Source organism: Methylobacterium sp. D48H, from assembly GCF_053345715.1.
The window spans coordinates 1-56587 of the sequence record NZ_JBKFAP010000021.1 but is presented as its reverse complement, the minus strand read 5'-3'; the positions used below and the strand labels follow the sequence as shown (position 1 = coordinate 56587).

Annotated in this window: 49 protein-coding genes and 2 tRNA genes; 26 read left to right on the top strand and 25 right to left on the bottom strand. The window is 71.0% G+C overall.

All coding sequences use genetic code 11. The features are described from left to right. The first annotated feature begins 287 nt into the window (after positions 1-287). Entirely contained in the window at positions 288-2411 is a 2124-nt protein-coding gene (locus tag ACLBX8_RS24840; RefSeq protein ID WP_447715870.1) for a carbohydrate porin, read from the top strand. A gap of 148 nt (positions 2412-2559) precedes the next feature. Here ACLBX8_RS24840 and lipB read toward each other — a convergent pair whose 3' ends face one another. Beyond that, on the bottom strand, positions 2560-3291 hold the full coding sequence (lipB, locus tag ACLBX8_RS24835; RefSeq protein ID WP_447700596.1) for a lipoyl(octanoyl) transferase LipB: 732 nt from the start codon (positions 3289-3291) through the stop codon (positions 2560-2562). Positions 3292-3380: 89 nt separating this feature from the next. Between lipB and ACLBX8_RS24830 the strand changes: the two genes are divergently transcribed. The 3 genes from ACLBX8_RS24830 (at position 3381) to ACLBX8_RS24820 (ending at position 6093) form a co-directional block, all read left to right on the top strand. After that, the gene (locus ACLBX8_RS24830; RefSeq protein WP_020095633.1) at positions 3381-3686 is read left to right on the top strand and encodes a FliM/FliN family flagellar motor switch protein; all 306 of its coding nucleotides are present in this window, start codon (positions 3381-3383) and stop codon (positions 3684-3686) included. Positions 3687-3804: 118 nt separating this feature from the next. Continuing rightward, positions 3805-3889: transfer RNA gene (locus tag ACLBX8_RS24825), tRNA-Leu, on the top strand. A gap of 653 nt (positions 3890-4542) precedes the next feature. Continuing rightward, positions 4543-6093 (top strand): DEAD/DEAH box helicase, encoded by a 1551-nt coding sequence (locus ACLBX8_RS24820; RefSeq protein WP_020095631.1) that lies wholly within the window; start codon positions 4543-4545, stop codon positions 6091-6093. Positions 6094-6263: 170 nt separating this feature from the next. Here ACLBX8_RS24820 and ACLBX8_RS24815 read toward each other — a convergent pair whose 3' ends face one another. After that, the gene (locus tag ACLBX8_RS24815; protein ID WP_447715869.1) at positions 6264-8402 is read right to left on the bottom strand and encodes a molybdopterin-containing oxidoreductase family protein; all 2139 of its coding nucleotides are present in this window, start codon (positions 8400-8402) and stop codon (positions 6264-6266) included. Between the two features lie 228 nt (positions 8403-8630). Between ACLBX8_RS24815 and ACLBX8_RS24810 the strand changes: the two genes are divergently transcribed. The 4 genes from ACLBX8_RS24810 to ACLBX8_RS24795 all read left to right on the top strand — a co-directional run bounded on the left by ACLBX8_RS24810 (position 8631) and on the right by ACLBX8_RS24795 (position 10014). Beyond that, positions 8631-8816 (top strand): YegP family protein, encoded by a 186-nt coding sequence (locus ACLBX8_RS24810; RefSeq protein WP_026605317.1) that lies wholly within the window; start codon positions 8631-8633, stop codon positions 8814-8816. Between the two features lie 162 nt (positions 8817-8978). Beyond that, complete coding sequence (locus tag ACLBX8_RS24805) at positions 8979-9248, top strand: hypothetical protein (protein WP_447715868.1); 270 nt, start codon at positions 8979-8981, stop codon at positions 9246-9248. A gap of 149 nt (positions 9249-9397) precedes the next feature. Next, the gene (locus tag ACLBX8_RS24800) at positions 9398-9535 is read left to right on the top strand and encodes a hypothetical protein (RefSeq protein ID WP_165923092.1); all 138 of its coding nucleotides are present in this window, start codon (positions 9398-9400) and stop codon (positions 9533-9535) included. 26 nt (positions 9536-9561) lie between these two features. Beyond that, positions 9562-10014: an acyl-CoA thioesterase gene (locus ACLBX8_RS24795; RefSeq protein WP_020095626.1), complete on the top strand. Its 453-nt coding sequence runs from the start codon at positions 9562-9564 to the stop codon at positions 10012-10014. Here the strand turns inward: ACLBX8_RS24795 and ACLBX8_RS24790 are convergent. Further along, entirely contained in the window at positions 10007-10546 is a 540-nt protein-coding gene (locus tag ACLBX8_RS24790; protein WP_056526253.1) for a superoxide dismutase family protein, read from the bottom strand. The genes ACLBX8_RS24795 and ACLBX8_RS24790 overlap by 8 nt on opposite strands. A gap of 109 nt (positions 10547-10655) precedes the next feature. Here ACLBX8_RS24790 and ACLBX8_RS24785 point away from each other — a divergent pair, with 109 nt between their 5' ends. The 3 genes from ACLBX8_RS24785 to ACLBX8_RS24775 are packed head-to-tail and all read left to right on the top strand — an operon-like array spanning position 10656 to position 13035. Next, positions 10656-11447 (top strand): TlyA family RNA methyltransferase, encoded by a 792-nt coding sequence (locus tag ACLBX8_RS24785; RefSeq protein WP_447715867.1) that lies wholly within the window; start codon positions 10656-10658, stop codon positions 11445-11447. Continuing rightward, positions 11444-12709, top strand: coding sequence for a class I SAM-dependent RNA methyltransferase (locus tag ACLBX8_RS24780; protein WP_447715866.1), 1266 nt, complete (start codon positions 11444-11446; stop codon positions 12707-12709). Before ACLBX8_RS24785 ends, ACLBX8_RS24780 begins: the two co-directional genes overlap by 4 nt. 53 nt (positions 12710-12762) lie before the next feature. Next, positions 12763-13035, top strand: coding sequence for a hypothetical protein (locus ACLBX8_RS24775; protein WP_100253168.1), 273 nt, complete (start codon positions 12763-12765; stop codon positions 13033-13035). 34 nt (positions 13036-13069) lie between these two features. On the opposite strand, the gene ACLBX8_RS24770 is transcribed toward ACLBX8_RS24775, so the two are convergent. Continuing rightward, positions 13070-13402, bottom strand: coding sequence for a hypothetical protein (locus tag ACLBX8_RS24770; RefSeq protein WP_447715865.1), 333 nt, complete (start codon positions 13400-13402; stop codon positions 13070-13072). Positions 13403-13526: 124 nt separating this feature from the next. Here ACLBX8_RS24770 and ACLBX8_RS24765 point away from each other — a divergent pair, with 124 nt between their 5' ends. The 13 genes from ACLBX8_RS24765 to ACLBX8_RS24705 all read left to right on the top strand — a co-directional run bounded on the left by ACLBX8_RS24765 (position 13527) and on the right by ACLBX8_RS24705 (position 28396). Beyond that, complete coding sequence (locus ACLBX8_RS24765) at positions 13527-15455, top strand: methyl-accepting chemotaxis protein (RefSeq protein ID WP_447715864.1); 1929 nt, start codon at positions 13527-13529, stop codon at positions 15453-15455. 54 nt (positions 15456-15509) lie between these two features. After that, positions 15510-17093, top strand: coding sequence for a chemotaxis protein CheW (locus ACLBX8_RS24760; protein ID WP_447715863.1), 1584 nt, complete (start codon positions 15510-15512; stop codon positions 17091-17093). 50 nt (positions 17094-17143) lie between these two features. Next, the gene (gene cheB / locus ACLBX8_RS24755) at positions 17144-18199 is read left to right on the top strand and encodes a chemotaxis-specific protein-glutamate methyltransferase CheB (protein WP_447715862.1); all 1056 of its coding nucleotides are present in this window, start codon (positions 17144-17146) and stop codon (positions 18197-18199) included. Between the two features lie 19 nt (positions 18200-18218). Next, complete coding sequence (locus tag ACLBX8_RS24750; RefSeq protein ID WP_447700591.1) at positions 18219-18818, top strand: HEAT repeat domain-containing protein; 600 nt, start codon at positions 18219-18221, stop codon at positions 18816-18818. Between the two features lie 12 nt (positions 18819-18830). Further along, positions 18831-19694: a CheR family methyltransferase gene (locus ACLBX8_RS24745; protein WP_447700590.1), complete on the top strand. Its 864-nt coding sequence runs from the start codon at positions 18831-18833 to the stop codon at positions 19692-19694. 1 nt (position 19695) lies between these two features. Continuing rightward, positions 19696-20067: a response regulator transcription factor gene (locus ACLBX8_RS24740; RefSeq protein ID WP_091683012.1), complete on the top strand. Its 372-nt coding sequence runs from the start codon at positions 19696-19698 to the stop codon at positions 20065-20067. Beyond that, the gene (locus ACLBX8_RS24735) at positions 20064-22646 is read left to right on the top strand and encodes a chemotaxis protein CheW (RefSeq protein ID WP_447715861.1); all 2583 of its coding nucleotides are present in this window, start codon (positions 20064-20066) and stop codon (positions 22644-22646) included. The genes ACLBX8_RS24740 and ACLBX8_RS24735 overlap by 4 nt, the downstream gene beginning before the upstream one ends. Then, positions 22646-22915: a hypothetical protein gene (locus tag ACLBX8_RS24730; RefSeq protein WP_447683365.1), complete on the top strand. Its 270-nt coding sequence runs from the start codon at positions 22646-22648 to the stop codon at positions 22913-22915. Before ACLBX8_RS24735 ends, ACLBX8_RS24730 begins: the two co-directional genes overlap by 1 nt. After that, on the top strand, positions 22912-23709 hold the full coding sequence (locus ACLBX8_RS24725; RefSeq protein WP_447700588.1) for a ParA family protein: 798 nt from the start codon (positions 22912-22914) through the stop codon (positions 23707-23709). Before ACLBX8_RS24730 ends, ACLBX8_RS24725 begins: the two co-directional genes overlap by 4 nt. Before the next feature lie 51 nt (positions 23710-23760). Beyond that, positions 23761-24129, top strand: coding sequence for a response regulator (locus tag ACLBX8_RS24720; RefSeq protein ID WP_447700587.1), 369 nt, complete (start codon positions 23761-23763; stop codon positions 24127-24129). A gap of 93 nt (positions 24130-24222) precedes the next feature. Continuing rightward, on the top strand, positions 24223-25470 hold the full coding sequence (locus ACLBX8_RS24715; protein ID WP_447700586.1) for a methyl-accepting chemotaxis protein: 1248 nt from the start codon (positions 24223-24225) through the stop codon (positions 25468-25470). Between the two features lie 138 nt (positions 25471-25608). Further along, the gene (locus ACLBX8_RS24710) at positions 25609-26613 is read left to right on the top strand and encodes a magnesium transporter CorA family protein (protein WP_012320756.1); all 1005 of its coding nucleotides are present in this window, start codon (positions 25609-25611) and stop codon (positions 26611-26613) included. Between the two features lie 97 nt (positions 26614-26710). Next, positions 26711-28396: a methyl-accepting chemotaxis protein gene (locus ACLBX8_RS24705; protein ID WP_447700585.1), complete on the top strand. Its 1686-nt coding sequence runs from the start codon at positions 26711-26713 to the stop codon at positions 28394-28396. A 15-nt stretch (positions 28397-28411) separates the two neighbouring features. Here ACLBX8_RS24705 and ACLBX8_RS24700 read toward each other — a convergent pair whose 3' ends face one another. The 5 genes from ACLBX8_RS24700 to ACLBX8_RS24680 form a co-directional block, all read right to left on the bottom strand. After that, the gene (locus tag ACLBX8_RS24700; RefSeq protein WP_447700584.1) at positions 28412-28732 is read right to left on the bottom strand and encodes a DMT family transporter; all 321 of its coding nucleotides are present in this window, start codon (positions 28730-28732) and stop codon (positions 28412-28414) included. 128 nt (positions 28733-28860) lie between these two features. Continuing rightward, positions 28861-30546, bottom strand: coding sequence for a B12-binding domain-containing radical SAM protein (locus tag ACLBX8_RS24695; protein WP_447700583.1), 1686 nt, complete (start codon positions 30544-30546; stop codon positions 28861-28863). Between the two features lie 244 nt (positions 30547-30790). Next, entirely contained in the window at positions 30791-31633 is an 843-nt protein-coding gene (locus ACLBX8_RS24690) for an SDR family NAD(P)-dependent oxidoreductase (RefSeq protein WP_447700582.1), read from the bottom strand. After that, entirely contained in the window at positions 31630-32397 is a 768-nt protein-coding gene (locus ACLBX8_RS24685) for an enoyl-CoA hydratase-related protein (RefSeq protein WP_447700581.1), read from the bottom strand. Before ACLBX8_RS24685 ends, ACLBX8_RS24690 begins: the two co-directional genes overlap by 4 nt. A gap of 10 nt (positions 32398-32407) precedes the next feature. Beyond that, the gene (locus ACLBX8_RS24680; RefSeq protein ID WP_447700580.1) at positions 32408-34147 is read right to left on the bottom strand and encodes an acyl-CoA dehydrogenase; all 1740 of its coding nucleotides are present in this window, start codon (positions 34145-34147) and stop codon (positions 32408-32410) included. A 137-nt stretch (positions 34148-34284) separates the two neighbouring features. Between ACLBX8_RS24680 and ACLBX8_RS24675 the strand changes: the two genes are divergently transcribed. Further along, positions 34285-35283, top strand: a complete 999-nt coding sequence (locus ACLBX8_RS24675) for an L-threonylcarbamoyladenylate synthase (protein ID WP_447700579.1) — start codon at positions 34285-34287, stop codon at positions 35281-35283. 133 nt (positions 35284-35416) lie between these two features. Here ACLBX8_RS24675 and wrbA read toward each other — a convergent pair whose 3' ends face one another. Beyond that, positions 35417-36019: an NAD(P)H:quinone oxidoreductase gene (wrbA, locus tag ACLBX8_RS24670; protein WP_056526308.1), complete on the bottom strand. Its 603-nt coding sequence runs from the start codon at positions 36017-36019 to the stop codon at positions 35417-35419. A gap of 135 nt (positions 36020-36154) precedes the next feature. On the opposite strand from wrbA, the gene ACLBX8_RS24665 reads away from it, so the two are divergent. After that, entirely contained in the window at positions 36155-37027 is an 873-nt protein-coding gene (locus ACLBX8_RS24665; RefSeq protein ID WP_447700578.1) for a LysR family transcriptional regulator, read from the top strand. 6 nt (positions 37028-37033) lie between these two features. Here ACLBX8_RS24665 and greA read toward each other — a convergent pair whose 3' ends face one another. From greA to ACLBX8_RS24590, 15 genes are all read right to left on the bottom strand, one after another. Continuing rightward, positions 37034-37507, bottom strand: a complete 474-nt coding sequence (gene greA, locus ACLBX8_RS24660) for a transcription elongation factor GreA (RefSeq protein ID WP_020096234.1) — start codon at positions 37505-37507, stop codon at positions 37034-37036. Positions 37508-37748: 241 nt separating this feature from the next. Further along, positions 37749-38735: an acrylyl-CoA reductase (NADPH) gene (acuI, locus tag ACLBX8_RS24655; protein ID WP_447700577.1), complete on the bottom strand. Its 987-nt coding sequence runs from the start codon at positions 38733-38735 to the stop codon at positions 37749-37751. 73 nt (positions 38736-38808) lie between these two features. Next, entirely contained in the window at positions 38809-39393 is a 585-nt protein-coding gene (locus tag ACLBX8_RS24650) for a hypothetical protein (protein WP_447700576.1), read from the bottom strand. 212 nt (positions 39394-39605) lie between these two features. After that, positions 39606-40703 carry a cell wall hydrolase gene (locus ACLBX8_RS24645; RefSeq protein ID WP_056526330.1) on the bottom strand — a complete coding sequence of 366 codons (1098 nt, stop codon included), beginning with the start codon at positions 40701-40703 and terminating at the stop codon, positions 39606-39608. A 425-nt stretch (positions 40704-41128) separates the two neighbouring features. Beyond that, positions 41129-45340 carry a DNA-directed RNA polymerase subunit beta' gene (gene rpoC / locus ACLBX8_RS24640; protein WP_447700575.1) on the bottom strand — a complete coding sequence of 1404 codons (4212 nt, stop codon included), beginning with the start codon at positions 45338-45340 and terminating at the stop codon, positions 41129-41131. Between the two features lie 174 nt (positions 45341-45514). Continuing rightward, entirely contained in the window at positions 45515-49639 is a 4125-nt protein-coding gene (gene rpoB, locus ACLBX8_RS24635) for a DNA-directed RNA polymerase subunit beta (protein WP_447700574.1), read from the bottom strand. Between the two features lie 245 nt (positions 49640-49884). Continuing rightward, positions 49885-50262, bottom strand: a complete 378-nt coding sequence (gene rplL, locus ACLBX8_RS24630) for a 50S ribosomal protein L7/L12 (protein ID WP_020096227.1) — start codon at positions 50260-50262, stop codon at positions 49885-49887. A 49-nt stretch (positions 50263-50311) separates the two neighbouring features. After that, complete coding sequence (gene rplJ / locus ACLBX8_RS24625; protein ID WP_026605422.1) at positions 50312-50830, bottom strand: 50S ribosomal protein L10; 519 nt, start codon at positions 50828-50830, stop codon at positions 50312-50314. Positions 50831-51369: 539 nt separating this feature from the next. Then, complete coding sequence (locus tag ACLBX8_RS24620) at positions 51370-53013, bottom strand: B12-binding domain-containing radical SAM protein (protein WP_091980893.1); 1644 nt, start codon at positions 53011-53013, stop codon at positions 51370-51372. Positions 53014-53271: 258 nt separating this feature from the next. Further along, positions 53272-53970 (bottom strand): 50S ribosomal protein L1, encoded by a 699-nt coding sequence (gene rplA, locus ACLBX8_RS24615; protein ID WP_020096224.1) that lies wholly within the window; start codon positions 53968-53970, stop codon positions 53272-53274. Between the two features lie 11 nt (positions 53971-53981). Continuing rightward, the gene (gene rplK, locus ACLBX8_RS24610; RefSeq protein WP_010686899.1) at positions 53982-54431 is read right to left on the bottom strand and encodes a 50S ribosomal protein L11; all 450 of its coding nucleotides are present in this window, start codon (positions 54429-54431) and stop codon (positions 53982-53984) included. Between the two features lie 226 nt (positions 54432-54657). Next, positions 54658-55191 (bottom strand): transcription termination/antitermination protein NusG, encoded by a 534-nt coding sequence (gene nusG, locus ACLBX8_RS24605; RefSeq protein WP_012320778.1) that lies wholly within the window; start codon positions 55189-55191, stop codon positions 54658-54660. A 76-nt stretch (positions 55192-55267) separates the two neighbouring features. Beyond that, the gene (gene secE, locus ACLBX8_RS24600; protein WP_020096222.1) at positions 55268-55564 is read right to left on the bottom strand and encodes a preprotein translocase subunit SecE; all 297 of its coding nucleotides are present in this window, start codon (positions 55562-55564) and stop codon (positions 55268-55270) included. A gap of 182 nt (positions 55565-55746) precedes the next feature. Next, positions 55747-55823: transfer RNA gene (locus tag ACLBX8_RS24595), tRNA-Trp, on the bottom strand. 177 nt (positions 55824-56000) lie between these two features. Further along, the coding region (locus ACLBX8_RS24590) for an EF-Tu C-terminal domain-related protein (protein WP_447715860.1) at positions 56001-56587 on the bottom strand (587 nt) is incomplete at its 5' end.

Genomic DNA, 56587 nt, shown 5'->3' with positions numbered 1-56587 from the left:
ATTCTAATCTGCCGGTCAGCCGCATCGACATTACGGTATTCGCATGTCGTTGCATCGCCAAAGGTCGATCACGACGCACTTTCACGAAGCTATTCGCGGTACGATGCCCTCTGGATCTTGACGAATCCAACGCGGGCTGGATCGTCACGCCAGTGCCATGCGACGAACCGAGGATGCGAGGCGGCAAGGCCATGGATCGCACGATGGCCCGCGATCACGAGCGCGCGACCCGGCTTGCGCGGCCCCGTGACGCGTTTTAGCAAATGCTATACTTTTCTGTGAGTCGGATGAGATCCCGTTCCGTGTCCCTGGTCCGCACTGCGGCGCTCGTCCTGGCCGTCCCTCTCCTGGCGCCCGCCGCCGCGCGGGCGGCCGACATCTCCCCGCCGCGCCCAGTCGAGGCGCCGTCCTACACCGACTGGTCGGGGGGCTATGTCGGCCTCGAGGGCAGTGCCGGCGGGTCCTACGGCGCCTACAATTTCGGTCCGACGACGATCGGCGCCCGGCCGGTCCCGGCCTTCAAGAGCGGCGATTCCACCGGCCGCAGCGACCAGGGCAAGAACGCCACGACGGCGGTCGGCGGCCTGTTCGGCGGCTGGAACTGGCAGGCCGGGCCGTGGGTCTACGGCGTCGAGGCGAGTCTTGACGCGGCGAATCTGAAGCGGCCCATCCCCTCGACGATCGCGGGCTTCGGCTACGCGGACGTGGACCCGGCCTTCAACATCGTGCGCGCCAAGACGGATCTCTACGGTACCCTGCGCGCCCGGCTCGGCTATAGCTTCGACCGCTACCTGATCTACGGCACCTTCGGCCTCGCAGGGGCGAATGCGCGCATCCTGGCGACTTACCCGGACCTCGACACGGGCGGCCAGACCACCGCGCGGCGGGACCTCGGCTACGTCGGCTTCACCCTCGGCGCGGGCGTGCAGTACGCCATCACCGACAGCCTCGCGCTGGGCATCGACTACCGCTACATCGATCTCGGAGGCAGCCGGCGCTTCCCGCTGGGCACGGTGCCCGGCGACGCGGGCGGGCCGGTCACGACCCGGGCGCGCTTCACGTCCAACGAGCTGTTCGCGCGGCTGATGTGGTTTCCGGACGGGCTGAAGGTCCCACCGGACCCGGACGAGACCGCCCCGCACGATCCCGACAACGGCGATACCGGCCGCTTCTCGCTCCACGGCCAGACGACGCTGATCGCGCAGGGCGTTCCCGGCTTCCGCTCGCCCTACGAGGGCGCGCAGAGCCTGATCCCCCATCAGGCCCGGCAGACCACGACGGCCACGATCTTCCTCGGCCTCAAGCTCACCGATAGCACCGAGGTCTACTACAATCCCGAGTTCAGCCAGGGCTTCGGCCTGTCGCGGACGCTGGGCGTCGCCGGCTTCGTCAACGGCGAGGCGCAGAAGGCCGGCGCCCCGTTCCCGAAGCTGCGCTCGAACCGCTACTACGTGAAGCAGACCTTCGGGCTGGGCGGCGAGACCGTCGAGGTACCGGACGGCCCGAACCAAGTGGCCACCCGCTACGACGCCGAGCGGATCACGCTGATCGCCGGCAAGTTCGCGCTGGGCGACTTCTTCGACGGCAACATCTATGCGCACGACCCGCGCGTGGACTTCTTCAACTGGTCGCTCTGGGGTGCCTCGGCCTGGGATTTCCCGGCCAATCTCCCGGGCTTCACGCAGGGCGTCTACGCCGAGTACAACCGGCCCGAGTTCGCGATCCGCGCCGCCTACACGCAGGTGCCCAAGGAGCCGTCGAGCGACGTGCTCGACCCGCGGGTGTTCCGGCGCGCCGGGCTGAACGTCGAGTTCGAGGAGCGCCACGTCCTCCCCTGGCTCGATCAGCCCGGCAAGATCCGCATCGGGCTGTTCTCGAATGTCGGCGTCTCGGCCAACAACCGCGACATCGTCACCCTGACGCAGCTCGGCCTGTTCGACGACATCAACGACGCCGTCGCGGCGACCCGCCGCCCCCGCCGCAAGACCGGCGGCTACATCAACCTGGAGCAGGCGCTGACGCCCGAACTCGGGCTGTTCGCCCGGGCGAGCCTGAACGACGGGCGCACCGAGAACATCTCGTTCACCGACATCGACCGGAGCTTCTCCGGCGGCCTGTCGCTGAAGGGCAAGGCCTGGGACCGCCCCGACGACACGGTCGGCATCGGCGCCGCAATGAACGGGCTCTCGCCCTCGCACCGGGCCGCCTTCGCGGCCGGCTATCTCGGGCTGCTGATCGGCGACGGGCGTCTCAACTACGGCACCGAGCGCGCGCTGGAGACCTACTACGCCCTGAACCTCACGAAGTTCGTCACCCTGACCTTCGACTACCAGTTCATCGACAATCCCGGATACAATCGCGACCGCGGGCCGGCGCACTTCTTCGCCTCGCGGCTGCACGCCGATTTCTGATCGGCGCCGGTGAGACGGCCTCCGGCCGGAGCGTTCGGACGCTATGCGTATTCGCGAGCGAAGCGATCCGGTCCGGGCTCCGGACGACACGCCCCCTGGGTCGCTGCGCTCGCGACGACGGCGGCATCGCCCGATGGCGCAGCCCTGCTCACTCCGCCGCCTCGATCGCGGTCGCCCCGAAGATCGCCTCGAAGGCGGCGCGGAGCTGCATGTCGACCTCGGCCATGCTCACCGGCAGGCCGAGGTCGACGAGGCTTGTCACGCCGTGCTCCCGGACGCCGCACGGCACGATCCCGTCGAAATGCGCGAGGTCGGGCTCCACGTTCAGGCTGATGCCGTGGAAGCTGACCCAGCGGCGGACCCGGATGCCGATCGCCGCGATCTTGTCTTCGACGCCGGGCCCCTTCTCGGACCGGCGCACCCAGACGCCGACCCGGTCCTCGCGGCGCTCGGCGCGGACGTTGAAGGCGGCCAGCGTCTCGATCAGCCACGCCTCCAGGCTCGCCACGTAGGCGCGCAGGTCGCGGCTGCGCCGGTCAAGGTCGAGCATCACGTAGGCCACCCGCTGGCCGGGGCCGTGATAGGTATACTGCCCGCCCCGCCCCGTCGCGTGGACCGGGAACCGGTCCGGCGCGACGAGATCCTCCGGCCGGGCCGACGTGCCCGCCGTGTAGAGCGGCGGGTGTTCCAGCAGCCAGACGCATTCGGGCGCCGCGCCGCGGGCGATCGCCTCCGCGCGCGCCTCCATCCAGGCGAGGGCGGCGGCGTAATCCACTGCCGCGTCGCTCACGCGCCAGCCCACCGGGCCGGCGACCGGATCGGTGCCGGGCCGCTTCGGGAAGGCGGGCGGGCTGACCGTGAGGCGGGGCGCGTTTACCAAGAGTTCACCATCCTGCGTCGATGGTCGAAGCCTTCAACATCCGCGGCCGGCGGTTGCAAGGTTCCGGCTGCGAGACGGGATGGCGGACGGTGGCGGTCTTCGAGACCCTGAAGGTCGATCTGACGGTGGTGCTGGGCCGGGCCCGCATGCCGCTGCACATGCTCCTCCGGATGGGCCGCGGCGCCGTGATCGAGCTCGAAGCCAGCGACAGCGACATGGTCGAGATCCTGGCCAACGACCACCCGATCGCGCGCGGGCAGATCGTGGTGACGGGCGACCGCATCTCCGTGGAGGTGACCGAGCTGATCCGCAAGGCGGCCTCGATCGTCGAGCCGGGCGTCAGCATCGGCGACGGCGCGGCGCCTTTCCTGGAGGGCGGCTACGATTCCCCGTGACTGCGCTTGTCGGCGGCCGGACGATCTGTTATCCGCTGCGCCGCGCGACACGAAAGCGGCCCCGGGTTCTCCCGCGGCGCGCGACGGTCGGGCGAACGGACCGGTCTTCGCGTCCGATGCGGCCATGGCGGAATTGGTAGACGCGCTAGCTTGAGGTGCTAGTCCCGAGAGGGGTGGAGGTTCGAGTCCTCTTGGCCGCACCACATTGTTTCGGTTGACCGGACCTGCGGCAACCCGGATGTGGTGCATGACAGGGCGGTGCGCCGCCGATCACGACATACCATCATCTGAACTTGCGCTCCGGGTTGGGACTCGCGTGCCGCTCGCACGCCTGCCCGGGCGCCTGCGCCCGACCAGGGGCTGCGCGAGGACCGCCCGCATCATTCCGCGCCGGGACGTTACAGGATCGGTCAGCGAGCCGACGGAGCGCCGGACGCCCCAGCACGGCGGCTTCGACGTACTCGTGCGGGGTCAGGCCGTGGCGGTCCTTGAACCGACAGGAATCCTCGAGCGGGACGCGGCTCCATCTCCGCCGCGACGGTGGCGCTCCATCGGGACGCGCGGCGCCCAGCCTGAGCGGGCCGCAACCCGGCCCTGCTCCGGCCCCGCATTGACTTCGCAACCGCACACACGCATATCGGCGACGCAGCGTCAGCGGCCGCAACGGCCCGCATGAGGGGGCTGCGTGACGGATCGGGCGCCTCCCCGGCGTGATCCGGCCCCCCTCTTCATAACGTGCATGCACCCGGGCCGCCCCATCACGCGGGCTGCCCCCTGCCAACGGACCGGCCCATACACGGCACAGCTCGCGAGCGACGCGAGGTGCCCGGCCGGCCCTGCTGCATCGGATACATCCTTGACCCAATTCACCGATTTCGGCCTCGCCCAGCCCGTGCTGCGGGCGCTCAGCGAGGCCGGCTACGTCGCGCCGACCCCGATCCAGGCCCAGGCGATCCCGCCGGCCATGGCGGGCCGCGACCTCTGCGGCATCGCCCAGACCGGCACCGGCAAGACCGCGGCCTTCGCGCTGCCGATCCTGCACCGCCTCTCGCTCTCGGACCGCCGCGCCCCGCGCCGCGGCTGTCGGGTGCTGGTGCTCTCGCCGACCCGCGAGCTCGCCAACCAGATCGCCGAATCGTTCACCGATTACGGCCGGCACCTGTCCTACACCACGACGGTGGTGTTCGGCGGCGTCACCATCAGCCGCCAGGAGCGGGCGCTGGCGCCGGGCGTCGACGTCCTCGTCGCCACCCCCGGCCGGCTGATCGACCTCGTCGACCGCCGCTCGCTGACCCTGGAGGGCGTCGAGATCCTCGTCCTCGACGAGGCCGACCAGATGCTCGATCTCGGCTTCATCCACGCCCTCAAGCGCATCGTGAAGATGCTGCCGCAGAAGCGCCAGAGCCTGTTCTTCTCGGCCACCATGCCCAAGAACATCGCGGGGCTGGCGTCCCAGTATCTCACCGATCCGGTCCAGGTCGCGGTGACGCCGGTCGCCACCACGGCCGAGCGGGTCGAGCAGGAGGTGATCTTCGTCCATACCGGCGCCAAGCAGGCGCTGCTGGGGCACATCCTGCGCGATCCGGCGATCGAGCGCGTGCTCGTCTTCACCCGGACCAAGCACGGGGCGGACCGGGTCGTGCGCGGCCTCGACAAGGTCGGCATCGCGGCCGCCGCGATCCACGGCAACAAGAGCCAGCCCCAGCGCGAGCGGGCGCTGGCCGCCTTCAAGGACGGCTCCTGCCGGGTCCTGGTCGCCACCGACATCGCGGCCCGTGGCATCGACGTCGAGGGCGTGAGCCACGTGGTCAACTTCGACCTGCCGAACGTGCCGGAGAGCTACGTCCACCGGATCGGCCGGACGGCCCGCGCCGGCGCCGACGGCCTCGCCATCTCGTTCTGCAACGATGAGGAGAAAGCCTACCTGCGCGACATCGAGCGCGTGACCCGGCAGAAGGTCCCGGTGGCGGGCTTCCCCGAGGGCTTCACCCCGCCGTCCCGCCAGGAGGCGGCCGAGATCGCCCGCGAGGAGGAGCGCCGGCCCGAGCGTCCGCAGCAGCGCCCCGGCGGCGGCCGCCAGGGCCAGCGGCCCCGGCAGCAGCAGGGCCGTCCCCAGCAGGGCCGACCCGAGGGCGGCCGCGGCTTCGGCGGTCCCGGCCAGGGCGCGCCCCGGCAGGGCCGACCCCAGGACGGCCGCGGCGACAACCGCGGTGACAATCGCGGCCACGCCCCGCAGGGCCGCGACGCCCGCGCGGACCGGCCCGCCCGCCCGCAGGGCGAGCGCCCGAATCAGGGTCGCCCGAGCCGCGACGCCCGGCCCCAGCGCGCCGATGCCCGTCCGCGCAGCGGCGGTGGCGGCGGCGAGGGTCGCAGCATCGGCTGGCTGGAGCGGGCGCCCCGTTCCTGAGCGAAGATGGCCTGAGTGAAAATCGAGCCGCCCGGGACGGATCCGTCCCGGGCGGCTTCGTTTCCGGCGACCGCGCCGGACGAGCGGCGAAACCGCAACCGGATGACGGCTCGACCCTCTGTGTGAACCCGGCGCGGCGATCGTGAGCGGATCGCCGCGCGCGGAGCCGTTCAGTTCGCCCGTGAGACCTCGACGAGGTTGTCGGAGAACGAGGGCGCGTGGCCCATATCGGTGAAGGCGCCGGACGAGATGCTGTTCACCGTGCCCTCGTTGAGCTGCCGCCAGTAGCCCAGCGTCGCCACCACGATCCCGGCCTTCACGTCGTCGGTGATGCGGGCCACGCCCTTGAAGGCGCCGCGGTCGTTGGCGACCTGGACCCGGTCGCCGTCCCGGATGCCGCGCGCGTCGGCGTCGGCTTGGCTGATCATCACGAACTGCTCGCCCTGGCCCTTCTGCTTGTCCTCCATGTTGGCGTAGCAGGAGTTCAGGAAGTAGTGGCTCTTGGGCGAGACGATGTTGAGCGGGTAGCGCTTGGCGAGTTCGGGATCGTTCGTGTGCGACTCGCGCGGGCCGAGGTAGTCCGGCAGCGGGTCGAGCGCCTCGCCGGGCTGGAAGCCCTCGTACATCTGCCGGAACGGCGGGGCGACGAAGTTCGTGGCGCCCTCGACCTTCAGCATGCACTTGCCGGTCGGTGTCGGGAAGTTCCCCTCCCGGTGCGGCGCCCGGTCGTCCGGCGTGCCGACCTTGAGCCGGGCGAAGCCGTGCTCGCGCATGTACTGGAGGTCGATGCCCTCGCAGGCCGGCGATGACCAGTCGACGTAGTGCTCAAGGCACTCGCTGTCGCTCCATTTGAAGTTCTCCTCCTCGAAGCCGAGCCGGGCGGCCAGCCGGCGGAAGATCTCGTTGTTGGGGATCGCCTCGCCCGGCGCCTCGGCGCACTTGGTGTTGTAGGTCAGGTAGAGGTGCCCCCAGGAGAGGATCATGTCCTCCATCTCGGCGCCCATCGTGGCCGGCAGCAGGATGTCAGCGTAGGAGGCCGTGTCCGAGATGAAGTGCTCGGCCGAGACCATGAACAGGTCCTCGCGCATCAGCCCCTCGACGATCTTGTCGGTCTCGGGCGCCTGCGTCACGGGGTTCGAGTTCCAGCACATCATCGACATGATCGGCGGATCGAGCTGCATCTCGCCGGTAAGCGCCCGGCCGATCTGCAGGTTGGAGACGACCCGGGTGCCCTCCGGGATCAGGTCCGGGCGGCAGATGACGTCGAACTTGTAGGGATGCTCCCAGACGCCGAACTGCGTGATGCCGCCGCCGACATGGCGCCACGCGCCGGTCAGCGCCGGGATGCAGGTCACCGCCCGGATGGTCTGGCCGCCGCCGTAGTGCCGCTCCAGCGCCACGCCGATGCGGATGCCCACCGGCTGCTCGGTCGCCATCTCGCGGGCGAGCTTCCGGATGTCGTCGGCGGAGACGCCGGTGATCGCCGCGGCCCATTCGGGCGTGCGCGTGCTGGCCCGCTCCTTCAGCTCCGCGAAGCCGACGGTGTGGTTGTCGACGTAGTCCTGGTCGACGAGGCCCTGTTCGATGATCGAGTTGATCAGCGCCATGGCGAGCGCGCCGTCGGTGCCGGGCTTCGGCGCGATGTGCCAGTCGGCGGCCTTGGCGGTGCGGGACGCGTAGGCGTCGATCACGACGACCTTGGCGCCCTGCTTCTGGGCGTCCTTCACGATCGCCCAGTGGTGCAGGTTGGTGCTGACCGAGTTGCAGGCCCAGATCACGATGTACTTGGAGTGGATGTAGCTGTCCGGGTCGAGGCCCGCGGTCGGGCCGACGGTGAGGAGCCAAGCCGTGCACGAGCCCTCGCCGCAGAAGGTGCGCTCGGTGACGGTGGCGCCCATGCGGTTGAAGAACGCGTCGCCGCCGTTCAGCCCGTGCACGAGGCCCTGGTTGCCGAGGTAGCTGTAGGGCGCGATGGCCTGCGGCCCGTACTGGTCGATGATCGCCTTCCAGCGGGTGACGATGGTGTCCAGCGCCTCGTCCCAGGTGATCCGCTCGAACTGCTTCGAGCCCTTCGGGCCGACCCGCTTCATCGGGTAGAGCAGCCGGTCCGGGTGGTAGTGGCGCTTCTCGTAGTCCTTCAGCTTCACGCAGAGACCGCCGCGGGTCATCGGGTGGTCCGGGTTGCCGCGCACGCTCAGGAGCTCGCCGCCCTTCACCTCGAACAGCATCGAGCACGTGTCGGGGCAATCGTGCGGGCAGCCTCCGTAGAAGACCTCCGAGTAGGCCTCGGGCTGGACGATCTCGTTCATGCTCTCTCCCTCACCGGCCGCGGGCGTCCCGTTATTGTTCAGGCGTCCCGGCTCCCGGTGGGCGGAGCGTACAATGAGAGGAAGAAAAATTCTAACTCGAATCCCGGCGGCCGATCGCGCACGCCCGCCGCTCGGTGGCCCGTCCGCCCCGCGGCGCCCTCACCGCCCCGCCTTCCCTTGCGCGGGCGCGCCCCCATCTGAGGGATGGACGAAGCGGGGGCCTGCGACATGCGGTTCGAACTCTACCGGGACGCCAAGGGCGAGTGGCGCTGGCGCCTGCGGGCGCGCAACGGCGAGGTGATCGCCGATTCGGGCGAAGGCTATGTCCGCCGCGAGGATTGCGAGCACGGCATCGCGCTGGTGCGTCAGAGCGCCGAGGCGCGCATCGAGGACATGACGACGAAGATCGCCTGACCCCGCGCGTCTCAACCTGCGATCAACCCTGTCCGAAACGTCGCAGCGGTTAAGCTGCAACGCTTCCGCTCGCCCACGCGTTGCAGCGGTTCGGACCGAGCGGAGCCCGTCGCCCTGCGCGGTTCGTCGACCAGGACGAATGACACAAAGGGAGTCGAGACCGTGCTGAGGAAATTCCTGCTCGCGGCCCTGCTGGCGCTGGGCTTCGCGGCCGCGGCGCCGCAGGGCGCGTCCGCCGCGCCCATCGGCCCGGGGCTGGCTCTGCCCGCCGAAGCCGCGCCGGCGGTGGCCGAGAAGGCCCAGTACTACTACCGTCGCCGGTTCTACGGCCCGCGGCCCTACTGGCGCCGCCCGTACTACGGCCGCCGGTTCTACTACGGCCCGCGGCCCTACTACCGTCATCCCTACTGGCGCCGTCGGTTCTACTACTGATCGGCTCTCCGACCTGACCGGCCCGGCGGCTCCAGCGAGCCGCCGGGCTCTTTCACACCCCGATTCGGGGTGCGCGACCGCGAGCCTTGCTTTATCGTGCCGGGAGCGGGACCGCCGACGGCAGATCGGCGCGCCCGAGAGGAAGCCCGATGAACGATATCGCGCAACGCGCCGAGCCCGCGGCGGCGACGCCGGACCTCTGGCAATCCATCCCGCTCGAATGCATCCTGAGCGCGGTCGCCGTTCTGCTGGCGGCGGGGCTCAAGCTCGCCGGCGTGATGTCCTGACGGCGTGCGGGGGGCGGATGGACGGCATGCAGCACGTCGCACTCTCACCGGCCGGAGGCGCGCCGCCCGCTGAGGTCGATCTGCCCAAGGGCGATCTCACGGTGCGCACCATCGCCATGCCGGCCGACACCAACGCCAACGGCGACATCTTCGGCGGCTGGGTGCTGTCGCAGATGGACCAGGCCGGCGGCATCGCGGGCGTCGACCGGGCGCAGGGCCGGGTGGTCACCGTGGCGCTGGAATCGATGACCTTCATCCGGCCGGTCCGGGTCGGCGACGTGCTGTGCGTCTACACCCGGGTATCGCATGTCGGCCGGACCTCGATGAAGATCGAGGTCGAGGCCTGGGCACGGCGGTTCTGCACCCAGGTTCGCGAGCGGGTCACGCAGGCCACCTTCACCTTCGTGGCCATCGACGAGGACGGCCGGCCGCGGCAGATCCCGCCGGCCGTGCCGTCCCCGTCCGCGACGACTACTTGATCACCCCGCAGGCGACGCGGTCGCCGGCGCCGCCGATCGGCTGGGTGTTGTGGTCGTCCTCGTTGGCGTGGATGATCAGCGCCGCGCCGTCCCCGTCCTTCAGGCCGCCCTCACCGTTCAGCGGCGTCTCGCTGGAGACCTCGGCATTGGCCGAGCCGTCCTGCGCCGCGTAGAGGTTCGGCAGGTCGCCCTCGTCGGGGCCCTCCGCGTTGAGCAGCCCGTGCTTGCTCTGGTCGTGGTTCACGTGCGCCTTGGAGTTCATGAACTTCGGGTCCGAGCAGTCGCCCACGGCGTGGAAATGCATCCCGTGCCAGCCGGGCGGTAGGCCGCCGGGCTGGATCGTCACGCGCAGGACCAGGGCATTCGCCCCGTCGCGGATCGCCAGCGTGCCGATCGGGTCGCCCTTCGCGTTCTTGATCGGCGCCGTGTAGGTCTCTGCCGGTTTGGCCGCCTCCTTGGGAGGCTCCTGTGCCAGGGCGCCGCCGGCGGCGGCGGTCCCGAGCAATACGAGCAGCGGCAGGGTGCGGGTCATGCGGTGGCTCTCCTTTCCGGCCCGGTCTAGTTAGGGAGCGCGCCGGCCTTCGACAGGGCGGCGGCCCGAAACCTCCGCCGCAGACCTGCCGGAACCGCACGAAGCCCCGATGACCCGAGACCGGACCAGCCCGGACCGCGCGTCCCCCGCGGACGATCCCGCGGAGAACCCTGCGCCGCGGCGCGCCGACCTGTACCTCGTGGCGCACGGCCATTTCGAGAGCCGGGCCCGGGCCCAGGCGGCGATCCGTGCCGGGCTCGTGCGGGTCGACGGGCGCCCGCTCGCGCGCGCCTCGGACCCGATCGCCCCGGGCGCGCGGGTCGAGGCGGAAGCCGAGCATCCCTACGCGTCCCGCGGCGGCCTCAAGCTCGCCGCCGCGCTGGACGCGTTCGGCGTCGATCCGGCCGGCCGCGTCGCCCTCGACGTCGGCGCCTCGACGGGCGGCTTCACCGACGTGCTGCTCGCCCGCGGGGCGCGCCACGTCCACGCCCTCGACGTGGGCCGGGGGCAGCTCCATCCGCGCCTCGCCGGGGACCCGCGCGTGACCAACCGCGAGGGCACCGACATCCGCGACCTCGGCGCGGACGCCCTCGTGCCGCCCCCCGAGCTGGCGAGCGTGGACGTGAGCTTCATCGGCCTGCGCCTCGTGCTGCCGGTCCTCCCGGGCCTGCTGAGGCCGGGATCGGCGATCGTCGCGCTGATCAAGCCGCAATTCGAGGCCGGCCGCACCCGGGTCGGCCGCGGCGGGCTCGTGCGCGATCCGGCGGTCCACGCCGAGGTCTGCGCGGCCGTCCGCGGGACCCTGGAGGGGCTCGGCGCCGCGATCCTGGGCCTGATCGACTCGCCGGTGCCGGGCGGCGACGGCAACGCCGAGTTCCTGATCGGCGCGAGGTTGCGGTGAGCGAGACAACAGATAGCGAGACGGTCACGATCCGGGGGCTCGGCGCCCGCGGCGACGGGATCGCCGCGGACGGCACCCCGGTGCCCTACACGCTTCCCGGGGAGCGCGCGGAGATCCGCCGCGAGGCGCGACGCGCCGCGCTGCTCGGCGTCGCGCAGGCCTCTCCCGACCGGGTGGAGCCGTTCTGCCCCTACTACATGCGCTGCGGCGGCTGCCGCACCCAGCACCTGGCGCGGGAAGCGGAGCTCGCCTGGAAGCGCGACCTCGTCGCCCAGGCCCTGTCCCAGGCGCGCCTCGATGTGACGCCCGGTCCGGCGATCGACGCCCACGGGGCGGGCCGCCGCCGCCTTACCCTGCACGTGCGCGAGATCGGCGGCCGGGCCGAGGCCGGGCTGATGGCGGCGCGCAGCCACGCGCTGGTGCCGATCGACCATTGCCCGATCACCGTGCCGGCGCTCCACCCGGCCCCGGAGGTCGCGCGCCGCCTCGCCGCCCCGCTGGGCCACGGGCGCAAGCCCCTCGACGTCGCCGTGACGGCCACCGACCAGGGCCTGGACGTCGACCTGCGCGGTCACGGACCGGTCAGCGCCGGCGTCGGCGCCGCACTGGTGCGGATCGCCGGCGAACTCGGCCTCGCCCGGCTCTCCCTGCACGGCGAGCGCCTGATGGAGGCCGAGCCGGTCTCGGTCACGGCGGACGGCCCCGCCGCGGCGACGCGCCTCTACCCGGCCCCCGGCGGCTTCCTGCAGGCGACCGCGGCCGGTCAGGCGACGCTCTGCGACCTGACCCTGGCGGCCCTCGGCCCCCGCATCCGGCGCGTCGCCGACCTGTTCGCGGGCTGCGGGCCGCTGACGCTGGCGATCGCCCGGACGGCCGCGGTCCACGCCGTCGAATCCGATGCCGCGGCCCTCGCGGGCCTCGAGCGGGCCGCGCGCGCCGCCGCGGGCCTGCGCAAGATCAGCAGCGAGCGCCGCGACCTGTTCCGCCGGCCCCTGCTGCCCCCCGAGCTCGACGCCTTCGACGCGGTGGTGTTCGACCCGCCCCGGGCCGGCGCGGAGGCTCAGGCCCGCCAGCTCGCCGCCGCCCGCGTGCCCCTGGTGATCGGCATCGCCTGCGACGCCGGAACCTTCGCGCGGGACGCGGCGACGCTGGTCGCCGGCGGTTACCGGCTGGAGACCGTCACGCCGGTCGACCAGTTCCGCCATTCGGGCCATGTCGAGATGGTCGGGGTGTTCCGGCGCGAGCCCGCGCGGCGGCGCTAGGCCACGCAACCGGCGGCCACGTTTCCCGTTCTCCCGGCGACGGGAGACCTTCCATGATCCGCGGATTCCTCGGTACCGCGACGCTCGGTGCGCTGAGCCTCGCCCTCATCACCCCGCTCGCGGCGCAGACGCGAGCGCCCGACCAGACCGGCACGGGCGGCGGCCCGGCCTCGACCATCACGGCGCCGAACACCAACAGCCTCGGCGTCACCAAGCCGCCCGGCACGTCCCTCGGCCCCGGCGAGGTGCCGACCCCGGAGCAGCGGCGGCGCGAGCGCGCTCTGACCGACAAGATCGAAGGCAGCATCTGCGACGGCTGCAACTGAGATCGGGTCGGGGTCGCTCGGGCCGGGTTCCCGCTCAGGCCATCGCCTGTCCGGGCCGCGGTGTTCGACCGGGCCGTGCCCCGCAAACGGCTCTCCATTCGGCGCGACCTCGGGCGGCGCGGAACTTCAGATCGCGCTCGCTCCGGCCTGCGGGCCCCGCGGGTCCGCCGAGGGGCTTGGCCAAACCGCCGGCTCGATACAGCAGCGACCCGCGAACAGGATTGTTGCCAGCGCATATTTCCATATTGGTTGCAAATATATCCATATTCATAATCCAAAATCCTATCTTCAAGCCAGTCTTTTTGTAGATATAATCCAAATATTGATCTTCATATTCGCGGATATGGCGGTCCTTCGAGCGGATCATTGCTCAAAAATCGTGTTCTCGTTTATTGATTCGCAACTTGATGCTTCGTAAGACTTGCGTGTCGCGGGTCCTAGCCTGGGGGCGGTGACGTACAGCCGCGACTTCAGGTGAAGGAAACGCCGCCATGGCCCTCGTGAAGAAAGCCGCCCTGTCGGGATCGCACGCGCAGGTCCGGAAGGGTGAGCCGGCCAGTCTGAGCCAGCTCGGGCGCCTCAACGAGGAGAGCCGGCGCAAGGCCCGGACCTTCGCCAAGCAGCAGAAGGCGGCGGAGCGCATCGCGGCGGCGACAACCCAGCTCGCCAGCGGCGTCGCCGAGGCCTCGTCGGCGGCCGAGGAGCTGCGCAAGGCGATGGAGCAGATCGCCGCCGGCGCCGAGGAGGCGGCCGGGGCCTCCGAGCAGTCACAGCGCGCCGTCACGACCGTGTCGGAGGCGATCGGCACCGCCCGCACCGAGGCCGAGATCTCGCGCCAGAAATCGGAGGCGCTCCAGGGACTCATCGCCGGCGTGAGCCAGCAGATCCGGCTCAGCGTCGGCTCGATCGCCACGGCGGCCGAGCGTCAGGCGGCCTCGGTCACGCTGATCGTCGAGCTGGAGCGGCAGGCGGCCAATATCGGCGACATCGTCCGCGCCGTCGCTCGCATCGCCGACCAGACCAATCTCCTGGCCCTGAACGCCGCCATCGAGGCGGCCCGGGCCGGCCAGCACGGCAAGGGCTTCGCGGTGGTCGCCGACGAGGTCCGCACCTTGGCGGAGACCTCCGAGCGCAGCGCCCAGGAGATCCAGGCGCTGATCGGCCGGATCCAGGAAGACGTGAAGGTCATCGCCGAGGGCATCAACCGCGCGGCCGAGGGCGCGCGCCAAGAGGTCGCGCGGGGCGAGACGATCACCGCCCAGCTCGAGGCGGTGCGGCAGGCCATGGTCGAGATCATGCGCGGCGCCGAGACCATCGCCCGGGTGGCCGTCGAGTCTGAGAAGGCCGCGGTCGAGGCGCAGAAGGGGTCCGAGCTGATCGCGGCGGCGGCCGAGGAGCAATCCTCCGCCTGCCAGCAATCGCTCAAGACCATCGAGCAGCAGACCACCGCCCTCGGGGAGAGCGAGCAGGCTGCCACCGAGCTCGCGACCCTGGCGGACGAGCTGAAGAACGCCACCGACGTCGGCAAGAGCGCCGAGGAGGTCGCCTCGGCGGCCGAGGAGCTGTCCTCGGCGGTGGAGGAGATCAACCGGGCCGCCGCGCAGATCACCACGGCGCTCGACCAGATCGACCGGGGCGCCCAGCAGCAGACGGCAGCCGCGCAGCAATCGGCGGCCGCGATCGCGCAGATCGAGAAGGGAGCGATCCTCGCCCAGGACAGCGCACGCGACGCCCTGGAGAAGGGCGGCCTGATCACGAGCCAGCTTCAGGAGAACCGGGCCGCGGTGGACGGACTGGTCGCGGGCGTCGGCAACGCCCTCGCGGAGACCGACCGGAGCCGAGAGCAGATCAACGCCCTGGAGCAGGTGAGCCGGAAGATCGACAAGATCGTCGACGCGATCACCACGGTGGCGATCCAGACCAACATGCTGGCGGTGAACGGCTCGATCGAGGCGGCCCGGGCCGGCGAGTTCGGCAAGGGCTTCATGGTGGTGTCCACCGACATCCGCAACCTCGCCCGGGATTCCTCGGAGAACGCGGAGCGGATCAAGGACCTCGTGAAGGCGATCCAGGACCAGATCGTGGTGGTGCGCCGGGACCTGGAGGCGATCTCCGCGGCGGCCGCCGCCGAGGTCGAGAAGAACCGGGCGATCACCCGCGACCTCGAGACCACCGCCGACGACATGGGCGTGGTGCTCGACGGCAACCGGCAGATCCTCCAGGGCGCCGACCTGATCATCCGCAACGTCGAGGAGGCGAAGCGCGGCGTCGACCAGATCGCCACGGCGGCCCGCCAGGGCGGCCAGGCGGTGAACGAGGCGCAGCAGGCCGCCCGCGAGCAGGCGAACGGCGCGGAGGAACTCGCCGCCGCCATCGAGGAGGTCGCGTCGCTGGCCGACGAACTCCAGAACCAGGACTGAGACGCGCCCGGCCGGGACGGCCCCACCCGAATCCTGCTCAGCCCAGAGCCCGCCATGCCCAACGACGCCTCAGCCTCGGCCGCGACCGACCGGTCGGAGACCGCCTCCGCGCTCCAGTTCGTGACCTTCCACGTCGCCCGCGAGACCTACGCGGTGCCCCTCGCGGAGGTGCAGGAGATCATCCGCCTGCCCGACATGGTCGACGTTCCCCTGGCACCCCCCGCCCTGGTGGGACTGGCCAACCTGCGCGGCTCGGTCCTGCCGGTGGCGAGCCTGCGGCGGCTGTTCGAGCTGCCCGACCGGGTCCACGACGACGCCGCCCGGGTGGTCGTGGTCGGCCAGGGGTCCGGCGACGGCGGCGGCGCCGGCGGGACCTCCGGCTTCGTGGTCGACCGGATGGCGAGCGTGATCACCGCCGAGCCCGGGGAGATCGAGGGGACCGACGGCCTCACCGCCACCGCGGCGACCGAGCTGCTCGCGGGCGTGATCAAGCGGCCGGCCGGCATCGTGCTGATCATCGATCTCGGGCGCCTGCTGCAGCGCAGCGGGTCCGGGCGCGCCGGCGCAGAGGGCGGGTCGGGCGGACGGAACGCGGTCGGGCCGATCGAGGCCGGCGGCGCGGCCTCGGCGCGGCCGGAGGGCGAGGTCGGGCTCTCCGACGAGATCCAGCTCGTGTCCTTCGAGCTCGCGGGCCAGGAATACGCCCTGCCGATCGAGCAGGTGCAGGAGATCGTCCAGGTCCCCGACCGCGTCAGCGAGCTGCCGAAGGCCGAGCGCCACGTCATCGGTGTGATCAACCTGCGCGACCGGCTGCTGCCCCTGGTTAGCCTGCGGGCGCTGTTCGGGCTGCCGGGCGTGCCCCTGGGAGAGCAGAACCGGATCGTGGTGGTCGCCTCCCGGGAATCCGCCGGCTCCGTCGGCATCGTCACCGACACGGTGAAGGAGGTGCTGCGGGTGCCCCGCGCGGTGGTCGACCCGCTGCCCGACCTGCTCGCGCAGGGCGACGCGCTGCGCGAGGTCGAGGCGATCTGCCGGCTCGGCGGCGGCAAGCGGCTGGTCTCGATCCTGTCGGCCGCCCGCCTGTTCGCCACCACCGGGATCGCCGCCGGCCTCGCCGGCCTCGGAGCCGCAGAGGAGGGACCCGTGCAGGAACGTCAGACCGCGACCGCGCCGACGCGCGCCGACGAGGAGGAGCAGTTCGTCGTCTTCCGCCTGGCGGACGAGGAGTACGGCGTGCCGATCGACGCCGTGCACGAGATCGTCCGCGTCCCCGAGCAGCTCACCCACGTGCCGCGGACGCCCGGCTTCATCGAGGGCATCGTCAATCTGCGGGGGGCGGTGCTGCCGGTGGTCGACCAGCGCCGCCGCTTCCGGCTCCCGGAGGCCGCGCGCAACGACCGCCAGCGCATCATGGTCTTCGCGATCGCGGGGGTGCGGACCGGCTTCATCGTCGACTCGGTCTCGGAGGTCCTGAAGATCCCCCGCTCGGCCATCGTGCCGGCGCCGGACCTCGCGCAGGACGAAGACAGCGCCGTGGAGCGGGTCGCCAACCTCGCCGCCGCCAAGCGGATCATCCTGATGGTGAACGTCGACCGGCTCCTCAGCCGGCACGAGGTCGCGGATCTGCAGGCGGCCTGAGCCGCCGTCTCCGGGCCCGGTCCGAGGCCGCTCCTGCCACGCAACCCGCCATGCCCAAGCTCCTGATCGTCGACGACTCCGCCCTGATGCGCAAACACCTTCGCCTGATCTTCGAGGAGACGGGCCAGTTCGAGGTGCGCACGGCGCGCAACGGCCGCGACGCCCTGGACCAGATCGACAGCTTCGAGCCCGACGTGGTCACCCTCGACATCAACATGCCCGAGATGGACGGGCTCACCTGCCTCGGCGAGATCATGGCGGCGCGCCCGCGCCCGGTGGTCATGGTCTCGTCGCTGACCCGCGAGAGCGCCGCCGTGACCCTGGAGGCGATGCAGCTCGGCGCCGTCGATTACGTGGAGAAGCCCGGCGGCACCGTCTCCCTCAACATCGGCGAGGTCCGGGACGAGATGGTCGCCAAGGTCCGCGTCGCGGCCCGGGCCAAGCCCCGCCGCGCCCGCGGCCTCCTCGACCGGGTCCGGCGCGGGCGCGGCGAGATCGCGAAGCGCCGCCCGGCGCCCCGGACCGCGGCCCGCGTGGAGGGCTGCGTCCTGATCGGCGTGTCGACCGGGGGACCGCGGACGCTGGAGGAGATCCTGCCGGAGCTTCCGGCCGACCTGCCCTGGCCGGTCGTGATCGCCCAGCACATGCCGGGCTCCTTCACGGGGGCCTTCGCCCAGCGCCTGGACCGCCTCTGCGCCCTGGGGGTGGTGGAGGTGACCGCCCCGGTCCCCCTCGCGGCGGGCCGCGTCTACATCGGCCGGGGCGACGCCGACGTGGTGATCGAGCGCCGGCTCGGCCGGCTCGCGGTCGCCACCGTCCCGAGCGACCCGGCCCTGCGCTGGCACCCCAGCGTCGACCGCCTCGTCCGCAGCGCCCGGGATCACCTGCTGCCCGAGGCCCTGATCGGCGTCGAACTCACCGGCATGGGCGACGACGGCGCCGCCGCCCTGGCGGCCCTGCGGGCTGCCGGCGGCCGCACCATCGCGGAGGCCGAGTCGAGCGCCGTCGTGTTCGGCATGCCGGCCGAGCTGATCCGCCTCGGCGGCGCGACCCTGACGCTGCCCGCCCGCTCCATCCCGGCGCAGCTCGTCGGCTGGCTCTCCTGAGATCGACACCGAGACTGCCATGGCCCTGGTCCGCAAGCACCCCGCCCTCCCCGCGCCGGCGGAAGCCCCGGAGGATCCCCGGATCGCCCTGGAGGGCCCGACGGCCGCCGGGCGCCGCGACGCGGCCCATCGCCTGGCCGCCGATCCCGACGCCGCCGGCCTGCTGGCCGACCGCCTCGCCCGCGAGGCGGACCGGAGCGTCGGCGAGGCGATCCTCGGCGCCCTCGGTCGCATCGGCACCCCGGCGGCGGCCGAGCGCCTGTTCGGCCTGCTGGGCTCGGAGGACGTCTGGCTGCGCAACGCCGCGATCGAGACGCTGCAGGAGATGGACGCGGCGGTGCTCGGCGCCCTTGAGCGGGCCCTCACCGATCCCGACAGCGACCGCCGGATCTTCGCGGTGAACGTGCTGGTCTCCCTGCGCCACCCGGCGGCCGCGACCTACGCCCGCCGGGTCCTGGCCGAGGACGGGCACGTCAACGTCTGCGCCGCCGCCCTCGACGTGCTCGCCGAGATCGGCACGCCCGAGATGGTGCCGGAGATCGAGGCCGCCGCCGCCCGCTTCCCCGACGCGCCGTTCCTGCGCTTCGCGGCCAGGGCCGCCTGCCGCCGCATCACCTGACCGGCGGCCGGCATGACCGCACCGTTCCCGCCGCCGACGCCCGTCGTCACCGATGCCGACTTCGTCCGCTTCCGCGACTTCTTCTACCGCAAGACCGGCATCATGTTCGCCGACAACAAGCGCTACTTCGTCGACAAGCGCCTGCAGGAGCGGATGCTCGCGAGCGCGCTGCCGGTCTTCCGCGACTACTTCAACACCCTGCGATTCCAGGCCAGCGGCCAGGAGTTCCAGACGCTCGTCAACCTGATGACCGTCAACGAGACCTACTTCTACCGCGAGGAGTACCAGTTCCGCTGCCTCGTCCGGTCGATCCTCCCGGAGGTCACCCGGCGCAAGCGGCCGGGCGAGCCGGTGCGGATCTGGTCGGTGCCCTGCTCGACCGGCGAGGAGCCCTACTCGATCGCCTTCCAGCTCCTCGACACGTGGCCGGAGGTCGACCGGTACGACATCGAGATCGTCGCCTCGGACATCGACACCGCCGTGCTCGACCAAGCCAAGCGCGGCCTCTACGGCGACCGCGCGGTCCAGCACGTCCCCCGGGCGACCCTGGAGCGCTACACCCGGCGGGTGCAGGGCGCCCACGAGGTGATCCCGGACATCCGCGACTCGATCGCCTTCGCACAGGTCAACCTCTCGGACCCGCTCTCGACCCGGCAGTTCCGCGGCTTCGACGTCGTGTTCTGCCGCAACCTGCTGATCTACTTCGACGACGCGTCCCGCCGCGGCGCCGCCCAGACGCTCTACGAGGCGCTCGATCCCGGCGGCTTCGTCTGCCTCGGCCATTCCGAGTCGATGAGCCGGATCTCCGCGCTGTTCGACCTCCGGAAGTTCGCGGAGGCGATCGTCTACCAGAAGCCCCTGAGCGCGGAGGCCTGACATGGCCAGGATCCTCGTCGTCGACGACGCCACCACGGTGCGCCTGTACTACCGCGACGTGCTGGAAGAGGCCGGCTTCGCGGTCGAGGAGGCCGTGAACGGCTACGAGGGCCTGGAGAAGGCCGTCGCCGAGGGCTTCGACCTCGTCCTCGTCGACGTGAACATGCCCAAGATGGACGGCTACGCCTTCCTGCGGCAGGGCCGGACCATGCCGGAGCTCCAGGCGGTGCCGGCCGTGATGATCTCCACGGAGAGCGCCGGCGCCGACCGCGCGCGGGCCTTCGCGGCGGGCGCCAACCTCTACCTCGTCAAGCCGGTGCGCCCGGACGCCCTCGTCGCGGTCGCCACCGTGATGGCCGGAGCCGCACCGTGACCAACGCCCTGCTCGCCCAGTTCATCCCCGAGGCCCGCGAGCTCCTGGAGCGCGCGGGGAGCGGCATGCTGGCCCTGGAGAAGTCGCCGGGCGCCGAATCCCTCGACGACGTCTTCCGGGCGGTGCACACCCTCAAGGGCACGTCCGGCCTGTTCGAGATCGCGCCGCTGACCCATCTGGTCCACGCGGCCGAGGACCTTCTGGTCGAGGTCCGGGCCGGCACGCTCGTCCTGGAACCCGCCATCGTGGACGGGCTCCTCGACAGCCTCGATCTGGTCGGCCACTGGATCGACGTCTTGGAGAGCCGCGCGGTCCTGCCGGACGACGCCGACGCCGTGATGGCGGGCCGGGTGACGGCCCTGCGGGCGTGGCTCCCCGCGGCGATCGAAGCCACCGTCGCGCGGGCCGATTACGGGCCGCCGGACTGGCTCGCCGACCTCCCCGAGGCGGACCGGCAGGCCGCCTGGAGGCGCGCCGCGGCAGCGGGCGCCCCCCTGACCGCGTGGCACTACGAGCCCGACGAGACCTGCTTCTTCCGCGGCGACGACCCGGCCCATCTTGTGGCGCAGGCCCCGGGCCTCGTCGCGCTGCGGGTACGGCCGCGCGCCGCAACCCCGTCGCCGGAGACCTGCGACCCGGTGCTGAGCTGGCTCCGCTTCGAGGTTCTGTGCGTCGCCGACGCCGAGGCGGTCGCCGACCATCTGCGCTACGTCGCCGATCAGGTCCGGGTCGGCGCGATCCGGCCGGACGACCTGATCGTCCTGACCGGGACGGAGGATGAGGCCGAGGTGTTCGGCGACTTCGCCGCGCGGGCCGGGACGCTCCTCGCCGAGGACGCCCGGGCGGACCTCGCCGCCGCCGCCGACGCCCTGCTGGGGATCGTCGGTGCCGGGACCCGGCAGGCCTGCGCCCTGCGCTGGATCGCGGCGCTGGCCGCCACGGCGGAGACCGAGACGCTCCGCCGCCTCGCCGCCGACCTCGGCGGCCCGCGGCCGGCCTCGGGTTCGCCGCCGACCGATCGGCCGCCCGCAGAGGTGGCCGCCCCGGACCTCGCCCTGCGCCAGCAGGCAGAGGCGATCCTCGCCGCGCAGGCCGAGATGCTGGCCGTGCCGACGGACCCGGCCGTCGCGGAGGGCCGGTTCGAGTCCGTGCGCACGGTGGTGCGGCGCTGCCTGCCGCATCTGGTGCCCGGCCGGGCCGCCGCCCTGGAAGCAGCCCTGGGCCGAGCGCGCGCGGGCGCCACCGAGACCCTCGGCGCCGTCCTCCGCGGCGTGGCGAGCGGCGCGGCCGCCGCACCGCCGATGCCGACACCCTCCGGAGAGCCCGCGCCGCGGCCCACCGCGGCCCCGCCGCCGGCGACCGAGCCGCGCGATGCCCCGGAGGGATCCGGCCCTGACGCCAAGGGTCCGGCGCGCATGCTGCGGGTCGAGCAGGGCAAGGTCGACGCCCTGATGAACTTCGCGGCCGAGCTGACGGTCGCCAAGAACGGGCTCGCCTATCTCGCCGGACGCGTCGAGCAGGTCAGCGGCTCGCGCCAGCTCGGTCGGGAGATCAAGGAGCAGTACGCGGTCATCGACCGGATCGCCCAGAGCTTGCAGGTCGGCGTCATGGCGATCCGCATGATGCCGGTGAGCCAGGTTTTCCAGCGCTTCCCCCGGCTCGTCCGCGACATCACGCGCAAGCTCGGCAAGGAGGTCGAGCTGGTGATCCTGGGCGAGGAGACCGAGGCCGACAAGAACGTGCTGGAGAGCCTCGCCGACCCGCTGATCCACATGGTCCGCAACGCCCTCGATCACGGGATCGAGACCCCCGCGATCCGGATCGCCGCCGGGAAGCCGGCGCGCGGCACCCTGCGGCTCGCGGCGCGGCAGGAGAACGACAACGTCATCATCGAGGTGGCCGATGACGGCCGCGGCATCGACCCGGAGGCGGTCCGCGAGAAGGCGCTGCGCAGCGGCCTGATCGGCCCGGATCAGGCCGCCCAGATGACCGCGGAGGATCTCGTCAACCTCGTCTTCGCGCCCGGCTTCTCGACGCGGGATCAGGTCTCGGACCTCTCGGGGCGGGGCGTCGGGATGGACGTCGTGCGCAGCGCGGTGCGCAGGGCGGGCGGCGACGTCTGGCTCGCGAGCAAGCCGGGCGCGGGCACCTGCGTGACCGTGCAGCTGCCCCTGACCATGGCGGTGACCCGCATCGTCACCGTGGTGGCGCGGGGCCAGCAATACGGGGTCGCCATGGACGCGGTGGCCGAGACCGTGAAGGTTCCGCGGGACCAGATCCACCGGATCAAGCAGCGCGAGACCTTCGTCCTGCGGGACGCGATGATCCCCCTGATCCGGCTCGCCGACAGCCTGGGCCTCCCGGCGGCCTCGGACGCGCCGCCGGAGGAGGAGGCCGTCATGGTCGCCCGTGTCGGACGCGAGCGGGTCGGCATCGTGGTCGACGGCTTCCGCGAGCGCATGGAGGTCATCGTGCGGCCCCTCGACGGTCTCCTCGCCGGCCTCGCGGGCTTCTCCGGGACGGCGCTCCTCGGCGACGGAAGGGTTCTCCTCGTCCTCAACCTGTCGGATCTGCTCTGATGGCCCTCGAACACAGGGGCGCCCGCATCCGGCTCTCGGGCCACTGCCCGGTCGAGGATGCCGAGCCGCTGCTCGATATCCTGCGCGCCACCCCGGAGGCCGTCGTCGACCTCACCGGCGCGGCGTGGCTCCACACGGCGGTGCTCCAGGTGCTGATGGTCGCGGCACCCGCCCTCCGCGGCCGGCCGGCCGGAGCCGTGCCGGCGGCCTGCCTGGCCGCGCTGCCCGAGGCCGCCGCGGAAGGCGCCGCGGAGGCCGAGCGCGGATGACCGAGCCGGGGACCGGGCGCATCCTCGCCGTGGCGAACCGCAAGGGCGGCACCGCCAAGACCACGACGGCCGTGAATCTGGCCGCGGCGCTCGCGGAGCGCGGCCGGCGGGTGCTGCTCGTCGACCTCGACAGCCAGGGCCATGCCGGCCTCGGCTTCGGCGTGCGGGCGAGGCCCGGCGAGCCGACGGTGCACGACCTGTTCCGCGGCACCGGGGTGACGGATCTCGGGCGCGCCGTGCGGCGCACCGCCGTGCCGAACGTGGACGTGCTGCCGGCCGATCGCGGCTTCTCGGGCCCCGACGGCGCCGTCGCGCCCCTCGGTCTCGCGGCGGCGCTGAAGCCCCTGGCGACGGATTACGCGGTGATCCTGATCGACACCGCACCGACGGCCGACGCCCTGCTGATCAGCGCCCTGGCGAGCGCGCACCACGTCCTGGTTCCGACGCAGCTCAGCCACCTCGCGGTGGACGGCGTCGGGCAGTTCGCGCGCGCGTTCTTCCGGGTGGCGACGAGCCTCAATCCCGGTCTGCGCGGCCTCTCGATCGTGCCGGTGCAGGTGGATCTCCGGATCACGATGCAGCGGGAGGCCCTCGAGCAGCTCGCGAGCCGGTTCGGCCGGGAGCGCCTCCTGGCTGGGATCCGCACGGACATCGCTCTGGCGGAGGCCTTCGGATGCGGACGGCCGGTTCGGTACGTGAATCCCCGTGCGCGGGCGGTGCAGGACTTCGAGCTGTTATGCGACCACGTCATGGAAAAATGCATTGCCGGGCAGATTGGAACGATTAAAACTTAGCCGTTCGCACAGACATGGAGTTCAGAGCGAGAAATGAATACGATATTACTGGTGGACGACTCACCGACCATTCTTTCGAGCATGTCAGGAATACTTCGCAGTTCGGGATATGAAACCGAACAGGCCGCCGATGCCGAGACGGCACTCGCGAAGGTCAAGGCAGGCCTGAGGCCGGCCCTCGTAATCACGGACTTCCACATGCCCGGCATGGACGGCGTCCAGTTGATCCAGGAGTTGCGGAAGCTCGCGCCGACCCGCTTCACGCCGATGCTCGTTCTCACGACGGAATCGCAGCAGGAGAAGCGCGACGGCGCGCGCCAGGCGGGGGCGACCGGCTGGCTGGTGAAGCCGGTCCAGGCCGACAAGCTGCTGCAGGTCCTGACACAGGTCGCCCCCGCGATTCAGCGCCGCGCCGCCTGATCCGGGCGACCCCTCTCCGCTGAAGCCCGCTCCGCGGGCCTCGGCCTCGCCCGGCCCCGCGCCACCGCTTCCGACCGAATGACCGTTCCCGCGATGCAGATTGCTGCCCGTCCCTCCGCGAAGACCGAGCTGCGGACGCTCCTGCTCAGTGCCGCGGCCGGCGGCGCGGTCGGGGCCGTGCCGCTGATCCTGGGGATCGCGCAGCCGGCGCAGCTCCTCTTCGCGGCCGCCGCCGCGCTCTGCGGGGGCCTCGTGACCCGCGGGCTGCAACCGTCCTGCCGCGCGGTCGAGCCGGATGCCCCGCCGATGGCGGTCACGCTTCGGGCCGAACCGGCGGCCGCCCCGGCGCACGGAGCGGCCTGCGCCGAGGCCGTGGCCCGGGATCTCGGCGACCTCGACCCCTATTTCGCCGTGACGGGCGAGCAGCTGCGCAGCATCGTCGCGCAGACCGAGGCGGCCGCCGCCGCGATCCTCGCCTCGCTGCAGAGGCTCGACGCCGCCCAGGCGCGCAGCGCCGCCTGCATCGGCGGCGCGCACGACCGCATCGTCGGCTTCGCCGAGCAGAGCGACGCCGCGCTGCAATCCCTGGCGGCGGCCCTCGGCGCCTATCTCGACCGGCGCCTGAACGAGACCCGCGAGGAACGCGGCACCGTCGAAGTGGCCGTCGGGCAGATGCGCGGGCTCGATGCCCTGATCCTCAGCCTCGAGAAGGTCGGGGCGGCGACCCGGATGCTGGCGCTCAACGCCAACATCGAGGCGGCCCGCGCCGGGGCCCACGGAGCCGGCTTCCGGGTCATCGCCCGGGAGCTCCAGGATCTCGCGCAGACCTCCCAGACCGCGATGGCCGAGGCGCGCGTGCAGGTGGCGGACGCGCAGCAGACGATCAGCCGGGTGCTGATCGCCGATCGCGGGGACGACGCGACCCGCACCGAGCAGGAGCGCCTCCGCGCGCTGATGGCCGAACTCGGCGGGATCGCCGAGACGACCACCCGGGTCCTCCTCGGGATGGCGCGGACGGACCTCGCCGAGGTCAAGGCGCAGAATGCGGCGGTGGGCGACGAGGTGCTGTCGGTCTTCGGCCAAGTTCAGTTCCAGGACGTCGTCCGCCAGCAGATCGAGGCGGTCGACGCCGCCAACGCGGCGCTGCAGCTCTGCCTCGACGGCCTGCGCCGGCGGCTGATCGGCACCGGGCCGGGGCGGGCGATCGCGCCGGCGGCGATCCTCGAGACCGCGCGGGCGCGCTACGTCACCCAGATCCAGCGCCGCGTCGACGCCCAGGCCCTCGACCACGTCGTCGACCAAGCCCTCGACCCGGTAGCGCCCGACATCGAGCTGTTCTGACGGGGCGGGCCGCGATGTCACGGAAGCGTCAGAAAACAGCGCCACATCCGCGGCACAGCTTGCATCGACCGTCGCGGTGCCGGATGCGGGCTGCGGCCCCGCGCTGTCCCGTGACCGATCCGCATCCGAGACCCGTACGTGATCTTCATCCACCAGCCCGCCGTCGGCGCCGGAGCCACGCTGCTTGAGCGCCGCGTCATCGATCTCCAGGACACGATCCCCGAGGACACGGTCTGGCTCGATCTGATCCGCCCGAGCCGCGAGGAGGAACTGAAGGTCGAGTCGTTCGCGGGCATCGAGGTGCCGACCCGCGAAGAGATGAAGGACATCGAGCCCTCGGAGCTGCTCTACGTCGAGGACGGCGCCCGCTACATGACCGGCCGGGTGCTCTCGAAGGTCAGCGACGCCGAGGAGCCGGGGCTGGCCGGCATCACTTTCATCCTGCGCGGCAACCGTCTGGTGACGGTGCGCCACGAGGAGCCGCAGGCCTTCCGCATGTACACGCAGCGCGCCGGGCGCTCGATGGGCAACGGCGGCGCCTCGACCCCCTCGGGCGAATCGATCCTGGCCGGGCTGATCGAGGCGGTGATCGACCGCGCCGCCGACGTGCTGCAGCTCCAGGGCGAGCGCATCGACCGCCTGTCGGGCAAGATCTTCGAAGTGCAGGAGGACCCCTCCGCCCGCAACACCGCGCTGCAGGACACGCTGCGGGCGCTGGGCCGGCACGGCGATCTCATCTCCAAGCAGCGGGAGAGCCTCGTCTCCATGGAGCGGATCCTGCTCTCGCTGTCGGCGACCTACCGGACCAACAAGGCCCCGCGCGACCTGCGCGAGGACGTGCGCTCGACCCTACGGGATCTTCAATCCCTCGAGGAGCACGCCACCTTCCTGTCGACGAAGATCCAGTTCCTGCTCGACGCGACCTTGGGGCTCGTCAACCTGGAGCAGAACAACATCATCAAGCTGTTCTCGGTCATGGCGGTCGTCTTCATGCCGCCGACCCTGATCGCGTCGATCTACGGCATGAATTTTAAGTCCATACCGGAACTAGATTTCGCCTTCGGATACCCGATGGCGCTGATCATGATGGTCGTGGCGGCGGTATTTCCCTACTTCTTCTTCCGGTGGAAGAAGTGGCTCTGACAACAAACGCCGGTATAGAGCCGACAGAATCTTAAGACCTCTACGGGAGCATGGCGGGGCCTGAAGGCGCGGCGCGGCCGCGTAGACGGAACCTCCCATGCGCTTCTCCCTCAAGACGATCCTCGCCGGTGCCATCGGCCTGCTCGCCCTCGCCGCCGTGGGCCAGGGGATCGCCAGCGTCGTGAGCCTGTCGGAGATCGAGCGGAACGCCGCGGCGATCTCGCAGCAGGCCCTGCCCGCGCAGAACCAGGCCGAGGCCATCGGGACGGCCGTGCGGGACGCGCGCCTGCGGCTCTACCGGCTCGCGGTGGCCTCGCCCGACGCGGCGGCCCTGGACAGGAACCAGACAGCGCTGACCGACGCCCTCGGCGAGTTGTCCGGCCTCCGGCAAGCCTATCAGGACCGCCTGACGAGCCCGCAGGCCCGGGCGATCTACGAGCGCTTCACCAACGCGTGGAACGCCTACCAGAACATCCAGCTGCAGGTGGTCGAGCTGATGATCGCGGGCGACCAGCCGGGCGCCCTCGCACTCGTGCTGGATCCCGCGACGGGGGCGCAGAACGACGCCGCGGTGGCCAGCCTGACCGAGTCGATCGCGGCGGCGCGGGGCCAGACCGAGGCCAACGTCACCCAGACCGTGCAGGCGGCGACGCGGGCCAAGCTGATCGCGCTGATCGCCACCGTGGTCGGCCTCGCGGTCGCGGCGGCCGCGATGCTGTTCGCCCTGTTCGGGATCGCGCGCCCCATCGAGCGCATGACCGGCGCGATGGGCCGCCTCGCCGAGGGCGACGAGACCGTGCCGGTCCCGCATACGGGGCGCCGCGACGAGATCGGCGCGATGGCGGCGGCCGTGCAGGTCTTCAAGGACAACCTGATCCACACCCGTGCCCTGGAGCAGGAGACCGCCCTGGCGCGGGACGGCGCCGAGGCGCAGCGCCGGCGCGCGGTCCACGCCATGGCCGAGTCCTTCGAGGCCGCGGTCGGCGGCGTGCTGGCCCGAGTGGCGGACGCCGCCCTCGGCATGCGGGCCGACGCCGAGGCGATGAGCGGCACGGCCACGCACACCGCGGAGCGCTCGGCCACGGTGGCGGGCGCCGCCCAGGAGGCCGCCCAGCATGTCGGCACGGTCGCGGCGGCCGCGGAGGAACTCGGCGCCTCGGTGCAGGAGATCGGCCGCCAGGTCGACGGGTCCGCCGAACTCGCCCGGAGCGCGGTGGTCCAGGCCGGCGACACGGCCGGCCTCGTGCAGGAACTGAGCACCGCCGCGGGCCGGATCGGCGACGTCGTGCGCCTCATCACCGACATCGCCGGCCAGACGAACCTGCTGGCGCTGAACGCCACGATCGAGGCGGCCCGCGCCGGCGATGCGGGGCGCGGCTTCGCGGTGGTCGCCAGCGAGGTGAAGCAGCTCGCCGCCCAGACCGCCCGGGCCACCGAAGAGATCGCCGGTCAGGTCGGCCGTATCCAGGGCGCGACCGGGCAGACCGTGGACGCGATCGACGGGATCACGGCGCGCATCCGCGAGATCGACGGGGTGGCGACCTCGATCGCAGCCGCCGTCGAGCAGCAGGGCGCGGCGACCCGGGAGATCGCCCGGAACGTGGCCGAGGCGGCGTCCGGGACCGGCGCGGTCACCGGGACGATCGACGCGGTGGCGCGGGCGGCCGACGACACGGGTACGGCCGCCACGCGGATGCTGGCCTCCGCGTCGAGCCTCTCGGAGGAGGCCGCCGAGCTGCGCCGGGAGATCGACGCCTTCCTGCACACCGTGCGCGCGGCCTGAGGCTCGGCCTCAGGCTCAGCCGGGGCTCGACAGCTTCATCAGGACGAGCCCGGAGCCGATCAGGCCGGCCGCGAGGATCCGGCTGGCACTCGCCTGCTCCCCGAGCACGGCGATGCCGACCAGGAAGGCGCCGACCGCGCCGATTCCGGTCCAGATCGTGTAGGCGGTGCCCAGGGGCAGCGTGCGCATGGCCAGCGCCAGGAAGCCGACGCTGCCGGCCATCGCCAACGCCATGATGGCGGTCGGCCAGAGGCGCGTGAAGCCCTCCGACTGCTTCATCGCGAAGGCCCAGACGACCTCCAGCACGCCCGCGGTGACGAGATAGATCCAGGACACGGCGGCCCTCCCGAAAGGGCCGGGCCGTCCCGGACTTGTGCCCCGCGCGGCGGGGGGAGGACGTGGCCTCGCGGCGGGTCAGCTAGCGATGATCGGCCGAGCCCGCAAGCGCGGCGGCCGCGGATCCCTCAGGCCACCGCGGCGAGGTGCTTGACCTCGGCCTTGGCTACCACCTTGCCGACCGGCGGCGCCTTGCAGGTCTCCGCCTCGGGCGCCAGGACCGGCGGCTGCACCCAGCGGCCGGCATCGAGGTCGGCGATCCGGCCGTTGATCTCGCGGATGACGTAGCGCGAGAACGGGTAGACGTGGAGGTAGATCACCATGTTGGTGACCACGGCCTCCAGGGCGGCCGGGTTGCGGCGGGCGGTCTCCAGGAACACGCTCCAGAAGTGCTTGGCGAGCTCCGGACGCCGCACGGTCATCCGCCAGCACACCCGCAGCAGCGAGTAGAGATCGTGGGCGATGTGGCCCCAGTTGAGCTTCTGGGCGGCGAATTTCGGCCGCTTCACCCGCCGGGCGACCACCCGGACCCGGTCGAAGAAGTTCGGCGGGTCGTAGATCTCCTGGAGGACGTCGCGGTAGTCGGCCAGCACGTCGCGCTGCGGCCGCAGGGTCACGAAGTTGATGCCCTGCGTGCACTGGTCGCCCTGGTCGGCGGTGGTCGCCGCGTAGTTCTCGTAGAGGCGGCCCTCCTTGCGCAGGCGGCGCGAGAGCTGCGTGTTCGGCAGCGCGAAGAGCAGGCCGACCATGGCGATCGGGATGCCGGTCTGGCTGATGCACAGCGACATCGCCTTGCTGATGCTGTCCTTCTCGGTGTCGAAGCCGACGATGAAGCCGGCCGTGACGAACATGCCGTGCTCGTAGAGCTTGTGCACGCTGTCGGCGATGGACCGCTTGGTGTTCTGCTTCTTCTGCGTCTGGATCAGCGTCGCCTCGTCGGGCGTCTCGATCCCGGTGAACAGGGCGAAGAAGTTCGCGTCCCGCATCATCCCGAGCAGCTCGTCGTCGTCCGCGAGGTTGAGCGAGGCCTCGGTGGAGAACTTGAACGGGTAGCCGTGCGCCTCCTGCCACTGGATCAGGTGCGGCAGGAACAGCTTGATCGCCTTCTTGTTGCCGATCAGGTTGTCGTCGACGAAGTCGACATGGCCGCGGTAGCCGAGGCCGTAGAGCCGGTCGAGCTCGGCCAGCATCTGCGGAGTGGTCTTGGTCCGCGGGGCGCGGCCGTAGAGCTCGATGATGTCGCAGAACTCGCAGGTGAACGGGCAGCCGCGCGAGAACTGGACGCCGATGTAGAGGTAGTGGCTGAAGGTCAGCAGGTCGAAGCGCGGGATCGGGCTCTTGGTGACGTCGGCCTTGAACTTCTCGGCCGTGAGCCGGCCGCGGCGCTCGCCGGCCTCCCAGGCGGCCACGAACGTGTCGAGGATGCCCTCGGCCTCGCCCAGCACCAGGAAGTCGGCCTTGTCGTAGACCTCCGGCGTCGAGGTCGGGGCCGGGCCGCCGACGCAGACCGGGGTTCCGAGCGCCACGCAGCGGTCGATGACCACGAGGCAGTCCGGCTCCTGGGGCAGCATGCCGCCGGTCATCACGAGGTCGGCCGCCTGGATCTGCGCGTCCGTCAGCTCCTCGCAGTTGCGGTTGATGAGCGTCACCTGCCAGGCCGGCGGCAGCATCGCGGCCAGCGTGATGAGGCCCAGCGGCGGCGCGGGCGCGCGGGCGCCCTGCAGCTCCATGGCCTCTTTGAAGTTCCACATCGAGTTTTCGTAGAACTTCGGGAACACCATCAGCACGCGCGGGGCCGTGTTCGCTTCCGACATGCCAGTTTCCCTCGTTCACACGCACGGTCCCGGCCCGACCGGAGATCGGGGCGGGCACAGGATCGCTCTGCTGACCTGCGGGCGAATTAAGGCCGTTTTTCGCTCCCGCAGCAATCGGAGCCGCCGATCCCGACAGGACGCGCGTCCGGGCCGCGCGAATCAACCCCGCCGACGGGTCCCGGGGCGGATCCGGCCCGTTTGCCGCGGGGCTGCGCCATTCGGGCGACAGGTCCCGCCAAAACTGTCACGGCCCGACGCGGAACCGCTCCGGCCGCGTCCCGTCGGCGTCGGTGAAGCCGTACACGCGCGCGAGGTCGCCGGCATGCAGCACGGCGCCCGCCCGGGCGGCGATGCCGGGGTCGGCGGCGAGCGCCGCGAGCGCCCGGCCGGCGTAGAGCGGGCTCTCGGTGGCGTGCTGCTCCTGGCCGAGGTCGCGCGCCCGCTCGGTGGCGACGGAGCCCGGCGAGAGCCCGAGGGCGGTGACGCCGTGGGGCGCGAGTTCCCGGGCGAAGGCCAGGGTCAGCCGGTTGGTCGCGGCCTTGGCGGAATCGTAGAACACGTCGCCGAGGTAATCCTCGGTCCCGAAGGAGACGAGCGCCAGCAGCCCGGCGCGCGCCGCCACCATGGCGGGGGCGACCGCCCGGGCGAGCAGCAGGGCCGGCAGCGGCCCGGCTTCGAGGAGGCCGATGTACGGCTCCGCCGAGCGGCGCCAGAACGGCGTGCCCCAGCCGGCACCGTCCGGGTAACGCTCGCCGTCGTAGCCCTCGTTGCCGCTCCACACGCTGCAGGCCGCGACGTCGATCCGCCCGAACCGGCGCAGAGCCCAGTGGACCAGCGCGTCGGTGGCGCGCTCGGAGTGGTGATCGCAGAGGTAGTGGTGACCGCGGCCGCCGGCGGCGTCGACCGCGCGGGCCGTGTCCTCGATCGCCTCGGCGCGCATCTCGGTGCGCGGGCCGGTCTCGCTGGAGCGAGCCGTGACGATCACCGTGGCCCCCGCCTCGCCCAGCGCCCGGGCGAGACCCCGGCCGACGCCCCGCGACGCGCCCGCGACGAGGCAGATCTTCTGGGAGAGGTCGGGCGGGCTCACGCCGAGGCGGCGGGCTTCGACCGCGACAGGAAGGCGGCGAGCCGCTCCTGGGATTCGGGCGAGCGCAGCTGCGCGTCGAAGGCTTTCGCCTCAGCCTCCAGGGCCGCCTCGACCTGCGCCTGGTCGCCCCGGATCAGCGCCCGGGACGCCGTCAGCGCCCCGCGCGGCAGGGCGGCGAGGCGCGCGGCCTGCGCGATGGCCTGCTCGACCAGCATGTCGGCGGGCAGCACCGCGTTGACGAGGCCCAGGGCCTGCGCCTCGTCGGCCTCCAGCGGCCGGGACAGGAGCAGCAGCTCGGTCGCCCGGAGCCGACCGACCCGCAGGGGCAGCAGGTAGCTCGACGCCGCCTCCGGCACGAGGCCGAGCTCGACGAAGGGCATGCGCAGGCGCGCCGCCGGGCTCGCGTAGACGAGGTCGCAGTGCAGGCAGAGCGTCGCGCCGATGCCGACCGCGATCCCGTCGACCGCCGCCACCATCGGGGTGCGGGTCCGGGCGAGTTGGCGGATGAAGGCCAGCGCCGGCGAGGAACTGAATCCATCACCGGCATGTCCCATGAAGTCGGCGAGATCGTTGCCGGCGCTGAACATGCCGGGCTGCCCGGCGAAGACCACGGCGCCGACCGCGTCCGACGCGTCGGCCTCCACCAGGCCCGCGCGCATCGCGTCGTACATGGCGCCCGTGAGGGCGTTCTTCTTCTCCGGACGGTTCAGGGTGATCAGGCGGACGCCGCCCGCGAGGTCGGCGATCGTGACGGGTTCGGCCATGATCCGCTCCTCAAACCGCCAGCGCCAGGGCGGCGTCGTCCGTGAAGGCGCCGCCCTCGACCACCGCCTGCTCCAGGCCGGAGGCGGCTACCAGGAGGTTCTCGGCGTAGAACCGGGCGAGCGCGATGCGGGCCGCGTGCGCCGGGTCCGTCTCGCCGGCCTTCCGGGCGGCGCTCGCGGCGAGCGCGCCCCGGGCGAGGCAGGCGGCGCCCAGCGTCAGGCCGAACAGGCGCAGGTACGGCGTCGCGCCGGCGAGCGCCGCCTCGGGGCGGTTCGAGCTCAGCGCGGCGAGCTGGTGGCTCGTCGCCCGGTCGAGGCTGACGATCCCGTCGCGCAGCCGCGCCGCCATGTGGCCGAAGGCGGTGTCGCCGGCCTTGAGCAGCCCCTCCGCGGCCCGGCGCATCCAGGCGATCTGCGACCGCGCGGTGCCCCCGCCGTTCAGCGGCAGCTTGCGGGCGGTGAGGTCGATGGCCTGGATGCCGTTGGTCCCCTCGTAGATGCCGAGGATGCGGGCGTCGCGCATGAGCTGCGCCGCCCCGGTCTCCTCCACGAAGCCCATGCCGCCGTGGACCTGCACGCCGAGCGAGGTCACCTCGTTGGCGAGGTCCGTCGCGAACGCCTTCGCGACCGGGGTCAGCAGCGAGGCGCGGTCCAGGGCCGCCTGCCCCTCCGGCCCCTTCGACGCGTCGAGGGCCGCGGCGGTGAGGTAGCAGATGGCGCGGGCGGCAGCCGTCGAGGCCTTCATGGTGAGCAGCATGCGCTGCACGTCCGGATGGGCAGCGATCGGGCTGGTCGCCTCGGCGGCGCCCACCGCCTTGCCCTGGCGGCGCTCCTGCGCGTAGGCGAGCGCCCGCTGGGTCGCGGCCTCGGCGATTCCGACGCCCTGCAGGCCGACATTGAGCCGTGCCGCGTTCATCATCGTGAACATGCAGGCCAGACCCTTGTTCTCCTGGCCGATCAGCCAACCGGTAGCGCCGCCGCCGTCGCCGAACGCCATCGAACAGGTCGGCGAGGCGTGGATGCCGAGCTTGTGCTCGATGCCGGAGCAGCGCAGGTCGTTGCGGGTGCCGTCCGGCAGCACCTTCGGCACCAGGAACAGGGAGATGCCGCGCGTGCCGGCGGGCGCGTCGGGCAGCCGGGCCAGGACGAGGTGGACGATGTTGTCGGCGAGGTCGTGCTCGCCGTAGGTGATGTAGATCTTGTTGCCGGTGATCCGGTAGGTGCCGTCGCCCGCCGGCACGGCCCGGGTGCGCAGCAGGGCGAGGTCGGAGCCCGCCTGCGGCTCGGTCAGGTTCATGGTGGCGGGCCACGCGCCCGAGACCAGCTTCTCGAGGTAGCGCGCCTTCAAGTCGTCCGAGCCGTGGGCCGCGAGCGCCTCGATGCCGCCCTGGGTCAGGAGCGGGCAGAGGCCGAAGGCGAGGTTGGCGCCGTTCCACATCTCGGTGCAGGCGGCCTCGATCAGCTTCGGCAGGCCCTGGCCGCCGTGGTCGGCCTCGGCCGAGAGTCCGTTCCAGCCGCCCTCCGTGAAGGTGCGGTAGGCCTCGCGCCAGCCCGGCGGCGTGGTGACCCGCCCGTCCGCGAACGGGGTGCCGTGCCGGTCGCCGACCCGGTTGAGCGGCGCGATCACGCCGGCGGCGATCCGCCCGGCCTCGGTCAGGATCGCCTCGGCGTCGTCGGGATCGACCGCGTCGAGCCCGGCCACGTGCCGCAGCGTGAAGAGCATCTCGGGGACCGGGGCGCGGTAACTCATACGATCCTCCCGTGTGGCGGCCCGCCCGCGCGTTCGATCCGGGGCGGGTTTGACCGCGCCCGCGCACCGGCGCTAGGGCGGGGCGAGGATAGGCGCGCGGGGCTCGCGTCGCCATGACCTCGGAGACGGCTTCCCGCATGAATGATCCCGGGTCAACGGTCCCGGCCGCGACCCGGCGGCTCACCGCCGACGCGGCCGGCCTCGCGGAGGCCGCCGCGCTCCTTCGGGCCGGCCGCCTCGTCGCCTTCCCGACCGAGACCGTCTACGGGCTCGGGGCGGACGCAACCGATCCCGCGGCGGTGACGGGCATCTTCGCCGCCAAGGCGCGGCCGCGCTTCAACCCGCTGATCTCGCACCTGCCCGACGCGGCGGCGGCCCTGGCGGAGGGCGTCTTCGACGCGCCGGCGCGCCGCCTCGCGGAGGCCTTCTGGCCCGGCCCCCTCACCCTGGTCGTCCCGGCGCACGCGGGCACGCGGGTCTGCGACCTCGCCCGCGCCGGCCTGCCGAGCCTCGCCCTGCGGGTTCCGGCGCACCCGCTCGCGCGGGATCTCCTGGCGGAGGTCGGGCGGCCGGTCGCGGCGCCCTCGGCCAACCGGTCCGGGCGGGTGAGCCCGACCCGGGCCGCCCACGTCCTCGACGATCTCGCCGGCCGGATCGCCGCGGTGCTCGACGGCGGCGACACGCCGGTCGGCGTCGAGTCGACGGTGGTGGCCTGCCTGGGCGGCACGCCGCGGCTGCTGCGGCCCGGCGGCGTCGCCCGGGCGGCGCTCCGGGCAGTGCTCGGCCTCGACCCGGCGGCGCCCGAGGCGGCGGATGCCGACCGGCCGGCGGGCCCGGGCATGCTCGCCTCGCACTACGCACCGCGGGCGCGGGTCCGGCTCGACGCGGTGCGGATCGCACCCGGCGAGGCGGTCCTGCTGTTCGGCTCGCATCTCCCGGCGGATCACGAACTCGCGCGGGCCAGCGTCAACCTGAGCCCGGCGGGCGATCCCGCCGAGGCCGCTTCCCGGCTGTTCGGCGCCCTGCGCGACCTCGACGCCTCGGGGGCGGAGACCATCGCGGTCGCGCCGATCCCCGAGGACGGGCTCGGCGAGGCGATCCGAGATCGCCTCGCCCGGGCGGCCGCGCCCCGCTGACGGCGGAGAATTTTTCGCCGGCCGCGGAACAGAGTTCGGCCTGATCCGTTTACTGATCACGAAGGCCTTCTCAGCCCCCAATGGCCTTTTTCCTTTAAGGCTCGGAGCAATCCGAGCCTTTTTTCTTGGCTTCTCAGTCTCGGGCCAGCTTGGCGGCAATGCCCGCCACGTGGCGGCCCTGGAACCGCGCGCCCTCCAGCTCGACGGCGCTCGGCTGGCGGGAGCCGTCGCCGTCCGCGATCGTGCTGGCGCCGTAGGGCGTGTTGCCCTTCACCGCCTCGACGCCCGCCTGCCCCTGGAAGCTGTAGGGGAGGCCGACCACCACCATGCCGTGGTGGAACAGCACCGTGTGGAAGCTCGTCAGCGTCGTCTCCTGGCCGCCGTGCTGGGAGGCCGTGGAGGTGAAGACCGAGCCGACCTTGCCGACCAGGGCGCCCTTCATCCAGAGCCCTCCGGTCTGATCGATGAACTGCTTCATCTGCGAGGCCATGTTGCCGTAGCGGGTCGGCGTGCCGAAGATGATCGCGTCGTAGTCGGCGAGCTCAGCGACGGTCGCGACCGGCGCAGCCTGATCGAGCTTGAAGTGGCTCTGCCGGGCGACCTCCTCCGGGACCAGCTCGGGCACGCGCTTCACGACGACCTCGGACCCCGTCTCGCGGGCGCCCTCGGCGACGGCGTAGGCCATCTGCTCCACGTGACCGTAGGTCGAGTAGTACAGCACCAGAACCTTCGCCATGGGATGGTCTCTCCTGCGTGTCGGACGGCCGACCGAATCGTCGGCCGGCGGATGGCCCCTGCATCGCGCATTTGCCGCCTTGCAAGAATGCGCCGACATGCAAGATTGATCTTGCACAGATGCAAGGTTCGGGGCGTGGCGCTCGATTGGGACGAATTCCGGTTCGTGAAGGCGGTGGCCGATCGGGGCGGCCTGACCGCGGCGGCGGCCGAACTGGGCATCAATCACTCTACGGCGTTCCGGCGCCTCGCCGCCCTGGAGGCGCGGCTCGGCGCGCGCCTGTTCGAGCGGCTGCGCACGGGCTACGTGCCGACCGCCGCCGGGCAGGCGATGATCGAGGCGGCCGGACGCATCGAGCTGGACGTGGCACGGTTCTCCCGCGCGGTGGCGGGACAGGGCGAGACACCCTCCGGCGAGTTGCGGGTGACCGCGCCGGCCGGCTTCGCCGCCGAGCTGCTGATGCCGATGCTGGCGAGCTTCGCGGAGCGTTATCCTGAGATCCGGATCGAACTCATCCTCGCCGAGGCGACCCTCAACCTGTCGCGCCGGGACGCCGACGTGGCGATCCGGATCAGCCGGGAGCCGAGCGAGACCCTGGTCGGGCGCCGCCTCGCCCTCACCGCCTGGGCGGTCTACGGCCGCGCCGACCGCGCTTACGGCGACCTGGCCCGCGAGACGTGGATCAGTCCGAGCCCGCTGGTGGCGGGGGGCTCGCTCACGCGGTTCGTGGAGGCGCGGGTGCCGTCCGACCGCGTCCGCCTGCGGATCAACGCGGTGCTGGGCCTGGAGGCGGCGGTCGAGGCCGGTCTCGGCATCGGCCCGCTCCCCTGCTTCACGGCCGACGTCAACCCGGCGCTGCGCCGCCTGTCCGGACCGCACCCGGAACTCGGGGCAGACCTGTGGATCCTGACGCATCCGGACCTGCGCCACGCGGCGCGGGTCCGGGCCTTCATGGAGCACGTCGCCGAGGCGCTGCTGCCCCTGCGGGCGCGCTTCGAGGGCCGATGACCCGCCTCAGCGGATCTCGACGACCTCGACCTCGTGGCCGTTCACCTCGACCACGTCGCCGATCGTCTTGCCCGTGATGGCGCGGGCGAGCGGTGCCACGTACGAGATCGAGCCCTTGTGCGGGTCGGCCTCGTCCTCGCCGACGATCCGGAAGGTCTGCCGGGTCTCCTTGCCGGACTCGTCCTCGCGGACCACCGTGACGGTGGAGCCGAACTGCACGGTGTCGCCGCCCCTGGGCTCCACGAGCTGCGCGGTGTTCTTCCGGGCCGCCCAGTAGCGCAGGTCGCGCCCGATGCGGGAATCCTCCGCCTTGTCGGCGGGGTCCAGCGAGGCGACCTCCTTCTCGAGACGCGCGACTTCGGCCTCGATCTGCGCGAGCCCCTCCGGCGTGACGAAGTTCGTGTGCGGCGAGATCGGCCGATCCGGCAGATTCTCGAACGCTTCCCCACCCTCGGGCTCTTTGACGAATGCGACGCTCATGAAGACGCCAACACGCGAGGTACGGCAAAGGTTCCCGCGCGGCGATGGCTCGGCGGTCTCGCCGTGGCGCCGCGCCTGCCACGGCCGGGCGGCCCGATCCTCATCCACGAGGAGCACCCCGTCGCGAACATGCTCGCGCCGCGGAAGGAGAGGCCGCGGCCTGGCCCGGCACTCCCATGTCCGTATCGCCCCCCGTTCCTCCAGGGCGAGGAGGCGGAACGCCGCCTGACGGGCGCCGGAGCTATCCGACCTCCACCACGGTCCGGCCCCGAACCTTGCCGGCCAGGATCTCGTCGCCGAGCCGGCCGACCTCTTCCAGGCGGACCTTGCTGGTCATGGCGGCGAGCTTGGCCAGATCGAGCTCGCGGGCGAGGCGGGCCCAGGCCTCGCGCCGCTTCTTCTGCGGGGTGGTGACGCTGTTGATGCCGAGCAGCGAGACGCCGCGGAGGATGAACGGCGCCACCGAGGTCGGCAGGTCCATGCCCTGCGCCAGCCCGCAGGCCGCGACGGCGCCGTCGGCCCGGGTCATGGCGAGGACGTTGGCGAGGGTCGTGGAGCCCACGGCGTCGACGCCGGCGGCCCAGCGCTCCTTGCCCAGCGGCTTGCCGGGCTTCGACAGTTCGGCCCGGTCGAGGATCTCGGCGGCGCCGAGCCCCTTCAGGTAATCGGCCTCGCCGTCCCGGCCCGTGGAGGCGATCACGTGCCAGCCCGCCCGGGCGAGGAGCGCCACCGCGACGGAGCCGACGCCGCCCGAGGCGCCGGTGACGATGACCGGGCCGTGCTCGGGCTTCACGCCGTGGGCGTCCAGCGCCATGCAGCACAGCATCGCCGTGTAGCCGGCGGTGCCCACCGCCATGGCCTGCTCGGCCGTGAGGCCCTGGGGCAGCGGAACCAGCCAGTCGCCCCGGACCCGGGCGCGCTGCGCGTAGGCGCCGAGATGCGTCTCGCCGACGCCCCAGCCGGTCAGCACGACCGCGTCGCCCGGCCTGTACTCCGGATGGTCCGAGGTCTCGACGATCCCCGAGAAGTCGATGCCGGGGATCATCGGGAAGCGGCGCACCACCGGCGACTTGCCGGTGAGCGCGAGGCCGTCCTTGTAGTTCAGGGTCGAGTGCGTCACCCGCACGGTGACGTCGCCGTCCATCAGGTCGGCGTCGTCGAAATCCCGGAAGGCGAGGCTCTGGCCGGCCTCGTTCTTCTCGACCACCCAGGCCTTGAACGTCCCCATCGTCACCTCCCGTGCTGCGCGGTGAGGTGTGGCCGGGACGCCCGGAATCAAGGCGACGGCGGTCGTGACCGGCTCAGTATCCGTCGTACCGGCTGCCCGTGTAGAAGCCGAGACCGACGCCGATATCCGAGGAACTCGCCCCGGTGATACCGAGGGCGTCCGGGATCGAGCCGACGAGCGGGCCGCCGTAGGCCGCGGGCCGGTAGCCGTAACCGCCGCCGATCGGCGCCCAGCCGGCCCGGGCGGGCGCGACGAGGACGCGGCGGCTGACGCTGGCATATTCCGGCGGGATCGTCTCGGGGATCGTCTGCGCCGGGCGGATCAGCACGGTCCGGGTGCGGACGGCGAAGCGCGGCGGCGTGGTCACCCAGCAGCCGATCAGCTCGCCGCCGGAGCCGCGGCTGGTCTGCCAGTAGCGGCCGCCGGGCGAGACCATCACGCGCTCCGACACCGTGTCGTAGACCGGTGGCGTGGTCCGGTAGACCGTGCGGGGCGGGCGCACCAGCACGTTCTCCTGCACGGTGTCGTAGACCGGCGGCGTGACGACGCGGCGATAGCATTCGGAGCCGTAGCAGCCGCCGGCCTGGGCGGGTGCGGCGAGGAGCGCGCCACCGAGGGCGGCGGCGAGGAAAGCGGTGCGAGCGACCGGCGCGGTCATGGAAGTCCTCTGATACGCATTACTACGAAACGCGGCGCGGACGCGGCGCTCGTCTCGACGTACCAGAGGCCAGACTCGTTGCCCGGCGCGCAAGCATTATCGGGAACGAAGGTAAAATTAACCCTTGGTTTCGACTGCTTAGGCGTCGCCTATCTAGGTAGGATTGTTCGGATCTTCGACAGTCTCTCTTATGAGACCGGATCCGGCCCGGGTCAGGTCTGGCCGGCCCGGAGCTGGTAGAAGATGTGCCGGCCGATCACGTCCATCTTGCGCAGGCGGCGGGCCCAGCCCGGACGCACGTAGTCGGCGTGGTAGTGGGTCGCGGCCCCGACCTCCGCGAGGTAGGTCCGGCCCTCGATCACCGAGCGGGCGATGCGGGTGGCGCTCTCCCAGGCGCCGGCATCGGTGATGCGCAGCGACTTGCCCTCGCAGGCGAAGGAGAACTGGCAGCCCATGTAGTGGTGCCGGTTCTGGTAGACGACGCCGCAGACGCTCGCCGGGTAGAGGCCGCTCTTCACCCGGTTGAGCACCACCTGGGCGACAGCGGCCTGGCCGGCCTCGGGCTCGCTCCGAGCCTCGAAATAGACCGCCTCGGAGAGGCAGCGCTGCTCCTTGTCGAGGGCGTTCGGATCGATCAGGTCGGCGTAGCGCCGGCGCGCGTCCTCGGGCACCGGCTGGGCGCTGTCGGGCCGCTCGGTGCGGATCGCGAAATCGGGGAGCGCGAGGCTCGCCGCGGCGATCTCGACGGGGATGGCGTCGGCGGGCGCCGGCGTCGTGGAGGACAGCGCGATGGCCCGCGGCACCGGCGGGGTCGAACCGTCGAAGCGCTCGGGGCCGCCATCCTCGGTGAGGTCGGCCGTCCCCGCGCCCGTGGAGGCGGCGGTGCCGCTGCCGGTGGTGAGGCCGAGATCCGGCACGGGGACGAAGGCGGCCTCCGGCTCGGATTCCGGGTCCCAGATCGCGGAGCCCTGCGTCAGCACGCCGGTGACGCTGCCGGTGACGTCGCCGAACACCAGGGCGCCGCCCGCCTCGCGCAGGTTCGCGGCCCGGCGCGCGAAGCTCTCGGCCGGCGGCCGGGCAGGGTCGCCCTTGCCGGCCCGCTGCACGACCGGGAAGACGTGCGCGCCGGTCTTGAAGGTCGCCTGGGGCGGCTCGTCGCCGAGGCGGCGGAGGGCCGATCCGATCAGCAAGGTGCCGGGCGGCAGCGGTGGGACCGTGTCGGCGTCGATCACCCCGAGCCGGCTCGCGCCGATGGCGTTCTCCGTGCCGGCATCGGCGGTGAACGACACCAGCAGGCCCAGACCGACCATCCAGGGCGTCAGGGCCGCCGAGAGCCAGCGCAGGCTCGATTCCCGTCCTCGTCTCGTGCCCACGACGCCAGACCCGCACTCACGCACCCGAACCGGCCCGATCCTCCCCGTTTCCAGGGTGTTTCTGCGGCCGCGCCGAATTTATCGCGCGGTATGGTTGAGCTGCCGTTAAGGCCGGACGGTCGCGCGCGTCTCGATACGGTTTCGGGGTTGCAGTCGACACTGCCCGGCCCGTCATCACGAGCGCAGCGAAGTGACCCAGGGCAGCGGGACGTCTTCCAGCGTGGCGCGACACTGGGTTGCTTCGCTGCGCTTGCAAAGACGGCGTTCGAGTTGGTGAGGGGACACGGCCGGACAAAGGCAGGCCGGAACGAGAAAGGGCGGCCCGAAGGCCGCCCTCTCCCAACTCAGTCCTGCCGACGGCCTCACTCGGCGGCGGCGGGCGGAAGCTCCTCGACCGGCATCGCGCCGCTCTCGGCCTGCTTCTGCTGCAGGATCATCGCGTCGCGGCGGCGGGCGATGGAGCGGATGTCCGCCACCATCGAGCCCGTGCCCGCCGGGATCAGCGACCCGACGATGACGTTCTCCTTCAGGCCCTCCAGGGTGTCGACCTTGCCGTTGACCGCCGCCTCGGTGAGGACGCGGGTGGTCTCCTGGAACGAGGCCGCCGAGATGAACGACTTGGTCTGCAGCGACGCCTTGGTGATGCCGAGCAGGACCGGAACGCCCTGGATCGGCTTCTTGCCCTCGGCGAGCAGCTTCTCGTTGAAGTCGGTCAGCTCCGTGCGATCGATCTGGTCACCCGAGAGGATGTCCGAGTCGCCGCCGTCGGTCACTTCGACCTTCTGCAGCATCTGACGGACGATCACCTCGATGTGCTTGTCGTTGATCGACACGCCCTGCAGCCGGTAGACCTCCTGGATCTCGTTGACGAGGTAGGCCGCGAGTTCCTCCACGCCCTTGATCGCCAGGATGTCGTGCGGGGCCGGGTTTCCGTCGACGATGTAATCGCCGAGCTCGACCACGTCCCCGTCCTGCAGGTGGATGTGCTTGCCCTTCGGGATCAGGTACTCGACCGCCTCCGAGCCGTCGTGCGGCGTCAGCGTGAGCCGACGCTTGTTCTTGTAGTCGCGGCCGAACGCGATGGTGCCCGACTTCTCGGCGATGATCGCCGCGTCCTTCGGGCGCCTCGCCTCGAACAGCTCCGCCACCCGCGGCAGACCGCCGGTGATGTCGCGGGTCTTGGCCGAGTCGGTCGAGACACGGGCGAGGATGTCGCCAGCCTTGACCGTGGCGCCCGGGTCGAAGCCGATGATGGCGTCGACCGGCAGGAAGTAGCGGGCGTCCGAGCCGCGCGGCAGCTTGAGCGCCTTGCCGTCCCGGTCGACCACGACCATCGCGGGCTTCAGGTCCGAGGTCCGGGCCGAACCGCGCCAGTCGACGACGACGCGCTTGGCGATGCCGGTCGACTCGTCGGTGGTCTCGGTCATGGACTGGCCGTCGACCAGATCCTCGTAGGCCACGATGCCGTCCACCTCGGTGAGGATCGGACGGGTGTAGGGATCCCACTCGGCGATCCGCTGCCCGCGCTTGATCTTGTCACCCTCGTCGACCCGGAGCTTGGCGCCGTACTGCAGGCGGTGGACCGCCCGCTCGACCCCGTCCGACCCGACGATGACGACCGCCACGTTGCGGCCGGTGGCGATCAGATCACCGTCCGTGTTCTTGGCCACGGCGCGGTTGCGGATCTTGATCGTGCCCTCGAAGCTCGACTCGATGAAGGACGAGTCTGCGATCTGGGCCGCACCGCCGATGTGGAAGGTGCGCATCGTGAGCTGCGTGCCCGGCTCGCCGATCGACTGCGCCGCGATGACGCCGACGGCCTCGCCCATGTTGACGGGCGTGCCGCGGGCGAGGTCGCGCCCGTAGCAGGTGGCGCAGACGCCGCTCTTGGTGGCGCAGACCAGCACCGAGCGGATCTTCACCTCCTGGATTCCGGCGGCGTTGATCGCCGGCAGGTGCCGCTCCTCGATGGTCTCGCCGGTCTTGACGATCACCGTGCCGTCCGCGGCCACCAGATCCTCGGCCGTGGCGCGGCCCAGGATGCGGGTGGCGAGCGTCGCCACGACCTGACCGGCATCCACGATGGCGCGCATCTTGATGCCGCTCGTCGTGCCGCAATCCACCTCGCGGATGACCGCGTCCTGCGCCACGTCGACGAGGCGGCGGGTCAGGTAGCCGGAATTGGCGGTCTTCAGGGCGGTGTCGGCCAGGCCCTTACGGGCACCGTGCGTGGAGTTGAAGTACTCCAGAACGTCCAGGCCTTCCTTGAAGTTCGAGATGATCGGGGTCTCGATGATCTCGCCCGACGGCTTGGCCATGAGGCCGCGCATCGCCGCCAGCTGCTTCATCTGAGCAGGCGAGCCGCGGGCGCCGGAGTGGCTCATCATGTAGATCGAGTTGACCTGCTTGTCGGCCCCGTGCTCGTCCTTCTGGACGGCCGAGATCCGGCCCATCATCTCGGCGGCCAGCTTGTCCGAGCACTTGGCCCAGGCATCGACAACCTTGTTGTACTTCTCACCCTGGGTGATCAGGCCGTCGTTGTACTGCTGCTCGTAATCCTTCACGAGCGCGCGGGTCGTGTCGACGATCGACCACTTGTTCTCCGGCACGACCATGTCGTCCTTGCCGAACGAGATGCCGGCCTTGAACGCGTGGTTGAAGCCGAGCGCCATGATCCGGTCGCAGAAGATCACCGACTCCTTCTGACCGCAGTGGCGGTAGACGGTGTCGATCATCGCCGAGATCTCCTTCTTGGTCATCAGCTTGTTGACGACGTCGAAGGGCACCTTGGCGTGCTTCGGCAGGGCGCCGGAGAGGATCACGCGGCCGGGGGTGGTCTCGTAGGTCTTGGTCAGGGGCTCGCCGTCCGGGCCGATGCCGGTCCAGCGCCACTTGATCTTCGAGTGCAGCGACACCGCCTTGGCGGCGAGAGCGTGCTCCAGCTCGCCCATGTCGCCGTAGACGCCCTGCATCGGGTTCTTGGTGTTGCCCGGCTTGAACTCGCCCGGCGCGCCCTCGGCCACGATCGACAGGTAGTAGAGGCCGAGAACGATGTCCTGCGACGGCACGATGATCGGCTGACCGTTGGCCGGGTGCAGGATGTTGTTCGTCGACATCATGAGGACGCGCGCTTCCAGCTGCGCCTCGAGCGACAGCGGGACGTGCACGGCCATCTGGTCGCCGTCGAAGTCGGCGTTGAACGCGGCGCAGACCAGCGGGTGCAGCTGGATCGCCTTGCCCTCGATCAGCTTCGGCTCGAAGGCCTGGATGCCGAGGCGGTGCAGCGTCGGCGCGCGGTTCAGCATCACCGGGTGCTCGCGGATCACCTCATCGAGGATGTCCCAGACCTCCGGCTTCTCCTTCTCCACGAGCTTCTTGGCCTGCTTGACGGTGGCCGAGAAGCCCTTGGCGTCGAGGCGCGCGTAGATGAACGGCTTGAACAGCTCCAGCGCCATCTTCTTGGGCAGGCCGCACTGGTGCAGCTTCAGCTCCGGACCGACCACGATGACCGAGCGGCCCGAGTAGTCGACGCGCTTGCCGAGCAGGTTCTGGCGGAACCGGCCCTGCTTGCCTTTCAGCATGTCGGCGAGCGACTTCAGCGGGCGCTTGTTGGCACCCGTGATGACGCGGCCGCGGCGGCCGTTGTCGAACAGGGCGTCGACGGCCTCCTGCAGCATCCGCTTCTCGTTGCGGATGATGATGTCGGGCGCGCGCAGCTCGATCAGCCGCTTCAAGCGGTTGTTGCGGTTGATGACGCGGCGGTACAGGTCGTTCAGGTCGGAGGTCGCGAAGCGGCCGCCGTCCAGCGGGACCAGCGGGCGCAGGTCCGGCGGGATCACCGGCACGACCGTGAGGATCATCCATTCCGGCTTGTTGCCGGACATCTGGAAGGCCTCGATGATCTTGAGCCGCTTCAGGAGCTTCTTGGGCTTCAGCTCCGAGGTGGTGACGGCGATCTCCTCGCGCAGATCGTTGGCGATCTTGTCGAGGTCCAGCTCCTGCAGGATGCGCCGGATGGCCTCGGCGCCGATCATGGCGGTGAACGAGTCCTCGCCGTACTCCTCCTGCGCGCGCAGGTACTCCTCCTCCGACAGGAGCTGACGCTCCTTCAGGGGGGTGAGGCCCGGCTCGATGACGCAGTACGACTCGAAGTACAGGATCCGCTCGAGGTCCTTGAGCGCCATGTCGAGCAGCAGGCCGATGCGCGACGGCAGCGACTTCAGGAACCAGATATGCGCGACGGGGGCGGCCAGCTCGATGTGGCCCATGCGGTCGCGCCGGACACGCGCGAGGGTGACCTCGACGCCGCACTTCTCGCAGATGACGCCCTTGTACTTCATGCGCTTGTACTTGCCGCACAAGCACTCGTAGTCCTTGATCGGCCCGAAGATGCGCGCACAGAACAGGCCGTCGCGCTCGGGCTTGAAGGTCCGGTAGTTGATGGTCTCGGGCTTCTTGATCTCACCGTACGACCAGGAGAGGATCTTCTCCGGGGACGAGATCGAGATCTTGATCTGATCGAAGCTGACCGGCTGGGCCTGCTGGTTGAAAAGGTTCATGACCTCTTGGTTCATGATCCGCTCCTTGTTGACGCCGGCAGCCCCGCGCCGGGCCACCGCGTCCTGAAAAAGATCCGGCGCCGCGCCCCGCGCGGGCGCTGCTCACCGTCGTCGAACCCCGGAAGGCCCCTCCCCTTCCCGCTCGACCGTGGCGGCGGGCAACCGCCGCCACGGGAGGTGTGGTCTCTCTTACTCGGCCGCGTCCGCCGGCGGCTCCAGCTGGTCGTTGGCCGCCTTCTTGGAGGAGGTGAGCTCGACGTTGAGGCCGAGCGAGCGCATCTCCTTGACGAGCACGTTGAACGACTCGGGGATGCCGGCCTCGAAGGTGTCGTCGCCGCGGACGATCGCCTCGTAGACCTTGGTGCGGCCGGCCACGTCGTCCGACTTCACCGTCAGCATCTCCTGCAGCGTGTAGGCCGCGCCGTAGGCCTCCAGCGCCCAGACCTCCATCTCGCCGAAGCGCTGGCCGCCGAACTGCGCCTTGCCGCCCAGCGGCTGCTGGGTGACGAGCGAGTAGGGGCCGATCGAGCGCGCGTGGATCTTGTCGTCCACGAGGTGGTGCAGCTTCAGCATGTAGATGTAGCCCATCGTCACCTTGCGGTCGAAGGGCTCGCCGGTCCGCCCGTCGTAGAGCGTCGACTGCGCCGAGCGGTCGAGACCGGCCATCTCCAGCATCTGCTCGATGTCGGCCTCCTTGGCGCCGTTGAAGACCGGCGTGGCCATCGGCACGCCGCGGCGGACGTTGTTGCCGGCCTCGGCCAGCTCCTCGTCCGTCAGGCCGTCGAGCTCGCCGGGGGAGTAGATCGCCTTCATCTCCTCCCGCAGCGGCGCGATGTCCTGCGACTTCAGATAGGCATCCACCGCCTTCGACACCTTGCGACCCAGGCCCGCAGCCGCCCAGCCGAGGTGCGTCTCCAGGATCTGGCCGACGTTCATGCGCGAGGGCACGCCCAGCGGGTTGAGCACGATGTCGGCATGCGTCCCGTCCTCCAGGAACGGCATGTCCTCGATCGGCACGATCCGCGACACGACACCCTTGTTGCCGTGACGGCCGGCCATCTTGTCGCCCGGCTGGATCTTGCGCTTCACCGCCACGAAGACCTTGACCATCTTCATGACGCCGGGGGGCAGCTCGTCACCGCGCTGCAGCTTCTCGACCTTGTCGAGGAAGCGCTGCTCGAGGCGCTTCTTCGACTCGTCGTACTGCTTCTGCATCGCCTCCATCTCGGTCATGAGACGGTCGTCGATGACGGCGAACTGCCACCACTGCGAGCGCGGGTAGTCGTTGATCAGCTCGCGGGTGAGCGTGGTGTCCTTGCGGAAGCCCTTCGGACCGGCCACCGGCGCCTGGCCGATCAGCACGTCCGCGAGGCGGGCGTAGGTGTTGCGGTCGAGGATCGCCTGCTCGTCGTCGCGGTCCTTGGCGAGCCGCTCGATCTCCTCGCGCTCGATCGCCTGGGCGCGCTCGTCCTTGTCGACGCCGTGGCGGTTGAACACGCGGACTTCCACGATGGTCCCGGTGACGCCCGGCGGCACCCGCAGCGAGGTGTCGCGCACGTCCGAGGCCTTCTCGCCGAAGATGGCGCGGAGCAGCTTCTCCTCCGGCGTCATCGGGCTCTCGCCCTTCGGGGTGATCTTGCCGACGAGGATGTCGCCGGCGTTCACCTCGGCACCGATGTAGACGATGCCGGCCTCGTCGAGGTTCTTGAGCGCTTCCTCGGAGACGTTCGGGATGTCGCGGGTGATCTCCTCCGGCCCGAGCTTGGTGTCGCGGGCCATCACCTCGAACTCCTCGATGTGGATCGAGGTGAACACGTCATCCTTCACGATCCGCTCGGAGAGCAGGATCGAGTCCTCGAAGTTGTAGCCGTTCCACGGCATGAACGCGACGAGCACGTTCCGGCCGAGCGCCAGCTCGCCGAACTCGGTCGAGGGACCGTCGGCGATGATCTCGCCCTTCTTGACGAACTCGCCGACGCGGACCAGCGGCTTCTGCGTGATGCAGGTCGACTGGTTGGAGCGCTGGAACTTCTGCAGCCGGTAGATGTCGACGCCCGGCTTGTTGGCGTCGGCCTCCTCGGTGGCGCGGATGACGATGCGGGTGGCGTCCACCTGGTCCACGATGCCGGCCCGGCGGGCCGCGATGGCGGCGCCGGAATCCCGGGCGACCACCGCCTCCATGCCGGTGCCCACGAACGGGGCGTCGGCGCGGACGAGCGGCACCGCCTGGCGCTGCATGTTCGAGCCCATCAGCGCGCGGTTGGCGTCGTCGTTCTCGAGGAACGGGATCAGCGCCGCGGCCACCGAGACGAGCTGCTTCGGCGACACGTCCATGAGGTCGACGCGCTCAGGACCGACGACGATCACCTCGCCGGCCCGGCGGCAGACCACGAGGTCCTCCGTGAGCTTGCGGGCCTCGTCCATCTGGGCGTTCGCCTGGGCGACGTAGTACTTCGCCTCCTCCATGGCCGAGAGGTAGGCGACCTCGTCGGTGACCACGCCGTCGCGCACGCGGCGGAACGGGGTCTCGATGAAGCCGTACTTGTTCACCCGCGCGAAGGTGGCGAGCGAGTTGATCAGGCCGATGTTCGGGCCTTCCGGCGTCTCGATCGGGCAGATGCGGCCGTAATGGGTCGGGTGCACGTCGCGCACCTCGAAGCCGGCGCGCTCGCGGGTCAGACCGCCCGGGCCCAGCGCCGAGAGGCGGCGCTTGTGCGTCACCTCGGAGAGCGGGTTGGTCTGGTCCATGAACTGCGACAGCTGCGACGAGCCGAAGAACTCGCGCACGGCCGCGGCCGCGGGCTTCGCGTTGATCAGGTCCTGCGGCATGACCGTGTCGATGTCGACCTGGCTCATGCGCTCGCGGATGGCGCGCTCCATGCGCAGGAGGCCCAGGCGGTACTGGTTCTCCATGAGCTCGCCCACCGAGCGGACGCGGCGGTTGCCGAGGTGGTCGATGTCGTCGACCTCGCCCTTGCCGTCGCGCAGCTCCACGAGCGCCTTGACCACCGCCAGCATGTCCTCCTTGCGGAGGGTGCGCACGGTGTCGGCGGCGTCGAGGTCGAGGCGCATGTTCATCTTCACGCGGCCGACCGCCGAGAGGTCGTAGCGCTCGGAATCGAAGAACAGCGAGTGGAACATCGCCTCGGCGGTCTCGAGGGTCGGCGGCTCGCCCGGGCGCATGACCCGGTAGATGTCGAACAGCGCGCCCTCGCGGTTGGAGTTCTTGTCCACCGCCAGCGTGTTGCGGATGTAGGGGCCGATGTTGACGTGGTCGATGTCGAGCACCGGCAGCTCGGTGATCCCGACCTCCTCCAGGCTCTTCAGGAGCTTGTCGGTGACCTCCTCGCCGGCCTCGGCCCAGATCTCGCCGGTCTGCACGTTGACGAGGTCCTCGGCGACGTACTGGCCGACGAGATCCTCGTCGGTCGCCTTGAGGAACTTGGTGCCCTTCTCGGTGATCTGGCGGGCGTTGCGGGCGTTCAGCTTCTTGCCGGCCTCGAGCACGACCTCGCCGGAATCGGCGTCGATCAGGTCGACGGTCGCCTTCATGCCCTTCATGCGCTCGGCGTCGAACGGCACGCGCCAGTCGGCGCCGTCCCGGTCGTAGACGACCTTGTTGTAGAAGGTCGACAGGATCTCCTCGCCGTCGAGACCCAGGGCGTAGAGCAGCGACGTCGCCGGCAGCTTGCGCTTCCGGTCGATGCGGACATGCACGATGTCCTTGGCGTCGAACTCGACGTCGAGCCAGGAGCCCCGGTACGGGATGATGCGGGCGGCGAACAGGAGCTTGCCCGAGGAGTGGGTCTTGCCCTTGTCGTGGTCGAAGAACACGCCCGGCGAGCGGTGCATCTGCGAGACGATGACGCGCTCGGTACCGTTGACGATGAAGGTGCCGTTCTCCGTCATCAGGGGCATGTCGCCCATGTAGACGTCCTGCTCCTTGATGTCCTTGACGGACTTCGCCTGGGTGTCCGGATCGACATCGAACACGATGAGGCGCAGCGTGACCTTCAGCGGGGCCGCGAAGGTGATGCCGCGCTGGCGGCACTCGTCCACGTCGTATTTCGGGGCCTCGAAGGTGTAGCGCACGAACTCGAGCAGCGCCGTGGAGGCGAAGTCGGAGATCGGGAACACCGACTTGAACACGCTCTGCAGCCCCTCGTCGGCGCGCCCGCCCTCGGGCTCGTCGACCATCAGGAACTGGTCGTAGGACGCCTTCTGAACCTCGATGAGGTTCGGCATCTCGGCAACTTCCTTGATCTTGCCGAAGAACTTCCGAATGCGCTTGCGACCGACCAGCGTGTTGGCCATGTGACCTCGCTCCTACCCGCGTGCCTCGCGCCCGGGGAAGCGTTCCCGAAAGGGACCTCCCGCACCGGGCCGTGACGCGCGCCCCGCCGAGCCGCGCCACCGAACCGAATCTCTTGCCGGTCCCGTTCCAGGACCATCCGCCGAAGCGGCCTAAAGCCCGCGGGCGCTGACCCGCGGGCTCCGGTCACGACAGGCTCGCGCGGAGCCTTCGTGGGGTGATGGGCCGGGACCGGCCCATCGTCGACTTACTTGAGCTCGACCTTGGCGCCGGCCTTCTCGAGCTGGGCCTTGAGCTTCTCGGCCTCGTCCTTGGCGACGCCTTCCTTGATCGGCTTCGGCGCGCCCTCGACCAGGTCCTTGGCCTCCTTGAGGCCGAGGCCGGTGATCGCGCGGACCTCCTTGATGACCTCGATCTTCTTGTCGCCGGCGGAGGCGAGGACGACCGTGAACTCGGTCTGCTCCTCGGCGGCGGCGGCAGCGCCACCGGCGGCCGGGCCGGCGGCCACGGCGACGGCAGCGGCGGCCGAGACGCCCCACTTCTCCTCGAGCATCTTGGCCAGGTCAGCGGCCTCGAGCACGGTCAGCGAGGACAGGTCGTCGACGAGCTTGGCGAGATCAGCCATTTTGAATTCCTCTCAGATATCGGTTTGAACGGATGGATTTTGAAGGGCCTCAGGCGGCCTCGTCCTTGTTGGCATAGGCCCCGAACACGCGGGCGAGCTTCGCCGCCGGCGCGTTGACGACCTGAGCGATCTTGGTCGCGGGCGCCTGCACGAGGCCCACGATCTTGGCGCGCAGTTCGTCGAGGGACGGGAGCGAGGCGAGCGCCTTCACGCCGTCCGGGTTCAGGGCAGTCTTCCCCATCGCGCCGCCGAGGATCACGAGCTTGTCGTTGACCTTGGCGAAATCGACCGCGACCTTCGCGGCAGCGACCGGATCGCCGGAATAGGCGAGCAGGGTCGGGCCCTTCAGGAGCGGCTTGATGGAGGCGACGTCCGTGCCATCGAGTGCGATGCCGGCGAGGCTGTTCTTGGCGACCTTCACGGTGGCGCCGGCCTGCTTCATCTGCGCGCGCAGCTTCTGCATGTCGGCGACCGTGAGGCCCTTGTAGTGGGCCACGACGACGACGGCGCTCTGATTGAACACGCCGTTGAGCGTCGAGACGAGATCAGCTTTAGCTGTCCGGTCCACTGGGCTCTCTCCGGTTGGCGGAACCCGGTCTCGGGTCCGCCGGTTGCACATGCCGCCCGGACGTGGTCTCGGCCTTCAGGAAGACCGGGAACGTCCGAACGACGCTTCGCGGCCCTGTCCCCGCGCGTGCCCCTTCGGGCCGCCTCGGGCGAGTTGGTTCAAACCGACACCCCTCCACGGCCGGGGCCGAGGCGAGGCTTTTCGAATTCGGTCTTCCCCGTCTGTGCAGGCTGGCGGATTAAGCCGGCGAACCGGCACCTGCAGTCTCGGACAGGACATGGCCGGACAAGGCTCCGCGGGGCTCGTCGCCCCTGGGATCCTTCCGGCCAGTGCCACCCGGTTGCCCGGGCGACATTTCGAGCGGAAACCGGCCGATCGGCCGCTCTCCTTCCGTGAGGATGAAATGCGTGAGGCGCGGTGTATAGAGCCTAGCAAGCCACCTGCCAAGGGCCGGAGCGCGACTTTTCCGCCGCAGGCAAGGACTTGCGCGGGTACCCTGCCGCTGCTGCATCGCTCGGGGCCCTTCCCGGGATCCCCGGCTAGGCCGCCTCGCGCTCCGGCACCAGCTTGCGCCGCGCGGTCTCCCACCAGCTGCGGTCGCGGGCGGCCTTCGCCTCCGCGGCCTTCGCGGCGTAGAACGAGGCGTTGTGCTCGCCGCGCAGGGCCTCGCGGGTGAAGCGGATCAGGTGGTGGGCCACGAAGCCCATGTTGAACACCGCCTCGATCTGCCCGCGCTTCAGCGCGTAGCCGGCCGCGCTCCAGAACGGCCTGCGGTAGTCGGAGAAGATCCCGACGCGGGTGATGATGTTGAAGCCCAGGATGAGGCCGCGGCGCAGGTTGGTGAACGTGAGCTTGCCGGCCGTCGGCGTGGTGATGCGGTTCGGGTAGGTCACCGCGCACTGGTGCTTGAAGCGCTCGAAGATCTTCTCCGGCTCGTAGGCGTGCGCGATCGCCCGGCGCCAGCTGCTCACCACCGAATCGTGGGGGCGCTTGAACAGGACGTTCGACTCGAGGCTGGCGTCGTGGAGGAGCCGGCCCTCGCGCTCCAGCCGGTCCCAGAGCGGGGTCTTGGGCAGGGCCTGGAGCAGGTTGATGGTCAGGACCGGGATCGCCGAGCGGTCGATGAAGTCGATCAGGTTCTGCTCGGATTTGTCGGTGTCGCTGTCGAGGCCCAGGATGATGCCGGAGGTCACCTCGAGCCCGTAGGAATTGAGGGTCTCGATCGCCTCGTACATCGGCACGGCGGCGTTGTGGGTCTTGTCGATGCCCTTGAGGGCGTCCGCCTCCGGGGTCTCGATCCCGACGAACACCGTCATGAAGTTGGCCTGCCGCATCAGCTCCAGGATCTCGGGCTGCTTGGCCATGTTCAGCGTCGCCTCGCAGGCGAACTGGAGCGGGTAGTTGTTCCGCTTCTGCCATTCCACGAGGTGCGGCAGCATCTCGCGGGTCGCCTTGCGATTGCCGATGAAGTTGTCGTCGACGAAGTAGACCACCGCCGGGTGGCCCGGCTGGCTGACGATGGCGTCGAGCTCGGCGCACATCTGCTCCGGGCTCTTCAGGCGCGGCTGGCGGCCGTAGAGCTGCGGGATGTCGCAGAACTCGCAGCGGTAGGGGCAGCCCGAGGAGAATTGCAGGGAGCCGATCAGGTAGCGCTTGAGCGGCGCCGCCTCGTAGGCCGGAGCCGGGAAGTCCGCGAGCGGGAGGCGATCCTTGGTCTCCAGCACCACCTGGGCGGGCGGCGGCGTGAGGTCCGCGTCGAGGCGAGCGACGAGCTGGTCGGTGGCGTCGCCGATCTCGCCGATATGGAGGTAGTCGAAGTCGCCGTACTTCTCCGGCGCGCCCGAGACCGAGGGGCCGCCCAGCACCGTCACCTTCCCGGCCGCGCGGGCGCGGTCGCGGATATCGTGGATCTGCGGCTCCTGGATGTGCATCCCGGAGACGAAGACCGCGTCGGCCCAGGCGAAGTCGGCCGGGCCCGCGCGGCGGATATTCTCATCGATGAACCGGCATTCCCAAGCCTCCGGCATGTAGGCCGCGATCAGCAGCAACCCCTGCGGCGGCATGAACGCCTTCACCCCGCCCATCAGCGGGTAGGCGTGGGAGAATGTCCCGAAGGACGGCGTGTAGGCGGGAAAGACGCACAGGATGCGTCGCTTGGAGGTGACCGTCAGGGTGCATCGCATGCCGGACTATCTAGCACAGCCGCGGCCGTTGGCGCCCCCCTCGGCGGTTAAGAATGGCGTGAGGGACGCAGGTTCGGGCCGGCCCATCGCGGCTTGTCTTCCTGTCGCGTCACCGACCGTATTCCGCGCCTGCCTCAAGCCCTGGACAGGCCTGCGTCGGAGACAGGTCCGAGACAGGGACGAGCACCGATCCCGCGAACGCAGAGCGCCCGGCCGTTCCCGGCCGGGCGCTCCGCAGCGTCGACGATTCGTCCCGCCTCAGGCGGTCAGAACCGTGTTCGGCTCGACCTTCACGCCAGGGCCCATCGTCGAGGTGACGGCGATGCGCTGGACGTAGGTGCCCTTGGCGCCCGCGGGCTTCGCCTTGGCGACGGCGTCCGCGAAGGCCTTGATGTTCTCGACGAGCTTGTCGGCGTCGAACGAGACCTTGCCGACGCCGGCATGGACGATGCCGGCCTTCTCGACGCGGAACTCGACCGAGCCGCCCTTGGCGCCGGCGACGGCGCCCTTCACGTCCATGGTGACGGTGCCGACCTTCGGGTTCGGCATCAGGCCGCGCGGGCCCAGCACCTTACCGAGACGGCCGACCAGCGGCATCATGTCGGGGGTCGCGATGCAGCGATCGAACTCGATCTTGCCACTCTGCACGATCTCGAGGAGATCCTCGGCGCCGACGATGTCGGCACCGGCGGCCTTGGCGTCGTCCGCCTTGGCGCCGCGGGCGAAGACCGCCACGCGCACCGTCCGGCCGGAGCCGTTCGGCAGGTTGCAGACGCCGCGGACCATCTGGTCGGCGTGGCGGGGATCGACGCCGAGATTCATCGAGACCTCGACGGTCTCGTCGAACTTCGCGGTCGCCCGCTCCTTGACCAGCTTGATCGCCTCGTCGAGCGCGTAGAGCTTGGTCGCCTCGATGCCCTCGCGGGCGGCGCGGATGCGCTTGCCTTCCTTAGCCATGCTGCCCTCCCTTACGCGACGACTTCGAGGCCCATGGCCCGCGCGGAGCCACGGATCATCGCGACGGCCGACTCGACCGTGTCGCAGTTGAGGTCGGGCATCTTCTTCTCGGCGATCTCGCGGAGCTGCGCCTCGGTGATCTTGCCGACGGTCGGGCCCTTGCCCGGGGTCTTGGAGCCGGAGGCCGGCTTCTTGCCGAGCTTCAGGCCGACGGCCTTCTTCAGGAAGAAGGTGACCGGGGGCTGCTTCATCTCGAAGGTGAAGGAGCGGTCCTGATACGCGGTGATGATCACCGGGATCGGGGTGCCCTTCTCCATCTGCGCGGTCTTCGCGTTGAAGGCCTTGCAGAATTCCATGATGTTGAGGCCGCGCTGACCGAGCGCGGGGCCGATCGGCGGCGACGGGTTGGCGGCGCCGGCCGGGACCTGAAGCTTCACGTAGCCCGTGATCTTCTTCGCCATGGGACTGCTCCCAATGAAAATCCGCCCCCGTGCGGCCTGAAGCGCGGCGGGTCGGACGGTTGCAGGTCGCGGTGCGAGCCGTGGATCCCGGAGGCGAAGCCGGGCGGTTCTCCCGCGGATGGTGCCGCGCCCTCAGCGGAACGCGGCAGTTTCGCGGCCCCCGCACCCGGTGGGGATGCGGCGACCGGAACCGACGGGCGGCCGCAGGGCCGCCGCGATCGGGGGCTCAGGCCTTCTCGACCTGGGCGTATTCGAGCTCGACCGGCGTGGCGCGGCCGAAGATCGACACGGCCACCTTGAGGCGGGAGCGGGCGTCGTCGATCTCCTCGACGGTGCCGTTGAAGCTGGCGAACGGGCCGTCGGCGACCCGGACGGTCTCGCCGATCTCGAAGGAGATCGAGGGCTTCGGCCGGTCGACGCCCTCGGCGACCTGGCCCTTGATCCGCTCGGCCTCGGCGTCCGGGATCGGCACCGGCTTCGACTTGTCGGCCCCGAGGAAGCCCGTGACCTTCGGGGTGTTCTTGATCAGGTGGTAGACCTCGTCGGTGAGGTCGCACTTCACCAGCACGTAGCCGGGGAAGAACTTGCGCTCGGCGTCGACCTTCCGGCCGCGGCGGACCTCCACGACCTTCTCGGTCGGGACCATCACCTCGTCGAACAGCTCGGTCAGCCCGCGCTGGGCCGCCTGGTCCTTGATGGACTGGGCGACCTTGTTCTCGAAGTTCGAGTAGGCGTGGACGATGTACCAGCGCTTCGACACGGTTCCGTTCAACTCCGACAAGTCCCCGGGGTCACCCCCGATCGGCGGCGAGCCGCCCCCAGACGCCCAGGATCTCTCAGACGCCCAGGATCAGGCCGACCAAGAAGCGCAGGGCCTGATCCACGACCGTGAAGAACAGGCTCGCGGCGACGACCATCACGAACACCATGATGGTCGTGATCGTGGTCTCCCGGCGGGTCGGCCACGTGACCTTGCGGGCCTCGTCGCGCACCTGGGCGAAGAACTCGCCCGGCGTGGCGCGCTTCTGCGGCGCGCGGGCGGGGGTCGCGGGCCGGGCGGGCGGCGGATTCGCGGGACCGCGGGCCGCGCCGCGCACCAGGTCCACCTTCTTGGTCGCTTCGTTCGATGCCATGGCGCCAGTGTCTGTGCGTGTTCGGCCCCGAGGCAGAGACCGCATCCGGGAATGCGAATGTCGGCGCCGAGGACCCGGATGGGCCCGCACCGACGGTCGCTTCAGATCTCGGATTGCGCCCGCTCTAGCGCAACTCCCCCGGCTTGTCGACCGGGCCGCCGCGCGGGATCGGGCTGAATGTCTGGCAGGAGTGGAGGGACTCGAACCCGCAACCTCCGGTTTTGGAGACCGGCGCTCTGACCAGTTGAGCTACACTCCTAGCGCACCGCCCAATGCCCCATCACGGCGCGGCTTGCAAGGGGTCGCTTGCGGGAAGCGGGCGGGAAGCGGCGCCGACGGGACCCCGCCCGCCCGAAACGGAAACGCCGGCCCCCGTCGAGACGGGAGCCGGCGTCGGAGAGGCGGGGCGGCGCGCGGCGCCGCCCCGGATCGGTTGTCAGTCGTTGATGGCGGCGACGACGCCGGCGCCGACGGTGCGGCCGCCCTCGCGGATGGCGAAGCGCAGCTTCTCCTCCATGGCCACCGGCACGATCAGCGCCACGTCCATGGTCACGTTGTCGCCCGGCATCACCATCTCGGTGCCCTCCGGCAGCGTGCAGATCCCGGTCACGTCCGTGGTCCGGAAGTAGAATTGCGGCCGGTAGTTGGTGAAGAACGGCGTGTGGCGGCCGCCCTCCTCCTTGGTCAGGATGTACGCCTCGGCCTTGAACTTCGAGTGCGGCTTCACCGAACCCGGCTTGCACACGACCTGGCCGCGCTCCACGTCCTCGCGCTTCGTGCCGCGCAGCAGCACGCCGACGTTGTCGCCCGCCTGCCCCTGGTCGAGCAGCTTGCGGAACATCTCCACGCCCGTCACCGTCGTCTTGGTGGTCGCCCGGATGCCGACGATCTCGACTTCCTCGCCCACCTTCACGATGCCGCGCTCGACGCGACCCGTCACCACCGTGCCGCGGCCCGAGATCGAGAACACGTCCTCGATCGGCATCAGGAACGGCATGTCGATCGGACGCTCCGGCTGCGGGA

Excerpts from the sequence above, each read along its gene's own strand:
- ACLBX8_RS24770 (WP_447715865.1), bottom strand. The coding sequence starts at position 13,402 with ATGATCCGCTCGAAGGACCGCCATATCCGCGAATATGAAGATCAATAT.
- rpoC (WP_447700575.1), bottom strand. The coding sequence starts at position 45,340 with ATGAACCAAGAGGTCATGAACCTTTTCAACCAGCAGGCCCAGCCGGTC.
- ACLBX8_RS24715 (WP_447700586.1), top strand. The coding sequence starts at position 24,223 with ATGCAGATTGCTGCCCGTCCCTCCGCGAAGACCGAGCTGCGGACGCTC.
- ACLBX8_RS24620 (WP_091980893.1), bottom strand. The coding sequence starts at position 53,013 with ATGCGATGCACCCTGACGGTCACCTCCAAGCGACGCATCCTGTGCGTC.
- ACLBX8_RS24680 (WP_447700580.1), bottom strand. The coding sequence starts at position 34,147 with ATGAGTTACCGCGCCCCGGTCCCCGAGATGCTCTTCACGCTGCGGCAC.
- ACLBX8_RS24675 (WP_447700579.1), top strand. The coding sequence starts at position 34,285 with ATGAATGATCCCGGGTCAACGGTCCCGGCCGCGACCCGGCGGCTCACC.
- ACLBX8_RS24685 (WP_447700581.1), bottom strand. The coding sequence starts at position 32,397 with ATGGCCGAACCCGTCACGATCGCCGACCTCGCGGGCGGCGTCCGCCTG.
- ACLBX8_RS24740 (WP_091683012.1), top strand. The coding sequence starts at position 19,696 with ATGGCCAGGATCCTCGTCGTCGACGACGCCACCACGGTGCGCCTGTAC.
- ACLBX8_RS24650 (WP_447700576.1), bottom strand. The coding sequence starts at position 39,393 with ATGACCGCGCCGGTCGCTCGCACCGCTTTCCTCGCCGCCGCCCTCGGT.
- ACLBX8_RS24795 (WP_020095626.1), top strand. The coding sequence starts at position 9,562 with ATGCAGCACGTCGCACTCTCACCGGCCGGAGGCGCGCCGCCCGCTGAG.
- secE (WP_020096222.1), bottom strand. The coding sequence starts at position 55,564 with ATGGCATCGAACGAAGCGACCAAGAAGGTGGACCTGGTGCGCGGCGCG.
- ACLBX8_RS24695 (WP_447700583.1), bottom strand. The coding sequence starts at position 30,546 with ATGTCGGAAGCGAACACGGCCCCGCGCGTGCTGATGGTGTTCCCGAAG.
- rplL (WP_020096227.1), bottom strand. The coding sequence starts at position 50,262 with ATGGCTGATCTCGCCAAGCTCGTCGACGACCTGTCCTCGCTGACCGTG.
- acuI (WP_447700577.1), bottom strand. The coding sequence starts at position 38,735 with ATGGGGACGTTCAAGGCCTGGGTGGTCGAGAAGAACGAGGCCGGCCAG.
- rplK (WP_010686899.1), bottom strand. The coding sequence starts at position 54,431 with ATGGCGAAGAAGATCACGGGCTACGTGAAGCTTCAGGTCCCGGCCGGC.
- ACLBX8_RS24725 (WP_447700588.1), top strand. The coding sequence starts at position 22,912 with ATGACCGAGCCGGGGACCGGGCGCATCCTCGCCGTGGCGAACCGCAAG.
- ACLBX8_RS24745 (WP_447700590.1), top strand. The coding sequence starts at position 18,831 with ATGACCGCACCGTTCCCGCCGCCGACGCCCGTCGTCACCGATGCCGAC.
- ACLBX8_RS24790 (WP_056526253.1), bottom strand. The coding sequence starts at position 10,546 with ATGACCCGCACCCTGCCGCTGCTCGTATTGCTCGGGACCGCCGCCGCC.
- ACLBX8_RS24765 (WP_447715864.1), top strand. The coding sequence starts at position 13,527 with ATGGCCCTCGTGAAGAAAGCCGCCCTGTCGGGATCGCACGCGCAGGTC.
- wrbA (WP_056526308.1), bottom strand. The coding sequence starts at position 36,019 with ATGGCGAAGGTTCTGGTGCTGTACTACTCGACCTACGGTCACGTGGAG.
- cheB (WP_447715862.1), top strand. The coding sequence starts at position 17,144 with ATGCCCAAGCTCCTGATCGTCGACGACTCCGCCCTGATGCGCAAACAC.
- ACLBX8_RS24750 (WP_447700591.1), top strand. The coding sequence starts at position 18,219 with ATGGCCCTGGTCCGCAAGCACCCCGCCCTCCCCGCGCCGGCGGAAGCC.
- rpoB (WP_447700574.1), bottom strand. The coding sequence starts at position 49,639 with ATGGCCAACACGCTGGTCGGTCGCAAGCGCATTCGGAAGTTCTTCGGC.
- rplA (WP_020096224.1), bottom strand. The coding sequence starts at position 53,970 with ATGGCTAAGGAAGGCAAGCGCATCCGCGCCGCCCGCGAGGGCATCGAG.
- greA (WP_020096234.1), bottom strand. The coding sequence starts at position 37,507 with ATGAGCGTCGCATTCGTCAAAGAGCCCGAGGGTGGGGAAGCGTTCGAG.
- ACLBX8_RS24705 (WP_447700585.1), top strand. The coding sequence starts at position 26,711 with ATGCGCTTCTCCCTCAAGACGATCCTCGCCGGTGCCATCGGCCTGCTC.
- ACLBX8_RS24810 (WP_026605317.1), top strand. The coding sequence starts at position 8,631 with ATGCGGTTCGAACTCTACCGGGACGCCAAGGGCGAGTGGCGCTGGCGC.
- ACLBX8_RS24815 (WP_447715869.1), bottom strand. The coding sequence starts at position 8,402 with ATGAACGAGATCGTCCAGCCCGAGGCCTACTCGGAGGTCTTCTACGGA.
- ACLBX8_RS24760 (WP_447715863.1), top strand. The coding sequence starts at position 15,510 with ATGCCCAACGACGCCTCAGCCTCGGCCGCGACCGACCGGTCGGAGACC.
- ACLBX8_RS24645 (WP_056526330.1), bottom strand. The coding sequence starts at position 40,703 with ATGGTCGGTCTGGGCCTGCTGGTGTCGTTCACCGCCGATGCCGGCACG.
- ACLBX8_RS24800 (WP_165923092.1), top strand. The coding sequence starts at position 9,398 with ATGAACGATATCGCGCAACGCGCCGAGCCCGCGGCGGCGACGCCGGAC.
- ACLBX8_RS24840 (WP_447715870.1), top strand. The coding sequence starts at position 288 with ATGAGATCCCGTTCCGTGTCCCTGGTCCGCACTGCGGCGCTCGTCCTG.
- ACLBX8_RS24775 (WP_100253168.1), top strand. The coding sequence starts at position 12,763 with ATGATCCGCGGATTCCTCGGTACCGCGACGCTCGGTGCGCTGAGCCTC.
- ACLBX8_RS24785 (WP_447715867.1), top strand. The coding sequence starts at position 10,656 with ATGACCCGAGACCGGACCAGCCCGGACCGCGCGTCCCCCGCGGACGAT.
- ACLBX8_RS24730 (WP_447683365.1), top strand. The coding sequence starts at position 22,646 with ATGGCCCTCGAACACAGGGGCGCCCGCATCCGGCTCTCGGGCCACTGC.